This is a genomic window from uncultured Dietzia sp. (genome assembly GCF_937873725.1).
In the GTDB taxonomy this organism is placed as follows: Bacteria; Actinomycetota; Actinomycetes; order Mycobacteriales; family Mycobacteriaceae; genus Dietzia.
Genome location: NZ_CALMYY010000102.1, coordinates 1 through 57,123, shown reverse-complemented (window position 1 = coordinate 57,123; position 57,123 = coordinate 1). Strand labels below are relative to the sequence as shown.

Annotated in this window: 50 protein-coding genes and 1 tRNA gene (1 of these 51 only partly in view); 24 read left to right on the top strand and 27 right to left on the bottom strand. The window is 72.3% G+C overall.

Features of this window, described 5'->3' with window-relative positions; translation table 11 throughout:
- Together Q0444_RS11190 and Q0444_RS11185 are read left to right on the top strand one after the other, a co-directional pair.
- On the top strand, positions 1-49 hold the 3' portion of the coding sequence (locus Q0444_RS11190) for a DUF1622 domain-containing protein (protein WP_299023250.1). It extends 416 nt beyond the left edge of the window; 49 of the gene's 465 nt are visible here — the last part of the coding sequence; its start codon lies beyond the left edge, outside the window; it ends in the stop codon at positions 47-49.
- On the top strand, positions 36-446 hold the full coding sequence (locus Q0444_RS11185) for a cupin domain-containing protein (RefSeq protein WP_299023249.1): 411 nt from the start codon (positions 36-38) through the stop codon (positions 444-446). The genes Q0444_RS11190 and Q0444_RS11185 overlap by 14 nt, the downstream gene beginning before the upstream one ends.
- 10 nt (positions 447-456) lie before the next feature.
- Here the strand turns inward: Q0444_RS11185 and Q0444_RS11180 are convergent, their stop codons facing one another.
- Both Q0444_RS11180 and Q0444_RS11175 read right to left on the bottom strand, forming a co-directional pair.
- Complete coding sequence (locus Q0444_RS11180) at positions 457-1,302, bottom strand: SDR family oxidoreductase (protein ID WP_299023278.1); 846 nt, start codon at positions 1,300-1,302, stop codon at positions 457-459.
- A 23-nt stretch (positions 1,303-1,325) separates the two neighbouring features.
- Positions 1,326-2,135, bottom strand: a complete 810-nt coding sequence (locus tag Q0444_RS11175; protein ID WP_299023248.1) for an SDR family NAD(P)-dependent oxidoreductase — start codon at positions 2,133-2,135, stop codon at positions 1,326-1,328.
- A gap of 93 nt (positions 2,136-2,228) precedes the next feature.
- Between Q0444_RS11175 and Q0444_RS11170 the strand changes: the two genes are divergently transcribed.
- The 4 genes from Q0444_RS11170 to Q0444_RS11155 all read left to right on the top strand — a co-directional run bounded on the left by Q0444_RS11170 (position 2,229) and on the right by Q0444_RS11155 (position 5,806).
- Entirely contained in the window at positions 2,229-3,584 is a 1,356-nt protein-coding gene (locus tag Q0444_RS11170; RefSeq protein ID WP_291082698.1) for an NAD(P)/FAD-dependent oxidoreductase, read from the top strand.
- A complete protein-coding gene (locus Q0444_RS11165; RefSeq protein WP_299023247.1) occupies positions 3,581-4,234 on the top strand; it encodes a TetR/AcrR family transcriptional regulator in 654 nt (217 codons plus the stop codon). The genes Q0444_RS11170 and Q0444_RS11165 overlap by 4 nt, the downstream gene beginning before the upstream one ends.
- Positions 4,231-5,145, top strand: a complete 915-nt coding sequence (locus Q0444_RS11160; RefSeq protein WP_291082704.1) for an alpha/beta hydrolase — start codon at positions 4,231-4,233, stop codon at positions 5,143-5,145. Before Q0444_RS11165 ends, Q0444_RS11160 begins: the two co-directional genes overlap by 4 nt.
- Positions 5,146-5,254: 109 nt before the next feature.
- Positions 5,255-5,806 (top strand): YceI family protein, encoded by a 552-nt coding sequence (locus Q0444_RS11155; RefSeq protein ID WP_291082707.1) that lies wholly within the window; start codon positions 5,255-5,257, stop codon positions 5,804-5,806.
- Between the two features lie 99 nt (positions 5,807-5,905).
- Here the strand turns inward: Q0444_RS11155 and Q0444_RS11150 are convergent, their stop codons facing one another.
- Complete coding sequence (locus Q0444_RS11150) at positions 5,906-6,502, bottom strand: maltokinase N-terminal cap-like domain-containing protein (RefSeq protein WP_299023246.1); 597 nt, start codon at positions 6,500-6,502, stop codon at positions 5,906-5,908.
- A gap of 223 nt (positions 6,503-6,725) precedes the next feature.
- Between Q0444_RS11150 and Q0444_RS11145 the strand changes: the two genes are divergently transcribed.
- Positions 6,726-7,199 carry a hypothetical protein gene (locus Q0444_RS11145; protein WP_291082713.1) on the top strand — a complete coding sequence of 158 codons (474 nt, stop codon included), beginning with the start codon at positions 6,726-6,728 and terminating at the stop codon, positions 7,197-7,199.
- A 63-nt stretch (positions 7,200-7,262) separates the two neighbouring features.
- Here the strand turns inward: Q0444_RS11145 and Q0444_RS11140 are convergent, their stop codons facing one another.
- The 7 genes from Q0444_RS11140 to Q0444_RS11110 all read right to left on the bottom strand — a co-directional run bounded on the left by Q0444_RS11140 (position 7,263) and on the right by Q0444_RS11110 (position 15,877).
- Positions 7,263-8,165, bottom strand: coding sequence for an alpha/beta fold hydrolase (locus tag Q0444_RS11140; RefSeq protein ID WP_291082716.1), 903 nt, complete (start codon positions 8,163-8,165; stop codon positions 7,263-7,265).
- 74 nt (positions 8,166-8,239) lie between these two features.
- On the bottom strand, positions 8,240-8,767 hold the full coding sequence (locus Q0444_RS11135) for a hypothetical protein (protein WP_299023245.1): 528 nt from the start codon (positions 8,765-8,767) through the stop codon (positions 8,240-8,242).
- Positions 8,764-9,954 (bottom strand): AI-2E family transporter, encoded by a 1,191-nt coding sequence (locus tag Q0444_RS11130; RefSeq protein ID WP_291082722.1) that lies wholly within the window; start codon positions 9,952-9,954, stop codon positions 8,764-8,766. The genes Q0444_RS11135 and Q0444_RS11130 overlap by 4 nt, the downstream gene beginning before the upstream one ends.
- A gap of 2 nt (positions 9,955-9,956) precedes the next feature.
- Positions 9,957-12,563: a bifunctional lysylphosphatidylglycerol flippase/synthetase MprF gene (locus Q0444_RS11125; protein ID WP_291082725.1), complete on the bottom strand. Its 2,607-nt coding sequence runs from the start codon at positions 12,561-12,563 to the stop codon at positions 9,957-9,959.
- Complete coding sequence (locus tag Q0444_RS11120; RefSeq protein WP_291082728.1) at positions 12,560-13,939, bottom strand: alpha/beta hydrolase family protein; 1,380 nt, start codon at positions 13,937-13,939, stop codon at positions 12,560-12,562. Before Q0444_RS11120 ends, Q0444_RS11125 begins: the two co-directional genes overlap by 4 nt.
- Positions 13,936-14,670 (bottom strand): phosphatase PAP2 family protein, encoded by a 735-nt coding sequence (locus tag Q0444_RS11115; protein ID WP_291082731.1) that lies wholly within the window; start codon positions 14,668-14,670, stop codon positions 13,936-13,938. Before Q0444_RS11115 ends, Q0444_RS11120 begins: the two co-directional genes overlap by 4 nt.
- A 10-nt stretch (positions 14,671-14,680) precedes the next feature.
- Positions 14,681-15,877, bottom strand: a complete 1,197-nt coding sequence (locus Q0444_RS11110) for a cation:proton antiporter (RefSeq protein ID WP_291082735.1) — start codon at positions 15,875-15,877, stop codon at positions 14,681-14,683.
- Between the two features lie 145 nt (positions 15,878-16,022).
- Between Q0444_RS11110 and Q0444_RS11105 the strand changes: the two genes are divergently transcribed.
- From Q0444_RS11105 to Q0444_RS11095, 3 genes are read left to right on the top strand one after another with little or no spacing between them, the layout of a single operon-like run.
- On the top strand, positions 16,023-18,209 hold the full coding sequence (locus Q0444_RS11105) for a catalase (RefSeq protein ID WP_299023244.1): 2,187 nt from the start codon (positions 16,023-16,025) through the stop codon (positions 18,207-18,209).
- Positions 18,210-18,250: 41 nt separating this feature from the next.
- A complete protein-coding gene (locus tag Q0444_RS11100; RefSeq protein ID WP_291082744.1) occupies positions 18,251-18,757 on the top strand; it encodes a polyketide cyclase in 507 nt (168 codons plus the stop codon).
- Positions 18,750-19,616 (top strand): alpha/beta fold hydrolase, encoded by an 867-nt coding sequence (locus Q0444_RS11095; protein WP_299023243.1) that lies wholly within the window; start codon positions 18,750-18,752, stop codon positions 19,614-19,616. Before Q0444_RS11100 ends, Q0444_RS11095 begins: the two co-directional genes overlap by 8 nt.
- Before the next feature lie 24 nt (positions 19,617-19,640).
- On the opposite strand, the gene Q0444_RS11090 is transcribed toward Q0444_RS11095, so the two are convergent.
- On the bottom strand, positions 19,641-21,059 hold the full coding sequence (locus Q0444_RS11090) for an MFS transporter (RefSeq protein ID WP_291082750.1): 1,419 nt from the start codon (positions 21,057-21,059) through the stop codon (positions 19,641-19,643).
- 102 nt (positions 21,060-21,161) lie between these two features.
- On the opposite strand from Q0444_RS11090, the gene Q0444_RS11085 reads away from it, so the two are divergent.
- On the top strand, positions 21,162-21,542 hold the full coding sequence (locus tag Q0444_RS11085) for a hypothetical protein (protein ID WP_291082753.1): 381 nt from the start codon (positions 21,162-21,164) through the stop codon (positions 21,540-21,542).
- 60 nt (positions 21,543-21,602) lie between these two features.
- Positions 21,603-22,124, top strand: a complete 522-nt coding sequence (locus Q0444_RS11080) for a hypothetical protein (RefSeq protein WP_291082756.1) — start codon at positions 21,603-21,605, stop codon at positions 22,122-22,124.
- Positions 22,125-22,312: 188 nt separating this feature from the next.
- Here the strand turns inward: Q0444_RS11080 and Q0444_RS11075 are convergent, their stop codons facing one another.
- Positions 22,313-23,272, bottom strand: a complete 960-nt coding sequence (locus Q0444_RS11075) for a TIGR03620 family F420-dependent LLM class oxidoreductase (RefSeq protein ID WP_299023242.1) — start codon at positions 23,270-23,272, stop codon at positions 22,313-22,315.
- A 108-nt stretch (positions 23,273-23,380) separates the two neighbouring features.
- Between Q0444_RS11075 and Q0444_RS11070 the strand changes: the two genes are divergently transcribed.
- Together Q0444_RS11070 and Q0444_RS11065 are read left to right on the top strand one after the other, a co-directional pair.
- The gene (locus Q0444_RS11070; RefSeq protein WP_299023241.1) at positions 23,381-24,673 is read left to right on the top strand and encodes an acyl-CoA dehydrogenase family protein; all 1,293 of its coding nucleotides are present in this window, start codon (positions 23,381-23,383) and stop codon (positions 24,671-24,673) included.
- A 52-nt stretch (positions 24,674-24,725) separates the two neighbouring features.
- Positions 24,726-25,202, top strand: coding sequence for a hypothetical protein (locus Q0444_RS11065; protein ID WP_291082765.1), 477 nt, complete (start codon positions 24,726-24,728; stop codon positions 25,200-25,202).
- Positions 25,203-25,214: 12 nt separating this feature from the next.
- Here the strand turns inward: Q0444_RS11065 and Q0444_RS11060 are convergent, their stop codons facing one another.
- From Q0444_RS11060 to glnT, 10 genes are all read right to left on the bottom strand, one after another.
- Positions 25,215-26,240, bottom strand: a complete 1,026-nt coding sequence (locus tag Q0444_RS11060) for a dihydroorotate dehydrogenase-like protein (protein ID WP_299023240.1) — start codon at positions 26,238-26,240, stop codon at positions 25,215-25,217.
- Positions 26,241-29,852, bottom strand: a complete 3,612-nt coding sequence (gene nifJ / locus Q0444_RS11055; protein WP_299023239.1) for a pyruvate:ferredoxin (flavodoxin) oxidoreductase — start codon at positions 29,850-29,852, stop codon at positions 26,241-26,243.
- The gene (locus Q0444_RS11050) at positions 29,849-31,522 is read right to left on the bottom strand and encodes an NAD(P)-binding protein (RefSeq protein WP_291082777.1); all 1,674 of its coding nucleotides are present in this window, start codon (positions 31,520-31,522) and stop codon (positions 29,849-29,851) included. Before Q0444_RS11050 ends, nifJ begins: the two co-directional genes overlap by 4 nt.
- Before the next feature lie 64 nt (positions 31,523-31,586).
- Complete coding sequence (locus tag Q0444_RS11045) at positions 31,587-32,813, bottom strand: FAD-binding oxidoreductase (RefSeq protein WP_291082780.1); 1,227 nt, start codon at positions 32,811-32,813, stop codon at positions 31,587-31,589.
- A 26-nt stretch (positions 32,814-32,839) separates the two neighbouring features.
- Complete coding sequence (locus Q0444_RS11040; RefSeq protein WP_291082783.1) at positions 32,840-34,090, bottom strand: allantoate amidohydrolase; 1,251 nt, start codon at positions 34,088-34,090, stop codon at positions 32,840-32,842.
- A 109-nt stretch (positions 34,091-34,199) separates the two neighbouring features.
- Positions 34,200-34,856: an XRE family transcriptional regulator gene (locus tag Q0444_RS11035; protein ID WP_291082787.1), complete on the bottom strand. Its 657-nt coding sequence runs from the start codon at positions 34,854-34,856 to the stop codon at positions 34,200-34,202.
- Positions 34,857-34,927: 71 nt separating this feature from the next.
- Positions 34,928-36,310 (bottom strand): FMN-binding glutamate synthase family protein, encoded by a 1,383-nt coding sequence (locus Q0444_RS11030; protein ID WP_299023238.1) that lies wholly within the window; start codon positions 36,308-36,310, stop codon positions 34,928-34,930.
- 42 nt (positions 36,311-36,352) lie between these two features.
- Entirely contained in the window at positions 36,353-37,129 is a 777-nt protein-coding gene (locus Q0444_RS11025; protein ID WP_291081266.1) for a protein glxC, read from the bottom strand.
- 38 nt (positions 37,130-37,167) lie between these two features.
- The gene (locus Q0444_RS11020; RefSeq protein ID WP_299023237.1) at positions 37,168-38,064 is read right to left on the bottom strand and encodes a glutamine amidotransferase; all 897 of its coding nucleotides are present in this window, start codon (positions 38,062-38,064) and stop codon (positions 37,168-37,170) included.
- 38 nt (positions 38,065-38,102) lie between these two features.
- On the bottom strand, positions 38,103-39,521 hold the full coding sequence (glnT, locus tag Q0444_RS11015; protein WP_291081269.1) for a type III glutamate--ammonia ligase: 1,419 nt from the start codon (positions 39,519-39,521) through the stop codon (positions 38,103-38,105).
- 301 nt (positions 39,522-39,822) lie between these two features.
- On the opposite strand from glnT, the gene Q0444_RS11010 reads away from it, so the two are divergent.
- The gene (locus Q0444_RS11010) at positions 39,823-41,130 is read left to right on the top strand and encodes an ammonium transporter (RefSeq protein WP_291081271.1); all 1,308 of its coding nucleotides are present in this window, start codon (positions 39,823-39,825) and stop codon (positions 41,128-41,130) included.
- Positions 41,131-41,273: 143 nt separating this feature from the next.
- On the opposite strand, the gene pntB is transcribed toward Q0444_RS11010, so the two are convergent.
- The 3 genes from pntB to Q0444_RS10995 form a co-directional block, all read right to left on the bottom strand.
- Positions 41,274-42,698 (bottom strand): Re/Si-specific NAD(P)(+) transhydrogenase subunit beta, encoded by a 1,425-nt coding sequence (gene pntB, locus Q0444_RS11005; RefSeq protein WP_299023236.1) that lies wholly within the window; start codon positions 42,696-42,698, stop codon positions 41,274-41,276.
- 3 nt (positions 42,699-42,701) lie between these two features.
- A complete protein-coding gene (locus Q0444_RS11000) occupies positions 42,702-44,324 on the bottom strand; it encodes a Re/Si-specific NAD(P)(+) transhydrogenase subunit alpha (RefSeq protein WP_291081277.1) in 1,623 nt (540 codons plus the stop codon).
- A gap of 387 nt (positions 44,325-44,711) precedes the next feature.
- Positions 44,712-44,797, bottom strand: a tRNA-Leu gene (locus Q0444_RS10995).
- A 202-nt stretch (positions 44,798-44,999) separates the two neighbouring features.
- Here Q0444_RS10995 and Q0444_RS10990 point away from each other — a divergent pair.
- The 7 genes from Q0444_RS10990 (at position 45,000) to pknB (ending at position 54,309) form a co-directional block, all read left to right on the top strand.
- Entirely contained in the window at positions 45,000-45,869 is an 870-nt protein-coding gene (locus Q0444_RS10990; RefSeq protein ID WP_291081279.1) for a DUF3662 and FHA domain-containing protein, read from the top strand.
- 85 nt (positions 45,870-45,954) lie between these two features.
- Entirely contained in the window at positions 45,955-46,413 is a 459-nt protein-coding gene (locus tag Q0444_RS10985) for an FHA domain-containing protein (RefSeq protein WP_291081281.1), read from the top strand.
- A complete protein-coding gene (locus tag Q0444_RS10980; RefSeq protein ID WP_291081283.1) occupies positions 46,410-47,855 on the top strand; it encodes a PP2C family serine/threonine-protein phosphatase in 1,446 nt (481 codons plus the stop codon). The genes Q0444_RS10985 and Q0444_RS10980 overlap by 4 nt, the downstream gene beginning before the upstream one ends.
- A 2-nt stretch (positions 47,856-47,857) precedes the next feature.
- Positions 47,858-49,306 carry an FtsW/RodA/SpoVE family cell cycle protein gene (locus Q0444_RS10975; RefSeq protein WP_291081285.1) on the top strand — a complete coding sequence of 483 codons (1,449 nt, stop codon included), beginning with the start codon at positions 47,858-47,860 and terminating at the stop codon, positions 49,304-49,306.
- A 7-nt stretch (positions 49,307-49,313) separates the two neighbouring features.
- Positions 49,314-50,786 carry a penicillin-binding transpeptidase domain-containing protein gene (locus Q0444_RS10970; protein ID WP_291081287.1) on the top strand — a complete coding sequence of 491 codons (1,473 nt, stop codon included), beginning with the start codon at positions 49,314-49,316 and terminating at the stop codon, positions 50,784-50,786.
- Entirely contained in the window at positions 50,783-52,285 is a 1,503-nt protein-coding gene (locus Q0444_RS10965) for a serine/threonine-protein kinase (protein ID WP_299023235.1), read from the top strand. Before Q0444_RS10970 ends, Q0444_RS10965 begins: the two co-directional genes overlap by 4 nt.
- Positions 52,282-54,309, top strand: coding sequence for a Stk1 family PASTA domain-containing Ser/Thr kinase (pknB, locus tag Q0444_RS10960; protein WP_299023234.1), 2,028 nt, complete (start codon positions 52,282-52,284; stop codon positions 54,307-54,309). The genes Q0444_RS10965 and pknB overlap by 4 nt, the downstream gene beginning before the upstream one ends.
- Before the next feature lie 15 nt (positions 54,310-54,324).
- Here the strand turns inward: pknB and Q0444_RS10955 are convergent, their stop codons facing one another.
- Complete coding sequence (locus Q0444_RS10955) at positions 54,325-55,005, bottom strand: aminodeoxychorismate/anthranilate synthase component II (RefSeq protein ID WP_291081295.1); 681 nt, start codon at positions 55,003-55,005, stop codon at positions 54,325-54,327.
- Between the two features lie 88 nt (positions 55,006-55,093).
- Between Q0444_RS10955 and crgA the strand changes: the two genes are divergently transcribed.
- Together crgA and Q0444_RS10945 are read left to right on the top strand one after the other, a co-directional pair.
- Positions 55,094-55,360 carry a cell division protein CrgA gene (gene crgA / locus Q0444_RS10950; RefSeq protein ID WP_291081296.1) on the top strand — a complete coding sequence of 89 codons (267 nt, stop codon included), beginning with the start codon at positions 55,094-55,096 and terminating at the stop codon, positions 55,358-55,360.
- Positions 55,361-55,696: 336 nt separating this feature from the next.
- The gene (locus Q0444_RS10945) at positions 55,697-56,167 is read left to right on the top strand and encodes a PH domain-containing protein (protein WP_291081298.1); all 471 of its coding nucleotides are present in this window, start codon (positions 55,697-55,699) and stop codon (positions 56,165-56,167) included.
- Here Q0444_RS10945 and Q0444_RS10940 read toward each other — a convergent pair.
- Positions 56,157-56,891 (bottom strand): rhomboid family intramembrane serine protease, encoded by a 735-nt coding sequence (locus Q0444_RS10940; protein ID WP_291081300.1) that lies wholly within the window; start codon positions 56,889-56,891, stop codon positions 56,157-56,159. The genes Q0444_RS10945 and Q0444_RS10940 overlap by 11 nt on opposite strands.
- Positions 56,892-57,123: the final 232 nt, after the last annotated feature.

Genomic DNA, 57,123 nt, shown 5'->3' with positions numbered 1-57,123 from the left:
CCCGGCCGGGCCCGGCGAACCGAGAGGACCACACGATGACCGCCAGTGATCACGGACCCGAGCCCTACGTCGTCAACATCGAGGACCAGACCCTCGCCAACACCAACTACCGGACCACCCTCTGGTCCGGGAAGTACATGCAGATGACGGTGATGGCGATCGCGCCCGGGGAGGACATCGGCCTGGAGGTGCACCACGACCACGACCAGTTCCTGCGGGTCGAGCAGGGCCGCGGCCGCGTCCAGATGGGCCCGGCGGAGGACCGGCTCGACTTCGACGAGGAAGTCGGCGACGACTGGGTGATCCTCGTCCCGGCCGGCTCGTGGCACAACGTCACCAACATCGGCGACGAGCCGCTCAAGGTCTACTCGCTCTACGGCCCGCCGGAGCACGCCCACGGCACCGTCCACGCCACCAGGGCGGACTCGGACGCGGACGAGCACTGACCCCGGGCCGTCAGGCGCCGGCCGGGGCCCCTGTCCGGCGGCGGCGGGTGGCGCCCACGTACCTCGTCAGCATCCGGTCCATCAGCGCCGGCGAGAGGCGCTGGAGCCGCCACGTCGCCCTGGCCCGCGCCGGCTCCACGACGAGCGCGCGGTTGGCGGCGACCCCCCGCAGCACACTCCGCGCGAGCTCGTCGGGGTCGAGAGGCGTCCGCACCCCCTGGCCGTCGAGGTAGTAGTGGCGGCCGTCGAAGCCGCCGAGTTCACCCTTGTCGAGGATCGCGGTGTCGACGGCCGCCGGACACACCACCGTCACGCCGACACCGTGGCCGGCGGCCTCGGCGCGCAGCGAGAGCCCCAGCCCCACCACGGCGTGCTTGGTCATGGCGTAGCTGGTGATGAGCCCGGCCGGGCACAACCCGCCCATCGACGCCGTGAGGACGAGCGAACCCGACCCCCGACCGACCATGCCCGGATACGCCGCGTGGACGCAGTGCACCACCCCGCGGATGTTCACGTCGACGATCGCGTCCCACTGCTCGAGGGTGAGCAGTTCGGTGTCTCCGCCCCAGGTGATGCCGGCGTTCGCGAACATCAGGTCGAGCCCGCCGTGCTCGGCCACTACGTCGTGGACCAGCGCCGCCACCGCGCCGGCGTCGGTCACGTCGAGCCGGGCCGAGCGGGCCCGTCCGGGCCCCCGGGCGTCGGCAGTGAGTGCGTCGGCGACCCCGCGGGCGGCCTCGCCGTCGATGTCGGTCACCACCACGTGCGCCCCGGCCCGCACCAGGGCCGCCGCGAGCGCGGCCCCGATCCCCGACCCGCCGCCGGTGACGATCGCGGACCGCCCGGTGAGGTCCACCCGGTCGTCGGACCGCCGGCGCCTCACGAGAACGCCCTGGTCGCGAGGCCGAGGACGTCTGGGTACCGCTCGAGCTGGGCGCCCCCGTCGACGGCGAGATCCTCCCCCGCCATCCACGGCGAACCCTCGAGGTACAGGACCGCCCGCGCGACGTCCTCCGCGGTGCCCCGGTGGGGGATCGCCGAGTTCTCGGCGTACTCCTCGGCCAGCCCGGGGATCTGCAGCACCGGCTCGGTGAGTGGGGTCACGAGGAACCCGGGCGAGACGGTGTTGACCCGGACCCCCCGCTCGCCGAGCTCCAGCGCCGCGACCTGGGCCAGCATGACCAGGCCCGCCTTGGCGGCGCAGTAGGCGGCCATCCCGCGGCCGGGTCGGCGCGCGTTGAGCGAGGCGATCGCGATCATCGCGCCACCGTCCCGGACCGCGCGGCCGCCGTGCTTGAACACGAGGAACGCGCCGGTCAGGCAGACGTCCACCACCCGCCGGAACTCCGCGGCATCGTGGTCGGTGACCAGTCCGAGCGTGCTCACCCCGGCGGTGGTCACCACGAGGTCGGGGCTCGCGCCGTCGAACAACGCCTCCACCGAACCCTCGTCCGAGACGTCGACCGCCCGGGCGGCGTGGAACCCGTCGCCGGCCGCCGCCCCGCGACGACCGTCCAACTCGCCGGCCCGGGCGGCGGCGAGGTCCGCGTCGAGGTCCGCGATCGTCACTTGCCACCCGTCGGCGGCGAGCGCCTGCGCCGTGGCCCAGCCGATCCCGGAGGCGCCGCCCACCACCACGGCCCGCCTCGTGGAGCCTGAGGTGTGTGCATCGAACCCTGCGGTGGCCATGCGTGCTCCCGTCTGGATGGGGAAGTTGTTGACGCCCGTCAATCTAGGGCCATATTGTGATCGGCGCCATAGTTCTCCCACGAAGAGGTCCCCATGACATCCACTCCCTCGGTCGCCGTGATCGGCGCGGGCATCAGCGGCCTCACCACGCTCAAGATGCTGGAGGACTACGGCATCGACGCGGTGTGCTTCGAAGCCTCGGACCGGATCGGCGGGAACTGGGCGTTCGACAACCCCAACGGCAGCTCCAGCGCGTACCGCTCGCTGCACATTGACACCTCCAAGCACCAGCTGAGCTTCCGGGACTTCCCGATGCCCGACGAGTTCCCGGACTTCCCCCACCACTCGCAGATCAAGCAGTACCTCGACGACTACGCCGAGGCCTTTGACCTGCTGGGCTCGATCGAGTTCGAGAACCGGGTCCTCAGTGCGGTGCGGCTGCCCGACGGCGGCTGGGAGCTCACCACCGAGCGTTCGGGCACCCGGCGCTTCGACGCGCTCGTGGTGGGCAACGGGCACCACTGGGACCCGCGGTTCGGCGATTTCCCGGGCGAGTTCACCGGCGAGATGATCCATTCTCACGCCTACGTCGACCCGTGGGACCCGCTGGACCTGGTGGGCAAGCGCATCCTCGTGGTGGGCCTCGGCAACAGCGCGGCCGACATCGCGGTCGAGCTGTCCTCCAAGATCATGCGCAACGAGGTGGTGATCTCCACCCGCTCGGGCGCGTGGATCGTCCCGAAGTACATCGCCGGCCAGCCCGCCGACAAATACTTCGCCACCTTCCCGTTCCTGCCGTACTCGTGGCAGCGCAAGGCCATCCAGGCCATGCAGCCGATGTCCGCGGGGCGGCCGGAGTCGTACGGGTTGCCCAAGCCCAACCACAAGTTCTTCGAGGCGCACCCCACCCAGTCGGTGGAACTCCCGCTGCGGCTGGGGTCGGGGGACGTCACCGCCAAGGGGAACATCGACCGGTTCGACGGCCGGACCGTGCACTTCGAGGACGGCACGGCCCAGGAGTTCGACGTGGTCATCCAGGCCACCGGGTACACCACGTCGTTCCCGTTCTTCGATCCCGAGTTCCTCTCCGCGGACGCGCACAACCACATCCCCCTCTACAAGCGGATGTTCTCGCCCGGGATCGACGACCTGGCGTTCGTCGGGTTCGCCCAGTCCACTCCCACGCTGTTCCCCTTCGTCGAGGCGCAGGCCCGCCTCGTCGCGGCGTGGGCCGCCGGCCTGTACCGGACGCCGACGGTCGCGGAGATGGAACGGGTGATCCTGGCGGACGAGAAGAAGTACATCGGCCATATGCTCGACACCCCCCGCCACCAGCAGCAGGTCGACTACTTCCTCTACGAGCACGATCTGCGCACCAAGGAGATCCCCCACGGCCTCGAGCGCGCCCGGAGGCTCGGGAGCGCCCTGCCGAGCAGGGAGACGGTGTGACTCCCGTCGGCCCGCCGGCCGCCTCCTCGCCGCGCGGCGACCGGCGGCGGGAGGCCCTGCTCGCCGCGCTCGACGACCGGCTGCGCACGACCGCCCTCGACGACATCTCGGTGGCGGACCTCACCGACGCCGCCGGCATCACCCGGTCGGCGTTCTACTTCTACTTCGACTCCAAGGCCGCCGCGGTGTCGGTGCTGCTGGTGGTGGTCAACGAGGAGGCCCGGGCGTCCACCGAGATGATCGTGGGCGGCGCGGACGCCTTCCGTGCCCGCGTCACCGCCGCTCTCTCGCTGCTCGTCGAGCGGGTGCTGGACAGCGGTCATATCTACCGGGCGCTGCTCACCGCACGCACCACCCACGACGCGACCCGCGAGATGTGGGACGAGGGTCGCCGGATCCTGGCCGCCCCGATCGCCGACTTCCTCCGCGCCGAGCGGGCCGCCGGGTGGGCCCCCGAGGGTGCGGACGCCACCGTGCTCGCCGAGAGCCTGATCCACATCAACGAGTCCGTGCTCGAGCGGCTGGTGTACGTCCCCGACGCGCCCCGCGAGCCACTGATCGCCACCGCCGCGGACATGTGGGTGCGCGCCGTCTACGGCCGACCCGACCCCGCGGTGGACGCCGCGGCCGACCCAGGGAGAACCGAATGAGCAGTCCCGTCGACGTCACCTTCCGCTCCGGTTCCGGCGAGCACGCCGCCGACTGCCGCGCGTGGTTCCTCCCCGCCGCCGGCGCGGAACCCGGCAGTGAGCGGCCCTGCGTGGTGATGGCGCACGGGCTGGGCGGAACCGCCGACTCGGGCCTCATGCCGTTCGCCGAGGCGTTCGCCGCCGCCGGGTACGCCGCCCTGGCCTTTGACTACCGCGGGTTCGGGCGGTCCGGGGGCCGACCCCGGCAGGTGGTCTCGCCCGAGCGCCAGCAGGAGGACTACCGGGCCGCGATCGCCGCGGCCGCCGCGCAACCGGGCGTGGACCCCGCCCGCATCGTGCTCTGGGGTTGCTCGCTCGCGGGTGGCCACGTCCTCGAGGTGGCCCGCGGGCGAGCGGACATCGCGGCCGTCATCTCGATGGTCCCGCTGGTCGACGGACGGGCGGCCGCCGTGGCTGCGGCACGCCAGCACAGGCCCGCCTCGCTCCTCCGCTCGACCGGGACGGCGATCGCCGCCAGAGCCGTCACCGCTCTGGGTCGGGCGGAGCCGATGGTCCCCCTCACGGGTCCGCCCGGATCCACGGCCCTGCTCTCCCTCGACGGATACGAGCAGGCGTACACCTCCGTCGCCGGGCCCACCTGGCGCAACGAGGTCGGCGCGTCCATCGGCACGGAACTGGGCTCGTTCCGGCCCGGTCGGCACGCGGATGACCTCGCCGGGGTCCCCCTCCTGGTCCAGATCGCCGACCTGGACCGCAGCGCCCCGCCGCACGCCGCCGCCACCGCCGCCTTCTCCGCGCGGGCGGAGGTCCGCCACTACCCCGGGGACCACTTCGACCTGTTCGCCGGCCGGCCCTGCCACGACCGCGCGGTGGCGCACGCCGTCCATTTCCTGCGACGCCACGTGGGGTGACCCAGCTCACACGCCACGGTTGTTGACATGTCACAGAGGTGCGCCTACATTGAGTGACACAGCAAGTAATCGCCCGGCCCACCGGCCAGACCAACCCCAAGGAGTCATCATGACCGCGAACCTCACCGACCTCACCGGCACCTGGACCCTCGACACCACCCACACCCGCCTCGGCTTTGTCACCCGCCACGCGATGATCACCAAGGTCCGCGGCTCGTTCAACGACTTCGAGGGCACCGTCACCGTGCCGGGCGAGGGCATCGACGGCGCGAGCGCCCAGGTCACCATCAAGGCCGCCTCGATCGACACCCGCAACGCCGATCGCGACGGCCACCTGAAGTCCAACGACTTCTTCGACATGGAGACCTACCCGGAGATCACCTTCACCTCCACGGCGATCGCCGCCAACGGCTCCGGCGGCGTGGACGTGACCGGCGACCTCACCATCAAGGGCACCACCAAGTCCGTGACCATCCCCTTCGACTACGAGGGCACCGCCACCGACCCGTTCGGCAACCTCCGCGCCGGCTTCGAGGGCTCCACGACCCTCAACCGCAGCGACTTCGGCCTCACCTGGAACGCCGCGCTCGAGACCGGCGGCGTGCTCGTCTCCGAGAAGATCACCCTCGAGATCGAGGTCTCGGCCATCAAGAGCGCCTGAGCCCAGCCGCTCGGCAGCACCGCAGCACCGACACCGACACCGCCCCCGCCTCGCACGAGGTGGGGGCGGTGTCCTGCGTGGGCCAGCCGGCCGGAACGCTCAGTCGACCACGACGAGGACCGCCGTGTGCGAGCCGTCGGCGTCGTGCCAGGTCCCGCTGAGCGTCCCCGGCGAGCCGATGAGCGGGCAGTCCGCCTCGGCGTCGTTCTCCTCGGAGATCACCCGGAGGATCTGCGGAGCGGACCCCGGGTCGGTCGCGGACCCGCTTCCGCCGCCTCGGATGTTCACCGGCGCGGGCGTGATCGTGCCGTCCTCCACGGCCAGGTGGTCGGCCGCGGTGTCGCGGTGTCCGATCACCCGGCGCACCTCGGCCACGTACACCGGGTCGGCGGGGGCGTCGTACACCCACCGCGGGCCGAGGACCGAGTGGTCGACGGTGCCGACAAGGGCGCCCTCGGCACCCGGCAGCTCCTCGCCGCGGTAGGTGACCGGGACGTGGAAGGTCCTCGCGCCGTCGGTGAGCAGGAACGACTCCATGCCCACCTGGCCGTCCGGGTCGACGAACCGGTAGGAGGTCACCTGCTCCAACCGGTCCGGGTCACCGTCGAACCACGACTGCTCGCGGATCCACGCGCGGAGCAGGTCGATTTTGCCCGGGGTGAGGACGGCGTCATAGATCTCGGCGGTTCCACTCATGGCTCAAGCATCCCCGCCGACCCGGGGTCCGGCAAACCCGACCCGGCCGATATCGGGGCTGATGAAGAAATTCTCCGCCCGCGCTCCGGCCCTGCGCATCGCGTGGATCCGGGCTCTTTCGCCGCCGCGATGTGAGTGCGATCACAGCCAGGAGCGGTTACGCCCGCTACGGTGGCCGCCGTGCTCCGGGACACCCCCGGCACCCGATCGAAAGGCTCCCCATATGACGCAGTCCACCATGAAGAAGTCCATGGCCGTCATCGGCTCCGCCGCCGCCCTCTCCTTCTCCGGCGCCGGCCTCGCCGCCGCGCAGAGCGACCTCCCCGGCCTCGATTCCGGCTCGCTGGGCGCCGCGGAGGCCACCGAGACCGACGAGACCGACACCGACGACGCGGAGACCCCGGCCGAGGTGTCCGAGATCGCCGCGCAGCTCTGCGGCTCGATCTCCGCCTACGATTTCCTCGGCTCCGTCGGCTCCGTCGTGCCGGGACTGACGGGCGACGACTGCGAGGCCAACGCCGACCTGGCGATCGCCGCCGCCATGACCGGGGACATCTCCGGCGCGCTCGACATCCTGCGCGGGATCGACGCCGGGACCCCGGAGGAGACCGAGACCGACGAGACGGTCGACTCCGGATCCCTCGACTCGCTCAGCGCCGACGCGGATGAGACCGACGACGCCGAGACCGGCGCCTGACCCACGGCGGCCGAACGTCCTCGGCCCCGGTTCCCCGTCGCGGGAACCGGGGCCGAGTCGCGTTCAGGACTCGCCGTCACCGCCCGCGGTCACGAGGGTGCTGAGCGTGTCGTGGTCGATGTGCCCGGGCTCCGTCGACTCCATGAACTCGGTGATGATCCGCTCGACGGCGGCGGGATCCTCGACGTGGGGGTAGTGCCCGGTGCCCTCGACGATCGCGAGTCGGCTGCCCGGGATCGCGTCGTGGGTGGCGTGCCCGTGCGAGACGGGGATGATCGGGTCCCGGTCGCCCCAGATCAGCTGGAACGGCAGCTGTCCGGCCAGGTGGAGGCGGTTGTTGGCGGAGACGGCCTGCCCCTTGTTGTCCACGACGGCGCGCAGGGTCTTGAAGAAGGTCCGCCGATGGCCCGGCTTCCCGAGCGACTCGTAGGCCGCCCACGGTTCCTCCAGCGAGACCGCGCGGACGCCCTTGCCGGTGAGGAATCCGCGGGCCCTGTCCCCGGCGGACACCAGGAACGGGGCCGCCGCGCCGGTGAGCAGCAGTTCCGCACCCGGGACCGCGAGGAGCCGCAGGATCCAGTTGACCTCCTTGCCCAGGCCGCCGCTCCCGATCAGCGCGATGCGCTCGCAGAAGTCGGGGTACTGGTAGACGAACTGCAGGGCCACGCCGCCGCCGAGCGAGTGGCCGATCACCGTGCAGCGCCGGACGCCCTTGACCACCAGCAGGTCGCGCAGGGCCGACGCCATGGCCCCGAGCGAGTAGTCGTCGAAGTCGAGTGAGCTCTCCCCGTGGCCGGGTAGGTCCGGGGCGAGGATGTGGTACGAGGATTCGAGGCGCGGGATCATCTCGCGCCAGGTGCCGGAGCTCCCCGCCATCCCGTGGATGAGCAGCAGCGTGGGCTTGCCCTCGCCGGCCCCCGCCTCGCGGTAGGCCAGCTCGCGGCCGTGGAGCGTCGTCTTCTGCATGTCGCATTCCCCCTCGGGGACGGCCTGTCGCGCCGTACCTCGGCGCGCGATCGGCCACTGACCATTGTGCGGCATCACGGACCCGCCGGGCGGTTCTCCCCGTCACACTCCGCCCCGAAGGCCCGCGCGAGCCGGCGGTGCCGGTGGGCGAAGAGCGCCCCGACCACCACGCGGACGACCCGGCGGGGCACCAGCAGCCGTGGTTGGGCCCGCAGGGTGTCGGTGACCCGGGTGGTCCCGTCCGGGAGCGACTCGAGTTCGCGGCGGTGCTCCCACACCCGGCACGACCCGAGGCGCGAGCGCTCCCGGAAGTAGCGGGGCGCCACCAGGTCCACCACCACCAGGTCGTCGTACTCCACCGGGATCACCCCGCAGACCAGGATCCACGCTCGACCGATCGACCGACCCCGCGGCAGGTCCACGATGGACGACCCCGCCAGGCGCGAGGGGAACCGCATGGTCAACAGGGGCCCGAACTCGTCGCTGACGCCCTCCGCGGTGACGACGCGCGCCCACACCCGGTCACGGGCGGCGCGGACCACGCTCGACCGGACCACCTCGACCGCCGAGCCCGGTGGGGTCCGAGCCGGGCCGGACCTCACCGCGACGCGGGTCCGCTCGCGGGGACCGCGACCTCGTCGTCGTCGTCACCGTCCGGCCCGGACACCTGGTCGCGCTCGGGCACGATCCCCTCGCCCGGTTCCCCGCCCCGCGCGGCCAGGTACCTCACCACCGTGTTGACCATGGCGGTGACGGGGACCGCGAACAACGCCCCCACGATGCCGAACAGGTAGGTCCCCCCGGTCACGACGAGGATCACGGCGAGCGGGTGCAGCGCCACGGCGTGGCCCATGAGGAGCGGCTGGAGCAGATGGGACTCGATCTGGTGCACCACCACGACGATCGCCAGCATCGCCAGCGCTATCGCCGGGCCCTTGTCCACCAGCGCCAGGAGGGTGGGGATGAGGCCGGCGACGAGCGTGCCGACGATCGGCACGAAGGAGGCCAGGAACACCACCACGACGATGGGGACCACGAACGGCACGCCCAGCACCAGGGCGCCGAGCCCGACCCCCGCCGAGTTGATGGCCGCCACGGTGAGCTGGGTGCGGGTGTACGCGCCCAGGCTGCCCCAGCCGTGCCGGAACGCGGTGTCGACGTGCCCGCGGCTCGCCCTGGGGAGCCAGCGCACGAAGAACTCCCACAGCTTCTCCCCGTGGTAGAGGAAGAAGAACAACGAGACCAGGCAGATGAGCAGGCCGGCCACGGCGTCGACCGCGGTGTGGCCGAAGTGGACCGCGCCCGCGGCGAGCGTCTGGGAGTGACCCTCGAGCCAGCTGCGGCTCTGGGCCACGGCCTCTTGCAGCCGGTCGGCGGTGAGGTGGAGGGGGCCGTCCTCCAGCCACCGCAACGCGGAGTCGGTCCCGCTGGCCAGCTTGTCGCGCATCGCGGGGACCCCGGTGGCGAACTGCGTGGTCACCGCCGCGAGCGCGCCCAGGATCGCCAGGAGGAGACCGACGACGACGACGAGGGCCGCGGCCGCCCGCGGGACCCGCGCCGGGATGCGGTCCACGAGGGGCCTGAGCAGGGCCGCGAGCAGCACCGCGATGGCCACGGGCGCGAGGATCACGGACAGCCGGCCCACCGCCTGCCCGAGGACCCAGGCGCCGGCCACGATCAGGAGCAGGCACGCCGACCACGCCGCGGCGAGGACCACTGGATAGGGCAGATGGGTCCGCGGGATCGCGGCCGTCCCGGCGTCGGCGCCGTCGGATCCGGGGTTCGTCATGGTCACACCCTATTCTGATGGACGCTCGTCCAGCCCCGGCGAAGCCGAATCCGCCCCAGAGTGCCCACCAGCCGCGCGCCCTGGCCCAGCCCGACCTCCGGGAGGTAGGCGCGCCCCACCGCGACGCCGATCGCGGGCAGGGCCGCCGCGTCCGGATGACAGAGGTACAACGGTCGGTACCGCGGATCGAACTTGGCCTTGAAGGCCAGCAGGGAGCGGAAGCCGTACACCGGCTCGAGGGCCGCCCCGACGCGGTCGAGCACGGCGGACAACGCCGAGTCGTCCCCGGCGGTCCCCCCGTCCTGGTCCCCGCGCCCGCCGTGCGCCAGGGGCGCTCCCGACAGGCTGAGGAACTCCAGGCCCTCCTCCTTCGCCCGGAGCGCGGCGGAGGCGATGAGGAACTCGGTGGTCGGCCGGAAGCCCCCGGTGCGGCGTCGCATGAAGTCCAGGGTGAGGCCCACGGGCACCCCCTCCCGGTACACGGGGAGCCACGAGGTCACGCCGTGGACCACGTCGTCGGCATCCACGGCCAGCAGGAGTCGCACCTCGGGGTCGCCCAGCTCCTCGATCCCACCGAGCGTGAAGCCCATCTCCGGCAGCGCCTTGTCCGCCACCCACTCCTCGGAGATCGCGAGGATCTGGTTGACCAGGGCGAGCGGGGCCCGGTCGAAGGTCGTCCACACCGCCGTCACCTGCTCCTTCCGGGCCCGGTTGAGCGCGGTACGGACGTCCTGGAACCTCTTCCCGCTGAAGGCGAGGTCGGGGAGCGGGATCACGGTCTCCTCCGCCACCTGCACCGACGACCAGCCTGCCGCCCGGAGCGCGGACTCCAGCGCGGCGTCGACGGAGTAGAAGCAGGGGGTCAACCCCTGGAGCACGCAGTGCTCGGCGAACTCGAGCGCCGCCGGACCCACCTGGTCTTCCGGGCCCACCGGCCCGCCGGTCGTGAGCGCGACCCGGCCCACCACACGGAACGCCACCGCGGACGGTGACCCCGGGGGATGCCGCTGGGTGAACCAGTACTCGTTGCCCCGCCACGTGGTCATCCAGGACATCGACGTCCCGCCCGGCCTGTGCAGCAGTTCCCGCAGCCTGTGCTCCGCGGCCGGGTCCTCGTCCGTCCGGCGGGCGTGGAGGAACCGCCACAGCACCACGATCACACCGGCCCAGACGGCCACGCCGATCCACTCGAACAGCACGGTCGCGGCGTCCGAGACCGGGAGCAGGGAGGGCCCGAACAGCCCGAGGTAGGCGGGCGGGATCAGTCGGGCCGGGTAGTCGAGCGCGAGTTCCACGACCGACGGATCCGAGAGCCCGGATGCGGCCACCCCCTCCGTGACGAGTGCGCCGAGGCCCACGAAGACGACCGACCCGCCCAGGACCACCGCCGCGATCCCGACGGCCGCGCGCCGGGCCGCGCGGACGCTCGCCCGCGTCTGGAAGAAACCACCGGTGACCAGCAGCGCGAGGAGCGTTCCGGCCACCACGACGAGCGGCGCCACCACCCAGAAGATGTGCTCGTGCGGGACCGCGCCGACAATCAGCTGCCGCCGGCCGCGGTCCGTCTCGACCGGTCCCACGAAGAGCAGGGCGGCCGAGGCCACGAGCTGGGCCGCGTACGCCGCCCGCGCCCACCACAGCGCGGCGCGGCGCCCCCGCCGCAGACCGTCCGCCAGCATCAGGACGAGCAGCGTCGGCATGAGGGTGAGGACCACGGGGCCGACGCCGGTGAGTCGGAGGAGCTGGCGCGCGTTCCAACAGTCGGTGCCGCCCGGGTCCACCGCGCACAGTTCGGCGGTCTGCGCCGGGGTGAACGGCACGTCGCGGACGAGCTGGCTCAACGGGGCGAGCGGTCCCACCGCGCCGGCGGTGAGCGAGACCACGAGCGGCCCCAGGACGGACGCCGCCACCACGAGGGCGAGCAGGGTGCGGGTCTCCCGCACCGAGCCGCCGAGCAGTCGCGTGTGGTGCGCGTCGCGGGTCAGCGCGATGCCCGCACCCAGCCCCGCCAGCGCCGCGCACAACCGCACGACGTCCTGCGGGTGCCCGGCGAAGAGGACGAGGGTGACGAGCACCGCCAGGGCCACGGCCCGGGTCCGCCGCCGCCACAGGACCGGCATCCTCGCCGTCGACGCCAGCAGGGCGCCGAGGATCCAGGGCAGCGGGCCGACCCATGGGGGCGCGTGGACCACGTCCGCCCACCCGGAACCCGCGCCCGCGCCCGCGGAGAGGGTGTGGAAGAGCGCCCCGTACCCGATACCACCGACGACGCCCGCGACCTGCGCGACGAGGGCGGCCACCAGCATCCGCGGACCACCCAGCAACCGCTCGGCCACCGGCCCCACCCCCAGCAGGAGGAGGGAGGAGACGACCAGGTCCGCGACGCCGGACACGAACAGCCCCGAGGTGACGACCGTCCAGAGGTGCCCCTGCCCCAGGGTCGTCCACCCCACCGCGACCCGCCCGGCCCACCCCGGGTCCGGGCCGTGGACCGCGGAGCCGGTGACCGCGGCGAGGACCCACAGGGCGGCGAGCAGCGCGACCGTGTACGGCGAGGTCGACCACGCCCGGGCCGCATACCCGCGGGCCGTGGAGACGGCCCGCCTCACCGGATGAGCCCCATCCGCTGGGCGAGCCAGGGCAGCTCGTGCTCGAGACCGGCCGACCACACGGCGTAGCTGTGGCCCCCGGGGAGCTCGCTGAGGTGCGCGTCGATCCCCGCGGCCAGCGCCGCCGAGTAGAGCGCCCGTGTCGCCGGACCGTATTCGGAGTCGGACGTGCCGGTGACGAACGCGCCGGCGAGCCCGGGGAAGCGGCGGTGTGCCAGCACATCGGCGGGGTTGTGCTCGCGGAACGCCGCCTCGTCTCCACCGAAGAACCGGTCGACGGTGTCGGCGCGGGTCCCGATCGTCGGTTCGCCCTGCCCCGACAGGTCGAGGAAGGTCGGGTAGACCTCCGGATCGGAGAGCGCCATCTGCAGGGCGCAGGTGCCGCCGAAGGACAGCCCCCCGATCGCCATCGACCGCGGTCCGGTGTCCACCTGGAGGTTCCGGTGGATCCAGTCCGGGACGTCCTCGGCGAGGTAGGTGCGCGCGTTGCCGCGGCCGGAGTCGACGCACAGGGTGTTACCGAGCGGCTCCCCGATCGGGTCGGCCACCACCACCACCGGCGACAGCCCGGCATGGCGAGCGGCAAAGGCGTCCGCCACCACCGGCAGCCGTCCGGAGACCACCCAGTCCGTGGGGGTTCCGGGCTGGCCCGGTAGGAGGACGAGCACCGGCAGCAGCGGGCGCGGGTCCGTGAAGTACGCGGGCGGCAGGTAGATCTGGGCGGGTCTGGCCACGAAGCCGGACGCGGTACCGGGGATCGACGCCTCCGTGATCGCACCGCGCTGTGGCATGGTCGGCGGCGGCGTCCACACCGAGTCGAGCGGCGTGCCGGGCGGGAGGTCGCCACCGATGGTCGCCGGGGTGGACCCCGGGACTTCGGCCAGCGACACGGTCCGGTGATCGGACCACCCGAACGGTGAGCCCAGGGTGGGGTACTCGGCGTACATGCGGTTGACGTGGCCGCCCGCACCGACCACCACAGAGATCACCGCGAGCACGGCGCCCGCCACGCACCACGGGCGGCGCGCGCGGCTCCCCCCGACGGCGGCGACCGCGCCGAGAATCAGCGCGAACAGGCCCACGGCGATCCACACGTAGACCGCCGGCGGCAGCGCGTCGGGGAAGGGTCTGAACACCTTCTCCACCAGCAGTCCACCCGTCGCCGTGGCGGCCACCGCGGTGCCGATGCAGGCCGGCAGCGTGCGGGTCCACCAGCGGCGTGGACCGCCCGGGCCCGTGGCCCCGGTCCGTGACGGGCGTGCCGTCCGTGCCCCGAGGGCCACCAGGCCCGCGACACCGCCCACCACGAGCACCCACACCGCCACCAGCGCCGGGGTGTCCAGCAGGGAGGTCCCGAGCAACCGGTCGATCGTCATGGCCGGACCTCATTCGATCGGGTCAGCACTGCCCTCTCGGCCCGTCGGCGCTGCCACGCCTCCACGCACGCCAGGACCACCACGACCACCGCGACCCACAGGACGGACACGCTCCACCCGGCGAGCACGTCGCTCGGGTAGTGGACACCGAGGTACATCCGCGAGACTCCGACGGCCACCACGTACACCGCCCCGGTAACCACGGACGCCCACCTCCACCTGGTGCCCCACGCCAGGACGACCAGGGACGCCGCCAGCGCCATCGTGGCCATCGCGTGCCCGCTCGGGAACGAGTAGGAGTCCTCCGTGACGAGGTGTTGCCAGAAGTCGGGGCGGGCTCGCCGGAACACCGCCTTGAGCACGGTGTTGAGGAGGGTCGATCCGACGACCGCCGCCGCCAGCACCGTGGCGCTGCGCCGCGACCCGCGCCGCCACAGGACGATCGCCGCCACCGTCGCGGCGACCGGGACCACGACGAGACCGCCGAGTTCCGTCACCGCCTCCATCACCGCCGTCAGCCACGGCGTCGTCACACCGTGGAGCCACATCATCACCGGACGGTCGAAGGAAAAGATCTCCTGCTCGGCGACGTCCTCCGCGAGTACGACAAAGAAGAGGAGAGGAACGAGGAAGAGGAGCCCCGCCGCGACGAGCGCCGGCACCGACCTCGAGGCCAGACCCCGATGACCGGGATCCACACCGGGGTCCGGGTCAGCCTCGTGAGTCGCCATGGCGGGGAGCCTAGGGAGTTCCGCTGAGAGTACGCGGAGAGACGTCGGCACCGAGCGCCTCGTCCGGGCTCCCGCCTCTCACCGCGAGTCTGCGACCCGCGAGGATCGCCGCGACCACCGTGACGAGCGCTCCCAGCAGCAGCGCCGGGCCCTCTCCGGGGGCGAGCGTGCCGGCGGGTTCCGCCAGCGCCACGGCCGCCATCGGCACGCCCAGTTCGGCCGCGGCGAGTACTCCCGCGGCGGCCGGCTGCCCGGTGACCCGCATGGCGGAGTGGCACGCGATCGCCCCGAATCCCAGGGCGAGGCCCAGCAGGACCATCCGTGGCTGGTCCCACAGCTCGCGCAGCGAGAGGGAGGCGCCGAGCCAGACGAAGAACACCGGCCCGAGGAACCCCTCCGCGAGGCCGAACACCTGCCGCGCGAGCCGCCGGGGCTCCCCGATCATCGCGACGACCATCCCGAACGCGAACCCGGCGAGCATCACGGAGACGTTGGTCGCCACCGCGAGCGCGCCCAGCGCGAACAGCACCACGAGATTGAACCGGAGTTCCAGCGCCAGCCCCCGCTTGGCCGAGACGTGGTGGATGCGCCGGCGCAGGCCGGAGCGGTCGAAGTAGCGGAGAACCACGAACAGCAGGACCGCGGCCGAGATCACCGCGATCGCTCCCAGCGCGGCCGTGCCCGCCCGTGCAGGGTCGATCACCAGCGGGAGTGCCACGATGCACACGGCGTCGGCGAGTGCGACCTGCGGCAGCAGCCGGGTGACGTCCGGGCCACCGAGGGAGAGCGAGTCCAGCAGGGGCAACACCAGCGCGGCGGACGAGGACGCCATGATCACTCCGTAGAGCAGCGCGTGGTCGGAGTCCACGAGGGACGCCACGGCCCACCCCAGGGCGACGGCCAGGGCCGCCACCGCCACGACCCGGCCCGCGGCCGGCCACAACCCCTGCAGCAGTTCGCGGTCACGCACCGGGACGTGGGTTCCCGCCACGAACATCACCAAGGCGAATCCGACCACCGCGAGCTGCGCGAACCCCGGATCCGACGCGTCGAGCCAGCCCAGACCGGAGGCACCCACCGCTATTCCCGCGAGGATCTCCCCGAACACCACGGGCAGGCGCCACGAGCGCCGCCAGGCCAACAGCGGGCCGAGCAGCGCAACCGCCCCGATGAGGGCGAGGTCCGAGAACTCCAGGGACCCGGTCATGGTCCGAGTCTAGGCCCGAGCCCGCCGCGCGGGCGGCCGCACCGTACCCCTCGGTCGCGAGTTCCGCGACTGGTTGCGGGCCGCGCCCGAGGTGGGAGAGTCCCAGGCCAGACGAGAAACCGCACGCCACTGTCGGAGGAGCCGCATGTCCACCAAGAAATCCGCCGCATCCAAGACCGCCGACGTCGTGCCCGGCGTCCCCGGTTCCGCACCGCCCTCGGTCGACGAGCCCACCGACCCGACGGGCCCCCCGCCCCCCAAGGCGGACCAGAAGGGCGCCACCCCGTTCAGCCCCACCGGCGCGGAGTCCGCCGACCCCGAGGACGCCGCCCGCCAGCAGGGCCGGTTCCTCACCACCGCCCAGGGCGCCCGGATCTCCGACACCGACCACTCGCAGAAGGCCGGGCGCCGCGGGCCCACCCTCCTGCAGGACCACCACCTGCGCGAGAAGATCATGCACTTCGACCACGAGCGGATCCCGGAGCGTGTCGTCCACGCCCGCGGGGCCGGCGCGCACGGCGTCTTCCGGGCCAACGGCGCCGCCGCGAGCGTCTGCCGCGCCGGCGTGTTCGAGGACGGCAAGGAGACCGAGGTCTTTGTCCGCTTCTCCACCGTCCTCGGCTCGCGCGGTTCTGCCGACACCGTCCGCGACACCCGCGGCTTCGCGACCAAGTTCTATACCGACGAGGGCACGTGGGACCTCGTGGGCAACAACATCCCGGTCTTCTTCATCCAGGACGCCATCAAGTTCCCGGACGTGGTCCACGCAGCCAAGCCGCACCCGGATCGAGAGATCCCGCAGGCGCAGAGCGCGCACGACACCTTCTGGGACTTCGTCTCGCTGCACACCGAGGCGCAGGCGCACACGCTGTGGAACATGTCCGACCGCGGCATCCCGCGCTCCTACCGGATGATGGAGGGCTTCGGCGTCCACACCTTCCGGTTGATCAACGAGGCGGGAGAGACCAGCCTCGTCAAATTCCACTGGAAGCCCCGCCTCGGCGTGCACTCGCTGGTGTGGGAGGAGGCGCAGATCGCCGCCGGGATGGACCCCGATCTCCACCGGCGCGACCTGGCCGACGCGATCGAGTCCGGCGCCTACCCCGAGTGGGACCTGGGGATCCAGGTGTTCCCGGACACGGTGGACTCCGACGGTGTGAGCGAGATGTTCAACGGCATCGACCTGCTCGACCCCACCAAATTCGTACCCGAGGAGCAGGCACCGGTGCAGCTCATCGGCACCATGACGCTCACCGGCAACCCGAAGAACTTCTTCGCGGAGACCGAGCAGATCGCGTTCCACCCCGGCCACCTCGTGCCCGGCATCGACGTGACCAACGACCCGCTGCTCCAGGGCCGGCTGTTCTCCTACCTCGACACCCAGATCTCCCGACTGGGTGGCCCGAACTTCGGCCAGCTGCCCATCAACCGGCCCCACACCGGGGTCAACGACATGCTGCGCGACGGCATGCACCAGACCGCCGACCACGTGGGCGTGGCGCCGTACCGGCCGAACAGCCTCGACGGCGGCTGCCCGTTCCTCGCGGGGACCGAGGACGAGGCGCTGGTGGAGGTGGCGCAGCAGATCGCCGACGCGCGGATCGAGCGCCGCGCACCCGCCTCCTTCGACGACCACTTCTCCCAGGCCACGCTGTTCTACAACAGCCTGACCGACGTGGAGAAGCAGCACACCGCCGAGGCGTACTCCTTCGAGCTGGGCAAGTGCTACGAGGAGGCGATCAAGGTCCGCCAGCTCGAGGCCCTCGCGCACATCGACCACGACCTGGCCGTCACCGTCGCCACCGGGCTCGGGCTCCCCGCGCCCGGCGAGGTCGCGGCCACGAGTGAGGTCACCACAAGCCCGGTCCTCTCGCAGGTCGGCGGCGAGTGGCCGTCCGACGGTCGGCTCGTCGGCATCCTCGTCACGTCCGCCACGGACGTCGACGGCGTCAAGGCGGTCGTCGACGCCGTCTTCGCCGACGGCATGGTGCCGCTCGTCATCGCCGAGCGCGGGGGAACCCTGGGGGGCGGCGACACCACGGTCGCCGTGTCGCGGACCTATCAGACGCAGCGGTCCGTCGAGTTCGACGCCCTCGTCGTCGTCGACCTCCCCGCCGATCCGCGCATCGACGTCCTGATCAGCGAGATGGTCCGGCACAAGAAGGCCATCGCGCACCCCGCCGCCATCGCGGGCGACCTGGTCGACTTCGGGATCACCGAGGGCACCCCCGGCGTGGCGCTCTTCGAGGCTCCCGGTGACGCCGTGACCGCGCTCCAGCCCCTGCTCGCCGTGCACCGCGCGTGGGATCGCCCGGATCCCGAGCGGGTCTGATCCCCGGCGCCGGCGCCGCCCGCACGGGTAGCGTCGGCGCCGTGACGGATCCCCGGCCGAGCGACAGCGCGCCCACCCACCGACTCGAGGCCCGGCGGACCCTCGCCGCCTCCCCCGCCCGGATCTTCGCCGTCCTCTGCGATCCCGACGGCCACGTGGCCATCGATTCCTCCGGCATGCTCCAGTCGGCGGAGGGACCGCGTGTCTCACGCGAGGGGGACCGGTTCGTCGTCCACATGGACCGGGAAGCCCTCGGTGACTACGACCTCGGGCGCTACGACGTCACCGTGATCATCACCCGGTTCGAGGAGGACGTGGAGATCGCCTGGACGATCGACGGCGATCTCAAGCCGCCGATCGGTCACGTCTACGGGTACCGCCTGACCGCGGCGGACGGCGGCACGGACGTCCTCAGCTACTACGACTGGTCCGACGCCCACCCCGACTGGCGGGACTCGGGGGTCCTGCCGGTGCTCGACGCCACCGCCCTCCGGGCCACCCTCGGGATCCTGGACCGGGCCGTCACCAGGGGGTACGTCCGTGGTTGACGATGCCGAGGTCCGCGAGGTCCGTTTCTCCCGGGGACCCTTGACGTTCCGGGCCGTCGACTCCGGGCCGCTCCACGGCGAGCCGGTGGTCCTTCTCCACGGCTTCCCCCAGCGGACGAGCAGCTGGGACGAGGTCGTACCCCTGCTCCACGCGGCGGGCCTGCGCACGCTCGTGCTGGATCAACGTGGGTACTGCGCCACCGCTCGTCCGCGGGGGCGCCGCGCCTACCGGCTGTCCGAGCTGGTCCGCGACGTGGTGGCCCTTCTCGACAGTGCCGGCCTCGAGGGTGCCGACGCGACCTCCGCCCACATCGTCGGCCACGACTGGGGGGCCGCCGTCGCGTGGGGCGTCGCGGCCGCGCACCCCGACCGGGTCCGCACGCTCACCGCGGTGTCGGTGCCTCACCCCGCCGCGTTCCTCCGCGCGATGATCGCCTCGGACCAGCTGCTGCGCTCGTGGTACATCGGGTTCTTCCAACTCCCGTGGGTGCCCGAGCGGGTCCTCACCTCGCGCGGCTCCCGCCCCACGCGCGCGCTCGCCGGGATGGGCATGACGCCGGAGATGATCGAGCGCTTCCGACGCGAGATGGTGGCGGACGGGGCCGTGCCCGGTGGCCTGGGCTGGTACCGCGCGCTGCCCTTCGCCTCGCCCCGGGGCGCCACCGCCCGCGTCCGGGTACCCACGACCTTCGTCTGGAGCGACCGGGACCCGGCCCTGGGCCGTGGCGGCGCCGTGCGAACCGCCCGCTACGTGGACGCCGACTACCGCTTTGTCGAGATGAGCGGCGCGAGCCACTGGATCCCCGAGGAGCGACCCGCCGAGTTGGCCGGGGAGATCATCGCGCGCGTGCGCGGCTGATCCCCCGGGGTCCGCCCGGTCCGCTCAGTCCTCCGACTCCCACGGCGGCGGGATCGCGGCCGCGACCCCCGCGGCCACGAGCGCCACCGCACATCCGAGGACCAGGCCCACCCGGAACCCGGCCTCGGTGGGGACGAACAGTCCCTGATAGTCCGTGGACATCTGCGTGAGCACCACCCCGAGCACCGCGGCGGCGGTGGTGGTGCCGATCGACCGCATCAGCGTGTTGAAACTGTTCGCCGACCCCATCTCGGAATGCGGTACCGAGGCCATGATGAGCGCCGGCATCGACCCGTAGGCCAGGCCCACACCCGCACTCGTCAGCGCACCTGCGAGCATGACACCCCAGGTCGAGCCCATGAGGAAGATCGCCGAGGCGTAGCCCGCGGCGATCACCAACGACCCCAGGACGAGCGTGGGCTTGGGTCCCCGGGTGGTGATGAGACGCCCGCTGATCGGGGAGACGGCCATCATGGCCAGGCCTCCGGGTGCGATCCACAGCCCCATGGCGACCATCGACTGCCCGAGTCCGTGCCCCGTGGCCACGGGCAACTGCAGGACCTGCGGGAGGACGATCAACTGCGCGTACAGCCCCATGCCCACGAGCACCGAGGCGATGTTGGTCATGAGGACCGGTCGTCGGGCGGCCACCCGCAGGTCCACCACGGGGGACGGGTGCCGCAGCACCCACCAGCCCCAGGCGGGGAACGCTACCGCGGCGAGCGCGAACAACGAGAGGGTCAGGGCGGACGCCCAACCCCAGTCCGCCCCCTTGGAGACCGCCAGCAACAGCGAGATCAGGCCGACGGCCAGACCGGATGCGCCGACCAGGTCGAGGGTGCCGTCGGGCTTGGCTGCCGGCAGCGCCCGGATCCGGACCGCCATCATCGCGATGATCGCCAGGCCGAGCACGGCCGAGCCCCAGAACATCCACTGCCAGGAGCCGTACTGCGCCAGCGCCGCGGCCGCCGGTAGTCCGAGCGCCCCACCCACCCCGAGCGAGGAGCTCATGAGGCTGATCGACGGCCCGAGACGCACGGCGGGCAGCACCTCGCGCATGGTCGCGATCCCGATCGGGATCACACCGATCCCGACGCCCTGCAGGGCGCGCCCGATGAGCATCGGCCACAGCGAGGTGGACAGCGCGCACAGGACCGAGCCCACCACCATGATCGCGGTGCAGCCGATCACCACGTGCTTCTTGGGATAGAGGTCGCCCAGGCGACCCATCACCGGCCCCGCCACCGCGCCGGCGAGAAGCGTGACGGTGACGACCCAGGCAGCGTTGGTGGCGGAGGTTCCGAGAATCGCGGGGAGCATGCCCAGCAGGGGGATCACCAGCGTCTGGCTGAGGGACACGACGACCCCGCCGAAGGCCAGGACCGCGATCAGCCCGTTCTCCTCGCTCCTCACGGCGTCTCCGCCGCGCGTCCTGCCACCCATGCCGTGTCCTTCCGGAGACCCTGCGACGGACACTACAGACAGGTGTCGAGCGCGTTCCCGTTCCGCCCCGCCGCATCGTCCCCACCAACTAGCCTCCCCGCCATGGCGTTCCTCGTGAAGTTCGGTCTCGTGCTGCTCGCCGTGGGCGCCTGGACCGGGTGGCTGGTGGCGGCGCAACTCGCCCTGCCCGGCCTCGTGGACAGGATGGGTGTCCGCGAACCGCGACGCCTGCTGCAACTGCACCTCGACTACGTGATCATGGGCGTCCTGGTGATCGCGGTCGGCGCTGTCCAGCCCGGCCTCCCGGCGTGGATCCAGATCCTCATCGCGATCGGCACCGCCCTCAACCCGTTGCTCTTCCTCCCGATGGCCTTCTCCCCGGGCGTCTCGGCGACCCCGTGGTTCCGGACGGTGAGCGTGGCGTCGTTCGTGAGCGTGACCGCAGGCCTCACCGGCGCGGCCGTGATCGGGGTGACGTCCTGACCTGCTGCCGACTCGTTCAGACCCTTGTGTGAGGCTTCTCTTAATGCCAGCATGGGAAACATGAACATCTCCGAATCGATCCGACGTAACCCCCGTCGGCCGCTTGTGTCCGTGGGGGCCGCTCTCGCCGCCACCGCCGTCGCGTTGACCTCCGCCGTCGTGGGCCCGGCCACGGCCAACGCACAGGGCTCGGCCGAGGCCATCCCCCTTCTGTTCCCCGCCCCCGACCGGCTCATCGCCACGGGCGGGTCCCCCACCGGCAATTGCGCCGGAATCGTGTCCGCCACCCTGAACGGCGACGGCTATCCCGCCTCGGCCAGCGTGAGCTGGGGCTTCGGCGTGCTCGGCACCGGGCCCTGCAACCTCACCGCCACGCTCACGTGGCGCAACCTCACCACCAACGCGACCGGGCAGAAGACCGCGCAGATCCCCTGGCCGCGGATCTCCACCGGCATCCCGGATCCGATCTCCTCCCCGCAGGAGGCGATCATCTCCACCGGGGTGGGCCCGATCGAGTACCGACTCACCACCACCGGAGGGGCCACGGCGGGACCGATAGTCGTCGACACCGTTCCGTTCTGACCCGTTCCGCCCTGACCCGGGGTGCGCTGCCTCTCCGGGGTGCGCTGCCTCTCCGGCTTGCGCTGGCAGAACGCGCGGTGTTCCCGGGGTTGCGATGGCCCGATGGACCATTCGGGCAGCGCAAGCCGAAGGGGCAGCGCAAGCCGGGGCGGGGCGGACCGAAGGGGCAGCGCAAGCCGGGCCGGCGGTCAGCCCAGGAGCGCCTCGGCCGCCAGCCGCCAGTCCTGCACCGGCGGGACCAGCATGTTCTCCCCGAGCACCTGGACCAGGACCGTCGACGCGCCCGCGTCCAGGTGCTCCTGCACGCGCGCCCGGGTGGCCTCGAGCCCGCGGGTGACCAGGGCCCGCTTGAGGCGATCGCTGCCCCCGCGCACGTAGTCCGACTCCTCGAAGCCCTGCCGCGTCCACGAGTTCCGATAGTTGGGCAGCCCCGTGTACACGGTGAGGTGGTCGTGGGCCCGCGACCGCCAGACCTCGTCGTCGTCCCCCACCCCCGCGGCGACCACCGCGGCGTGCTCCACCACCAGGGCCGGCCCGTCCTCCCCGGTGCCGCCGAGGATCTCCCGCGCCCGCGCGGTGTGCTCGGGGAGCGTGAGGTACGGGTGGGCGCCGGCGGTCCGGTCGCGGGAGAGTCCGAGCATCTTCGGCCCGAGCGCGGCGAGGACCACCGGCGGCATCACGTCCTCGCCGGCGGCCAGCGCGCGGGTGCGGTCGAGGGCGTCGAGGTACTCGCGCATCGCCGAGAGCGGGCGGCCGTAGTGGTGGCCGCGGTGGCGCTCGACCAGCGGGGCGTGGGAGACCCCCAGGCCCAGGACGAACCGCCCGGGGTGCGACGCCTCCAGCGTGCGCGCGGCCGAACCGGCGGCGGAGGCGTCGCGGCCGTAGATGTTGGCGATACCGGTGCCGATCGTCATCCGGCGGGTCGCGCCCAGGTAGAGCTGGGCGGCGGTGAACGCCTCCCGACCGACCGCCTCGCCGAACCACAGCGACCCCCAGCCCTGGTCGTCGAGCTCGCCCAGCACGTCGGGGACCTGCGCGACGGGAACGCCCTCGAGCGAGCCCGTCCACAGCCCGACCCGGCCCAGTCGGCCGCGGCCCGCCCGGTCGTCACGGGCGGGGTGGGTGGCGTTCACGGCGGGGGCGCTCATGCGTGCGAGTCTGCCCGAACCCGGCGGCGGTCTGCGGGAAACCCCGTTGCCGGGCGTCCGACCACGACACACTGGGCTGACACGTGTTACAGCGAGGAGACGCAGCCGATGTACGAGTGGTCCGAGACCGACCTGATGATCCGCGACGCCGTACGGGGGTTCATCGCCAAGGAGATCCGCCCCCAGATGGATGCGCTCGAGAGCGGCGAGATCACGCCGTACCCGATCATCCGGAAGCTGTTCGCCGAGTTCGGGATCGACACCATGGCCGCCGACGGCGTGGAGAAGATGCTCGCCCGGGAGCGGGCGAGGGAGACCGTCGGCGCCGCGGCAGGTGGCGCGCCGCGCGGCGACGGTGGGGAGGGGGACGACGACGAGGACCGCGGGACCGGCGGCGCCCTCGAGAGCCGGGACTCCATGATGGCCGTGGTGATCAGCGAGCTGGCCGGGGCGTGCATGGGCCTGGTCTCGGCGCTCGGGGTGAGCCTCGGGCTGGGCGCCACCACGATCGCCTCGCGGGGCACGCTCGAGCAGAAGGAGCGCTGGCTGCCGGGGATCGCCACCATGGAGAAGGTCGCCTCGTGGGCGATCACCGAGCCGGACTCCGGCTCCGACGCCTTCGGCGGGATGCGGACCTACGTGCGGCGCGACGGCGAGGACTACATCCTCAACGGCCGGAAGACCTTCATCACCAACGGCCCGTACGCCGACGTGATGATCGTCTACGCCAAGCTCGACGAGGGCGGCACCGATGACCCGGCCGCCCGGCGGGACCGCAAGGTCCTCACCTTTGTGCTGGACAAGGGCATGGAGGGGCTCACCCAGGGCGCGCCATTCAAGAAGATGGGCCTGCACAGCTCCCCCACCGGCGAACTGTTCTTCGACAACGTCCGCCTGGGACCGGATCGGCTGCTCGGCGGGTCGGGCGAGGGCCGCGGCGGGGACGGGCGGGAGTCGGCGCGGTCCAGCTTCACGGCCGAGCGGATCGGCGTGGCGACCATGGCCCTGGGCATCATCGAGGAATGCCACCGGCTGTGCGTCGACTACTCGCGGGACCGCACCCTGTGGGGCCAGGAGATCGGCCGCTTCCAGCTGATCCAGCTCAAGCTGGCGAGGATGGAGGTCGCACGGATGAACGTCCGGAACATGGTGTTCCACTCCATCGAGCGGGCCCGGGCCGGCAAGCCGCTCTCCCTGGCGGAGGCGTCGGCGATGAAGCTGTACTCCTCCGAGGCCGCCACCGACGTCGCCATGGACGCGGTGCAGCTCTTCGGCGGCAACGGGTATATGGCCGAATACCGGGTGGAGCAGCTGGCCCGCGACGCCAAGTCGCTCATGATCTACGCGGGCAGCAACGAGATCCAGGTGACCCACATCGCCAAGGGCCTGCTCGCGCGGTGATCCCGCGCCCTCGTCCGGTTGCCCTTCCCGCCCGCTCTCGTACCGTCGGACCATGTCCACCGAGATGCTCCACACGTACATGCAGGACCACCACGCCGGTGCCGCCGCCGGGATCGACCTGTTCCGGCGAGTGGCCAGGGACCACCGGGACCCGCGGGTCCGCGAGATCGTGACCCGGATCGGCGACGAGACCGTGGACGACCTGCACAGCCTCGAGGAGCTCATGACCCTGGTGGGCACGTCCCCCTCCGTGCTCAAGGACCTGCCCGCCAAGGCCGCCGAGAAGGTCGCGCAGCTCAAGCCCAACCGGCGGGTGGCCGAGCGATCACCGCTGAGCGACCTGATCGAACTCGAGGCGCTCACCCTCGCGGTGACGGGCAAGAAGCTGGGCTTCAAGGCGCTCCTGGACATCGGCGACCCGCGGCTGCCGCGGGCGACCCTGGAATCCCTGGTCGAGCGGGCGGACCGGCACGGCAGGCAGCTCGAGGAGCTTCGCCTGGCGTGCACGGACGCGCTCAGGCAGAGCTGACGGCCCCGCCGATCACCGCACGTCGGGCGTCGGCGCGGCGAACCCGGCCGGATCCGCCCATCCGAGCGCGCGCACGTAGCCGCCGCGGACCCAGGTGGAATCCCCCGGATCGGCCGGGGCGGCCAACAGTCCGCGGAAGGCGTCCACGCTCGCGTACCGCTTGCGCCGCATCCAGTCGGCCAGGCCGTCGAGCAGCACGGTCGCGTGCTCGGGCCCGTGGCGGAGCAGGGCGGAAGCCGTCTGCACCACGTCGGCGCCCGCGAGCAGGTAGCGCACCACGTCCGCCGCCTCCTCGACGCCCGTCGTGGCCGCGAGGTCCAGCCCGGCGCGGCGGCGCAGCAGGGCGATCCACGTGAGCGGCAACCGCATCTCCGCGCGTGAGGAGAGCGTGGCCCCCGCCGTCACGGTGAGCGTCTCGGGGTCGATATCGGGCTGCTGGAAGCGGTTGAACAGCACCAGCGCGCCGGCCCCGGCGTCCTCGAGCGCGCGGGCGACGTCGGCGAAGGCGCTGAACTGCGGGCCCACCTTGACGGCCACGGGGACGGTCACGGAGTCGACCACGGCGGCGAGGATGTCGAGGTGGCGGCGCTCGACGTCGCGGCCGGTCAGGCCCGGGTCGCCGGGCAGGAAGTACACGTTCAGCTCGATCGCGGCGGCCCCCGCGTCCTGCATGGACCGGGCGTGGCGGGCCCAGCCGCCGGTGGTCGCGCCGTTGATGCTCGCGATCACGGGCACGTCGACGGCCGCCGCCGCGCGCTCGATCAGGCTGAGGTGGCGGCGCGGGCCGGCGTCGGCGAGCGCGCCGGGCGGGAAATACGACTCGGACTCGGCGTAGCTCTGCGAGCTGTGCTCGGCGAGCGCGGCATCGCGCTCGGCCTCGCGGCGCAGCTGCTCCTCGAACAGCGAGGCCAGCACCACCGCGCCCACGCCGGAATCGGCCAGGCGGCGCACGCCGTCGACGGTCCGGGAGAACGGTGAGGCCGCCGCGACGAGCGGGTTGCCCAGCTCCAGTCCCAGGTAGCGGGTGCCGAGGTCCATCTAGAGCGCCCCCTTCTCCCCGGCGCGGCGCGCGTCCGGCGTGAACTCGTCGGACCCGCGCGCGGCCATCTCCTCGTACCGCTGCCACCGCTGCGTCACCGCGTGCTGCGCCAGCGCCAGGAGCCGCTCGTGCTCCTCCGGGTCGGTGTTGGCCAGGGAGCGGAACCGCAGCTCGCCGTCGCGGTACGCCCCCAGGGAGATCCGGGGACGGTGGGAATCCAGCATGAACGGGTTCGCCCCGGAGCCCTGCAGCACCGGGTTGTAGCGCATGAGCGGCCAGTGGCCGCTGGCCACCGCCTTGTACTGCTGGTCCATGCCGGTGCGCATGTCGATCCCGTGGGCGATGCACTGGCTGTAGGCGATCACCAGCGACGGCCCGTCGTACGCCTCGGCCTCGCGCATCGCCTGCAGGGTGTGCTGGGGATCCGCGCCCATCGCCACGCGCGCCACGTACACGTTGCCGTAGGACACGGCCTGCAGCGCGAGGTCCTTCATGGGCAGCGTCTTGCCGGCGGCCGCGAACTTGGCCACCGCGCCCAGCGGGGTGGCCTTGGACATCTGGCCGCCGGTGTTGGAGTACACCTCGGTGTCCAGCACGAGCACGTTGACGTCGCGCCCGCTGGAGAGCACATGGTCCAGGCCCCCCGAGCCGATGTCGTAGGCCCAGCCGTCGCCGCCCACGATCCACACGCTGCGCCGGATGAGGTGGTCGAGCACGCTGCGCAGGTCGGCGGTCGCGGCCGGGTCCGGCCCGTCCGGCGCGTCGAGCCGCGCGGCCAGCTCCGCCACCCGCCCCCGCTGCGCGGCCAGCTCGGACTCGCGCACCTGCGGCGCGGTGAGGATCGCGTCGACGAGCTCGGCGCCCACCTCCTCCCGCACCTCCCCCAGCCGCCGCCGGGCCAGGTCGGCGTGCTCGTCGGCGGCCAGCCGGAACCCCAGGCCGAACTCGGCGTTGTCCTCGAACAGCGAGTTGGACCAGGCCGGCCCGCGCCCCTGCGCGTTGGTCGTCCACGGGGTCGTGGGGAGGTTGCCGCCGTAGATGGAGGAACAGCCGGTCGCGTTGGCGATCATCGCGCGGTCGCCGAACAGCTGGGAGAGGAGCTTGAGGTAGGGGGTCTCGCCGCAGCCCGCGCACGCGCCCGGGAACTCGAAGAGTGGCTCGAGGAACTGGGTGCCGCGGACGGTGCCGAAGTCCACGCGGGCGCGGTCGGGCACGGGCAGGGTCTCGAAGAACGCCACGTTCCGCCGCGTCGAGTCGGCCCCGGGCTCGCGGGGGACCAGGTTGATGGCCTTGCCGGGAGGGTCGCCCGGGGTGAGCGCCGGGCACGCCTCCACGCACAGCCCGCACCCGGTGCAGTCCTCGGCGTACACCTGCAGCGTGTACCGCGAACCGGGCAGCCCGACGGCCCGCAGCGGGGCGGAGTCGAAGTCCTCCGGGGCGCCGTCGAGCGCCGAGCGGTCGTAGAAGCTCGAGCGGATCACGCTGTGCGGGCACACGAACGCGCAGTTGCCGCACTGGATGCACGCGTCCGCGTCCCACTGCGCGACCGTCTCCGAGATGGAGCGCTTCTCGAAGGCGGCCGTACCGACGGGGTAGGTGCCGTCCACGGGCAGCGCGCTCACGGGCAGGGCGTCCCCACGCCCGGCCATCATCTCGGCGGTCACGGCGCGGACGAACTCCGGCGCGTGGGCCGGCACCATGGGGGCCGGCTCGCGGACGCCGGTGACCTCGCGCGGGACCGCGACGGGGTGCAGGCCCGCCAGCGCGCCGTCGATCGCCGCGTACTCCCGCTCCACCAGGTCGCCGCCCCGGTGGCCGTAGGTCTTCTCCACCGACTCCTTGATCAGCGCTATCGCCCGGTCGCGCGGCAAGACCCCGACCACCGCGAAGTAGCAGGCCTGCATCACCACGTTGATGCGCCCCGGCAACCCGGCCTCGCGGGCGATGCGGTGGGCGTCCACCACGTGCACCTCGATCCGCTTGTCCACGATCTGCCGCTGCACCCCGGCCGGCAGCGAGTCCCACACCCTCTCCGGCCGCAGCGGGCTGTTGAGGAGCAGCGTCGCGCCGTGCGCCGCGCGGTCGAGCACGTCGACGGTCTCGAGGAACCGGGACTGGTGCACGCCCACCACCTGCGCGCGCGAGACCAGGTACGGCGCGCGGATCTCGTGCGGTCCGAAGCGCAGGTGGGAGACGGTCTGGGAGCCGGACTTCTTGGAGTCGTAGACGAAGTAGCCCTGGACGTGCAGCGACGGGTCCGCGCCGAGGATCTTGATGGTGTTCTTGGTGGCGCCGACCGTGCCGTCGGAGCCGAGCCCGTAGAAGACCGCGCCCACCGTCCCGTCGGGGTCGAGGTGGAAGTCGGGGTCGACGGCCAGGCTCGTGCCGGACACGTCGTCGAGGATCCCCACCGTGAAGCGCGGCCGCGGCCGTCCGTCGCGGTGGGGGTCGACGACGAGCTCCGCGAACACCGCGGCGGCCATCGCCGGGGTGAACTCCTTGGACGAGAGCCCGTAGCGACCGCCGATCACCCGGGGCATCCGCTCGCGGCGGCCGTCACCGCAGGCCTCGGCGAGCGCCGCGATCACGTCGAGGTACAGCGGCTCGCCGTGGGAGCCGGGCTCCTTGGTGCGGTCGAGCACGGCCACCGACCGCACTGTCGCGGGCAGCGCGTCGAGCAGCGCCCGGGCGGGGAACGGCCGGTACAGGCGCACCTGCAGCACGCCGACCCTCTCCCCGCGGGCGTTGAGGGCCTCGGCTGTGGCGGCGGCGGTCTGGGCACCCGACCCCATGATCACCACCACGCGCTCGGCGTCCGCGGCGCCGGTGTACTCGGCGATCCCCAGCGGCCGGCCGGTGCGCTCGGCGAGGGCGTCCATGAGGGCCGTCACCGTCTCCGGCACGCGGGCGTAGAACGGGTTGACGGTCTCGCGGGCCTGGAAGTAGGTGTCCGGGTTCTGGGCGGTGCCGCGGACCACCGGCCGCTCCGGGGAGAGCGCGCGTGAGCGGTGCGCGCGGACCAGCTCCTCGGGGACGAGGGCGCGCAGGTCGTCGTCGGACAGCAGCTCCACCGTGTTGAGCTCGTGGGAGGTGCGGAAGCCGTCGAAGAAGTGGACGAAGGGCACCCGCGTCCGCAGCGTGGCCGCGTGCGCGATCAGCGCGAGATCGTGCGCCTCCTGCACCGAGGCGGCGGCGAGCAGCGCGAACCCGGTCTGACGGACGGCCATGACGTCGGAGTGGTCGCCGAAGATGCTCAGCCCCTGCGCGGCCAGCGACCGGGCCGCCACGTGCATCACCGCGGAGGTGAGCTCCCCGGCGATCTTGTACATGTTGGGCACCATGAGCAGCAGGCCCTGCGAGGCCGTGAACGTGGTGGCCAGCGCCCCGCCCTGCAGCGCGCCGTGGAGCGCCCCCGCCGCGCCGCCCTCGCTCTGCATCTCCACCACGGTGGGGACGGTGCCCCACACGTTGGCGCGGTCCTCGGTCGACCACTGGTCCGCGAGCTCGGCCATCGACGACGACGGCGTGATGGGGTAGATGCAGCAGACCTCGCTGAGCCGATAGGCCACGGAGGCGGCGGCCTCGTTGCCGTCCAGGGTGGCGCGAGTCATGACGGCTCCGGGAACATCGAGATGGCGTGGACGGGACACTGCTCGGCACACTCGGCGCAGCCGGTGCAGCGGTCGTAGTCGTAGGCGTAGCCGTGGCCGGTGGGCACGCGGACGATCGCGTCCTCCGGGCACGCGGCCAGGCAGCCGTCGCACTCGAAGCAGTTCCCGCACGACAGGCACCTCCCCGCCTCGAACTCGGCCTCCTCCGGCCCGAGCCCGCCCACGACCTCCCCGAACCCGCCGGTGCGCTCGGCGGCGGGGAGCTCGGCCTGGGCGCGGCGGTCGGCGTCGGCGAAGTACCAGAGCGTGAGCTCGTCGAAGGTGACGACGTCGGGGGCGGGCGGCCGCGCCCCGTCGTCGCCGCGGAGCCAGGCGTCGATGTGCCGGGCCGCCTTCCTGCCGTGCCCGACGCCCACCGTCACGGTGCGCTCGCCGGGCACCATGTCGCCGCCGGCGAAGACGCCCGGACAGCCGGTCATGAAGTTCTCGTCCACGTGGACCGTGCCGTCGGGACCGAACCCGACGCCGGGCAGCGTCCGCATGAAGCCGGCCTCGGTCTCCTGTCCCACGGCGAGGATGAGGGTGTCGGCGGCGAGCGTCTCGACGCGGCCGGTGGGGCGCGGGTGGCCCTCGGCGTCGAGCTCCATCACCTCGACCTGCAGCTCGGGGCCGTCGAACGCGGTGATGGTGCGCAGCCAGTTGATGCGCACGCCCTCCGCCTCGGCGTCCTGGGCCTCCTCCGGGTGGGCGGGCATCTGGTCGCGGGTGCGGCGGTAGACGATCACGGCGTCCTCGGCGCCCAGCCTCCGGGCCACCCGGGCGGCGTCCATGGCGGTGTTGCCGCCGCCGTACACGGCCACGCGCCGCCCCACCTCGGGGCGCTCGCCGGAGGCCACGCCGCGCAGGAACGTCACGGCGTCGAGCATGGTGCCGGTGTCCACCACGGGGATGTCCACCCGGCGGGCGAGGTGGGCGCCCACGGCCACGAACACCGCGTCGAACCCGCCCTCCTCCTTCTCCGCGGCGAGGTCCGTGACCGTGTGGCCGCGGGTGATGGTCACGCCGAACTCCTCGAGGCGGCCGATCTCGGCGCCCAGGACGTCCGGCGGCAGGCGGTAGTCGGGGATGCCGTAGCGCATCATGCCGCCGGGTTCGGTGCCGGCGTCCCGGATCTCCACCCGGTGCCCGCGGCGCGCCAGGTGGTACGCGGCGGACAGGCCGCTCGGCCCGGCGCCCACCACCAGGACGCTCCTGCCGCTGTCGGGGGCGCTGCGGTCGAACCCCCATCCGCGGTCCAGGGCGGTGTCGCCGAGGAACCGCTCCACCGCATGGATCGAGACGGCGCTGTCCAACCGCTCGCGATTGCAGTCGGTCTCGCACGGGTGGTAGCAGACGCGGCCGTGGATGGCGGCGAACGGATTGTCCGCCACGAGCTGCCGCCACGCCTGCTCGTGGCGCCCGGCACGCGCGTGGGCCAGCCACGCCTGGATGTTCTCGCCCGCCGGGCAGGCCGCGTTGCAGGGCGGGAGCAGGTCCAGGTAGACGGGCCGCCGGGTGCGCTGCGGGCCCACCCTGGGGCGCGTGCGCGCCAGATCCGGCAGCGGCGTGATGTCGCGCGCCGCCGCGTCGCGGCGCGAACCCCGCTCGGGTCCCATGTCCGGGTCGACCATGTGGTCACGATAGGCCCGCGGCACGGGCGGCGTGTCCGGAACGGGGTTCGGCGGCGGGGCCGGATCAGCGCATCTCGCCGGCACCCACGTACGGGTTCAGGCTCGTGGTGAGGTGCCCCTCCGAGAACCGGGAGAACCGGCAGTCCGCCGGGTCGACGCCCCTCATCGTCGTCGTCCCGTCCAGGAGCAACTCCGCGGCCAGCCGACCGACCGCGGGCGACATCTTGAACCCGTGCCCGGAGAAGCCCACCGCGAGGAACAGGCCCTCGAGCGGGGACGGCCCGATGATCGGGTTGTAGTCCGGGGTGGTGTCGTAAGCCCCCACGTAGCTGCCGGTGATCGCAGGGTCCGGCATACCGGGCAGGCGGTGCATGAGCCGCTCCACCACCTTCTCCACTGTCGAGGCGTCGGCGCGGTTGGAGTAGGAATCGGGGTCGACGTACTGCGGTGAGTGGTGGTCGGAGTTGCCGGCGAGGATCTCCCCGTTGGGTTCGCGGCACAGGTACTGCAGACCCACCAGGTCCGACAGCGTGGGCACCTGCCCGAGCGGCTCCCCCTGGTCCACCAACACCAGCTGCGCGCGCTGGGCCCGGACCGGGATGTCGAGGCCGACGGTCGCGCCGAGCTGCGGGGCCCACACCCCCGTCGCGAGGATCACCTGCTCGGCGTGGACGCGCGCCCCGTCGGCGAACTCCGCCCCCACGACCCGGCCGTCGTGCCCCTGCAGCAGCGCCGTGACCCGGGAGCCCTGGCGGACCCGGACCCCCCGGCGGCGGGCCGCGGCGGCGAAGGCCATGCCGGTCATGTACGCCTCCCCGCGGCCACCGCGCGGTTCCCAGGCCGCAGCCGCGACGTCGTCCACGTTGAGGCCGGGCCACAGCTCCGCCATCCGGTCCGGGGGGATGAGCTCCGTCTCGATCCCGAGGCTCTGCTGCATGGCCACGTTCGCACGGAGGGGTACCACGTTCTCCTCGCCGACGATCACGGCGTATCCGCACTGCCGGAAGGCCATGTCGTCGCCGAGCAGCTCCGTCGCGTTCTCGAACACCGGGATGCTGTGCCAGCTCAGGGCGGCCATCGTGGGCGAACCGTAGTGGCAGCGGACGATCCCGCTGGACTTCCCGGTCATCCCGGAACACAGGGTGTCCTTCTCCACCACCAGCACGTCGGTCTCGCCGCGCTCGGCCAGGTTCCAGGCGATGGACAGCCCCTCGAGGCCGCCGCCGATGACGAGGAACCTCACCGTGTGGGCGGACGTGGCGGTGTGGGTCGATGTCGCGGTGTCGGTCATGGGAGTCGCTTTCTCGGTACGGCCGGTCACCCGGCGGTGGTGTGTGGGGCGGTGGTCAGGAGACCGGCGAGGACGTCGGCCAGGGCCTCGGCGCCCCGCTCGGCGTCGCGGTCTTCCACGTGTTCCGCCGGGGAATGGGACACCCCGGACGGGTTGCGGACGAAGAGCATCGCGGTGGGGACGTGTGATGCCAGTACGCCGGCGTCGTGACCGGCGCCGGTGGCCAGGACGGGTACCCCGGGCAGCTCGCCCAGGAGTCGCTCGCGTAGGCCGGCGTCGAACCCCACCGACGCGCTGAGCGACTCCTGCACGATCGTGCTCTCGCACCCCTCGCGGGCGGCCGCCATCGACGCCGCCTCGGTGATCTCCGCGACGATCCGGGCGGTGACCGCGTCATCGGGGTGCCGCACGTCCAGCCAGAGGTCGACCCGGGAGGCGATGACGTTGGTCCCACCCGGCGTGGGCACGATCCGGCCGACGGTGGCCCGGGCTCCCCGGTACACGTGGGCGATGCGCCGGACGTCGAGGACGGTGCGGGCGGCCGGGATCATGGGATCCCGCCGGTCCGCCAGGAGGGTGGTCCCGGCGTGGTTGCCCTGGCCGGTGAAGGTCAGCCGCCACCGCCCGTGGCCGATGATCGACGACGCCACCGCGACCGGGCTGTCCAGGTCGATCAGGCCGCGTCCCTGTTCCACGTGGAGTTCCACGAAGTGGCCGATGCGGCCCAGCGCCTCGTCGTCCCGGCCGAGGTGCGCGGGGTCCAGCCCGTTGGCCGCGCACAGCTCGGCGAAGGTGGTCCCGTCGTCGTCCGTGAGCGACGCCGCGACCGCCGGGTCCATCGCACCCGTGAGCAGCAGCGACCCGAGGCAGGCCCGCCCGAACCGGGACCCCTCCTCCTCGGGGAACACCGTCAGCGCCAGCGGGCGTCCCGGCCGCAGGTCGCGGGCCCTGAGCAGGTCCACCGCCACCAACGCGGACGCCACCCCGAGGGGACCGTCGAAGGCGCCGCCCCCGGGCACGGAATCGAGGTGGCTGCCGGTGACGACCGCGTCCTCCAGCGGGTGTCCCTCCGGGTTCCACCAGGCCCAGATGACGCCGTTCCGGTCGGTCTCGGTGTCCAGGCCGCGGGCGGCGGCCTCGGACAGGAACCAGTCGCGCAGGTCCAGCTCGGGGGTGGAATAGACCGACCGGCTGTATCCGCCGCGGGTCGGATCGGTGCCGACGTCCGCGATCGCGGACATCAGCGAGGTGACGGTGGTGGTGACCGATGCCGTCATGGCGGGCTCCTCGGGGTGTGGTGGGTGGAGACGGGTGTGCCACAGCCCCCGCGGGGGTCGTGTGTGGGTGGTGAGTGGTGAGGTGGCGGCTCGGCGGAGCCGGGCGCACTCAGCCGTCGACGTTGTCGGGGTAGGCGGTGACCGAGAGGAACCGGATGGGAAGCTCGAGCATCGCCACCGGGCCGTGGACGCCCTCGCCGTCGAGGAGCAACGAGTCCCCCGGCCGGAGTCGGTATTCCGCCTCGGCGTGGTGGTAGATCATGTCGCCGGACAGCATGTAGAGCAGCTCGGTGCCCGGGTGTTGGAAGCGGGGGTGCGTCTCCGATTCCGCCGTCAGGGTCACCAGCACGGGCTCGATGCGCTTGTTCGGCCCCCGCAGTGCCCCGAGCAGTTCGTAGTCGTGTCCCGCCGCGGTGCCCCGGCCGACGATCGTGGCGCCCTGCCCGTCGGCGGTGAACACCGCGTCGCGCTTGGTGTCCGCCCCGCGGAGCAGGGACGTGACCGGGACGTCGAGGCCGGCGGCGAGCTTGGCGAGCATGCTCAGGGAACTGGACGTGTGGGCGTTCTCGATCTTCGAGAGCATCGCCTTGGAGATCCCGATCCGCTGCGCCATCTCGGCCACGCCCAGGCCCTCGGCCAGACGCAGCCGGCGGACGTGGAAGCCGATGATCCGCTCGAGATCGCTGCCGGTGGGCACGTCCACCGGGAGCTCGCGCTGAGCCTCCTGGTGGACGACCCTCCGCGCGGTCTCCGGGTCCGTCCCCATTCCCCCGACGGTAGCCGGGGTGTCCTGATGGTGGAAGTCGACCCCGACCCCGACCGCCGACACGGCGGTCACTACAGATCCCGGCCCGCGCGGCCGGGGATCCAGTCGGTCCCGGCCAGCGGCACCCGCGCCATCGCCGCGGCCTCCATCGTCAGCGCGACCAGGTCGTCGGGTTCCAGGTGCGTCAGGTGGGACTTCCCGCAGGCCCGGGCGATGGTCTGCGCCTCCATCGTCAGCACGTGGAGGTAGTTGGCCAGGCGCCGGCCCGCGGCCTCCGGGTCGAGCCGGGCCGCCAGCTCGGGGTCCTGGGTGGAGATGCCGGCGGGGTCGCGCCCGTCCTGGAAGTCGTCGTAGAACCCGGCCGCCGAGCCCAGGGCGCGATACTCCTGCTCGTAGCGGGGGTCGTTGTCGCCCAGGGCGATGAGCGCGGCCGTCCCGATGGCCACCGCGTCCGCGCCCAGGGCCATGGCCTTGGCCACGTCGGCACCGGAGCGGATACCCCCGGAGACAATGAGCTGCACCTTCCGGTGCATGTCCATCTCCTGCAGCGCCTGCACGGCCTGGGGGATCGCCGCGAGCGTGGGGATGCCCACGTGTTCGATGAACACGTCCTGTGTGGCCGCGGTTCCGCCCTGCATGCCGTCCACCACCACCACGTCGGCACCGGCCTTCACCGCGAGCTTGACGTCGTAATAGGTGCGGGTGGCCCCGACCTTGACGTAGATCGGCTTCTCCCACCCGGTGATCTCCCGCAGTTCGAGGATCTTGATGGTCAGGTCGTCGGGGCCCGTCCAGTCCGGGTGCCGGCACGCCGACCGCTGGTCGATCCCCTTGGGCAGGGTCCGCATCTGCGCGACCCGGTCGGAGATCTTCTGGCCCAGGAGCATCCCACCCCCGCCGGGCTTGGCACCTTGCCCCAGCACCACCTCGATGGCGTCGGCCTTGCGCAGGTCCGTGGGATTCATTCCGTATCGCGAGGGCAGGTACTGGTAGACCAGTGTGGAGCTCTGCCCGCGCTCCTCGGCCGTCATCCCGCCGTCACCGGTCGTGGTGGAGGTTCCGGCCGCGCTGGCGCCGCGCCCCAGCGCCTCCTTGGCCTGCGCGGACAGGGCCCCGAAGCTCATCCCGGCGATGGTGACGGGGATGTCCAGGTGCAGGGGCTTCGAGGCGAACCGGGTGCCCAGGGTGATGTCGGTGTCACAGCGCTCGCGGTAGCCCTCCAGCGGGTACCGGGACATCGACGACCCCAGGAAGAGGAGGTCGTCGAAGTGCGGGAGCTCGCGCTTGGCACCCCAGCCCCGGATGTCGTAGATCCCCGTCGCCGCGGCGCGCTGAATCTCGTGGATGACCTGGCGGGGGAACGTGGCCGACTCGCGCAGCACGGGGTCGTTTCCGGCGGGCCGTGCCTGGGTGGGGGTGGACTGGTCGAAGCGGGTGGGTCCGTCGAACGGCATGTCGGGCTCCTGTCGGGGAGGGCGGGGAGGTGGGATGTGCGATCAGTACGCGGAGGCGTTGTCCACGTCGAAGTTGTAGAGCGTCCGCGCCGAGCCGTACCGACGGAACTCGTCGGTCGAGACCCCGGTGACGCCCGCCCGGTCGAGAACCTCCTCGAGCTCCGCGTGATGCTCGGCCCGCATGCTCTTCTCCACGCAGTCCGCGCCGAGGGAGGCGACCTCTCCCCGGACGTAGATGTGCACCTCGTAGAGGGAGTCGCCGAGCGCGTCGCCGGCGTCGCCCAGCACGACGAGCCGTCCGGCCTGGCCCATGAAGCAGCTCATGTGACCGATGGACCCCTCGACCACGATGTCGACGCCCTTCATCGAGATGCCGCACCGGGCACCCGCGTCCCCGCGGATCACCAGCAGGCCGCCGTGGGCCGTCGCGCCGGCCGACTGCGACGCGGAGCCGTTGACCCGGACCGTGCCGGACATCATGTTCTCGGCGACCCCGACCCCCACGTTCCCGTCGACCGTGATGTCGGCACCGTCGTTCATCCCGGCGGTGTAGTACCCGGTGGGCCCGTCGATCACGACCTCGTCCGCCGTGTCGAGACCCACGGCGAGCGCGTGCGCACCCCGGGGTCGGGTGAGCACGAACCGGCCGGTGCCGTCGGACGCCTGGAGGACCCGGTTGGTCTCCCGGAGTCCCGCGGCCTGGACGTCGATGGTGCGCACCGGCGTGGTGGGCACGGCGGCGGCGGGGGCGGACGTCACGGCCGGCTCGGGCGGTCCGAGGGTCGTGAGCCGGACGGTCTGCTCTGGGGTGACGGTCATCGTGCTTCCTTCGTGGTGGGGGCGGGGGCGCGGGGGGTTCAGCGGTGCCAGTGGTAGATCCGGCCCGGCTCGGGTTCGTAGAGGTGGGCGTCGGCGATGCCCGGAAGGTGAGCCAAGGCGCGGTACTCGGACGCCATGGCCACGTAGCGGTCGGTCTCGGCGATCACCGCGGGTTTGCAGGCGATCGGGTCGCGGACCACCGCGAACTCCTCGGCCGTGGACACCAGCAGCGTGTAGAAGCCGTCGAGGACCCGGGACATCTCCTCCAGCGCCTGGTCGATCCCGGCGCCCAGCGCGATCTGTTCGGCCACGAAGCGGGCCGCGACCTCGGTGTCGTTGAGCGTGTCGCAGTGGACGTCCCGACGGGCGAGCTCCCTGCGCACCGAGGCGTGGTTGGAGAAGGAGCCGTTGTGCACGATGCACTGGTCGGGGCCCACGGAGAAGGGGTGCGACCCGGCCGGGGTGACGGCGGACTCGGTGGCCATGCGCGTGTGGCCGACGCCCTGCCACCCGGAGGCTCCCGGCAACCCGAATCCGGTCGCCAGGTCCAGGGGCAGGCCGACGCCCTTGAGAACGGCGAGCTCGCTGCCCATCCCCACCAGCACGACCTCCGGCGCGGCGGTCCGCAGTGCGGACGCCAGCGTGTCCGCGTCGGTCTCGGCGGACAACAGCACGGTGGCACCGATCTCACGACCCCGCACCGCCGTTCCCAGCCGGGAACCGACGCGGGTGGCCAGGTCGGCCGCGTCCACGTCGTCTGCCAGCACGGTGACGGTCGCCGAGCCCGCCGGCGTCCAGTCGGGGTTCCCGTAGACGGCCACACCGGCGGAGTCCGAACCCCGGTCGGTCATCTCGCCGAGCATGGTGGTGAGCAGGTCGCCGAGCCGGGGCTCGAGGTCCGGGTCGCGAAGGTGGAGTCCGACGATGCCGCACATGATTTCTCCTGGGTGGGTGGGTGGGTGGGGAAGGGGGGTCACAACGCGGTGAGGTACTCGTCGATCTCCCACTGGGTGACGGTGTTGTGCCAGGAGATGAACTCCTCGCGTTTGAGATCGGCGTAGTACTCGGCCACGCCGCCGCCGCCGATGTCCAGCGCGGCGCGGACCACCTCGTCGCGCCCCATCTCCTCCACCGCGTGCAGGAGGGTCGGCGGGAGCGTGTGGGTGGCCCCGGTGACCGTCGCCGGCATCCCGGGATCGAGTCCCCGCCGAACCCCGTCCAGGCCCGCGGCGAGTTGCACGGCCACGGCGAGGTAGGGGTTGGCCGATCCGTCGCCGCCGCGGAGCTCGACCCGGTTGCCGTCGGGAACCCGCAGGTAGTGCGTCCGGTCGTTGCCGCCGTAGGTCGCGTCGGTGGGCGACCAGGTGGCCCCCGACGCGGTGGTGCGGGCACCGATGCGCTTGTAGGAGTTGATCGTGGGGCACAGGACCGCGTGCATCCCGGCGGCGTGGGCGAGTATCCCGGCGATGAAGCCGTACGCGGTGGGGGACAACCCCAGTCCGTGCGGATCGTCGCCGTCCGCGGGGAAGACCGGGAGGCCGTCCCGCCACAGCGACATGTGCAGGTGCATCCCGGACCCGGTGCGGTCGGAGAACGGCTTGGGCATGAAGGTGGCGATCATGTCCCGCTGCTCGGCGAGCATCGAGATGATGTAGCGGAGCGTCATCACGCGGTCGGCGGTGACCATCGCCTCGTCGTAGGCGAAGTTCTGCTCGAACTGCCCGTTGCCGTCCTCGTGGTCGTTGGCGTAGTTGGACCACCCGAGCGCGTTCATCGCATCGGACACCCCGGCCAGGTGCTCGTACATCCGCGTGACCCCGCGGGCGTCGTAACAGGGGTGGCTCTCGTCGTCCTTGGGGTCGGCCGTGCGCAGCGACCCGTCCGCGTTCTTGCGGACCAGGAAATACTCGACCTCCGCGCCCACCTTGAGGTCGAGCCCGTCGGACGCGGCGTCGGCCAGCATCCGCCCGAGGATCACGCGTGGCGCGAAGCGCCACGGTTCGCCGCCCACCCAGGGGTCGCAGTGGACGAGGGCCAGCCCGGGCTTGATGAAGTCCAGGGTGGTGAAGGAGCGGGGGTCGGGGACGACGAGGAGGTCCGGGTCCATGGGCCGTTGGCCGATCGCATCGGCGGCGTATCCGGCGAACCCGAGCTCGCCGGCCTCCAGCTGATCCACCGCGGACGCCGGGACCAGCTTCGCGCACGGCTTGCCCCGGAGGTTGGTGAAGACGGCCAGCACGAATCTCGTCCCGGTGTCGGCGACGAGCCGGGCCAGGGGGCCCGGCGCGATCTCGGGCCGGGGTCCGGGGGCCGCGGGCCGGAACGCCGTCGACACCGACGAGCCGTTCCGGCGTCCGTGGACCTCGGCGGAGGGGTCTGCGGTGACTGTCATCGGATTCTCCTGGGGTGGGCATCTCACGTGCCGTTTCTGGTTGGTAGTCACAACCTACTGACACGAAACCGGTGGTGGGTTTCCGCGACGTTACGACTTCTCCGGCCCGAGACTGCCTATCCGACAGACGTTCTCACTGAAAAATTGGCCGACCGGCCGACCGGGTCCGCACCGGGCCCGACACGGTAACCCGATGGAAACGCGCGCGACACCCGGAGGAAAGCTCGTCGGGATCACACTGTGAAACGCAAGTTCCTCTTAGATCGCCGCTACGGAGTGGCCTCACAGAAATGAGAGACAGATGGACGTAGCCATTGCGGCGGCCGACACCGCCTGGGTGCTCGCCGCCATGGTCGCGGTGGCCTTCATGGTCCCCGGCCTGGCCCTGTTCTACGGCGGTATGGTCAGCATCCGCAGCACGCTCAACATGATGATGATGACGATCGGCGCGGTCGCCGTCATGGCCGTGCTGTGGGTGCTGGTCGGGTACTCGCTCACCTTCGGCAACTCACTCGGTGGTGCCGGGCTCCTCGGTAACCCGCTCGAGTATCTGGGACTGGCCGGCATCATGGCCGAGCCCGAGACCCCGGGCCTTCCCCCCGCCCTGTTCGCCGGGTTCCTGCTGCTCTTCGCGGGGATCACCGTGGCGCTCGTGGCCGGTGGCGCGGCGGACCGGATGAAGTTCTCCACCTGGTTGGTCTTCTCGGTCGCGTGGCCGCTGCTGGTGTTCTTCCCGGTGGCCCACTGGGTGTTCGCCTTCGACTCCGAGGACGGGTCCGTGATCGGCGGCTGGATCGCCAACAACCTGGGTGCGATCGACCTCGCCGGTGGTACCGCCATCCATATCAACGCGGGCGTCGCGACGCTCGCCCTGGTCCTCGTGCTCGGCCGGCGCGCCGCGTTCCCCGCGGTGAGCAGGCCGCACAGCGTGCCGTTGACGTTCCTCGGCGCCGGCATGCTCTTCGCCGGCTGGATCGGGTTCAACGCCGGTTCCGCGCTCGTCGCGGGCAACACGGCCGCGGTGGCCGCGCTCAACACCGTCGTCGCGGGCCTCTGCGGCGCCCTGGCCTGGATGATCACCGAGCAGGTCCGCGCCAAGCACCCCACCACCCTCGGTGTGGCCTCCGGCCTGGTGGCCGGCCTCGTGGGCATCACCCCGGCCGCGTCCTCGGTCAGCCCCCTCGGCGCCATCGCGATCGGCCTGATCTGCGGCGTGGCCTGTCACTACGCCGTGGCGCTGAAGTACCGCCTCGGCTACGACGACTCGCTCGACGTTGTGGGCCTGCACATGGTCGCGGGCATCATCGGGACCCTGCTCATCGGAGTGATCGCCGATCCCGCCTCCCCCGTCGGTGAGGCCGGGTTGTTGTTCGGCGGCGGGTTCGGGCAGCTCGGCGCCCAGACGCTGGCCACCCTCGCGGTGGTCGCCTACTCCTTCGTCGTGACACTGCTCATCGCGCTCGTCCTGGACAAGACGATGGGCCTGCGTGTCACCGAGGAGGACGAACTCGAGGGACTCGACAAGGCCTACCATCGCGAGATGGCCTACTTCCAGGACGGCCTCGGTACCGACGGCTCGGCGGTCGACACCGCGAGCGCGAGCACGTAGCCCCAGGCTCCCGGCGCCCCCCGGGTTGCGCTGCGGGTTCGGTCCGAACCCGCAGCGCGGCCCGGGGTTTTCCGAGCACAGCGCCAGCGCAAACCCGGGGGGCCAGGGCCCGGGGCGGGGGGCGGGGGGCGGGGCAGTCCGGTCTAGCGGGCCGCTCCCACGGGCTGGTCCTTGAGCGCGGCCAGGATGTCGTCGACCCGGTCCTTGGCGTCGCCGAACAGCATCTGGGTGTTGTCGCGGAAGAACAGCGGGTTCTGCACCCCGGCGTAGCCCGCGGCCATGGAGCGCTTGAACACGATCACGTCGGTGGCCTCCCACACGTGGAGCACGGGCATCCCGGCGATCGGGCTGCTCGGGTCCTCGGCGGCGTCCGGGTTGACGGTGTCGTTGGCGCCGATCACCAGGACGACGTCGGTGCCGGCGAAGTCGTCGTTGATCTCGTCGAGCTCCAGGACGATGTCGTACGGGACCTTGGCCTCGGCCAGCAGCACGTTCATGTGGCCGGGCAGGCGCCCGGCCACGGGATGGACGGCAAAGCGCACGTCCACGCCCCGCTCCCGCAGGATGCGGGTGAGGTCGGCCACCGGGTACTGCGCCTGCGCCACCGCCATGCCGTAGCCCGGGGTGATGATCACCGAGGACGCGCCCGCGAGCAGTTCGGCCGCACCGGCGACGTCGATCTCGCTGTGCTCCCCGTGGTCCTTGCCCTCGCCCGAGGGGGCCTCGATGCCGAAGCCGCCCATGATGACGGAGAAGAACGAGCGGTTCATGGCCTTGCACATGATGTAGGACAGGTACGCACCGGACGAGCCGACCAGGGCCCCGGTCACGATGAGCAGGTCGTTGCCCAGCAGGAAGCCCGTCGCCGCGGCGGCCCAGCCCGAGTACGAGTTGAGCATCGACACCACGACCGGCATGTCGCCGCCGCCGATGGAGGCCACCAGGTGCCAGCCCAGCGCCAGGGCCAGGGCGGTCACCACGATGAGCATCCACAGGGCCGGGGAGATGACGAACCACACCGTCAGCGCGACAAAGGCCACGAGGATCCCGGCGTTGATGAGGTTCTTGCCCGGCAGCACCAGCGGCGAGGACTTCATCTTCCCGGACAGCTTGAGGTAGGCCACGATCGAGCCGGTGAGGGTGACGGCACCGATGAACACGCCGATGAACACCTCGGCGTGGTGGATGCCCAGCAGCGACCCGGTCAGCTCACCGTGGAGGTTCGGCTCGAGGTAGCCGTTCCAGCCCACCAGGACCGCGGCCAGTCCGACGAAGGAGTGCAGCAGGGCGATCAGCTCGGGCATCTCGGTCATCTGCACGCTGCGGGCCCGCAGCAGCCCGATCACCGCGCCGATGAGCACGGCCACCACCATCAGGACGATGCCGATGGTCGCGGGCTTGTGGTCGATCACCAGGGCGACCGTGGCCACCAGCGCCAGCGCCATGCCGGAGATACCGAAGGTCAGGCCTCGGCGGGCGGTCTCGTGCTTGGACAGGCCCGCCAGCGACAGGATGAACAGCAGCGCGGCGACCAGGTAGGCCGCATTCGCGGCGGTCTCGATGGTCATCGGTCAGGCTCCCTTCGAGAACATGGCGAGCATGCGGCGCGTCACGGCGAAACCGCCGAACACGTTGATGGACGCGACGAGGATCGCGATGGTGGCCAGCGCCAGGCCGAGGGTGTTGTCGATGCCGATCTGCAGCAGCGCACCCACGACGATCACGCCGGAGATGGCGTTGGTCACCGACATCAGCGGCGTGTGCAGCGCGTGGTGGACGTTGCCGATGACGTAGTAGCCGATCACGATCGCCAGGACGAACACCGTGATGTGGCGCGGGATGTCGCCCGGCGCCACGGCCGTGAGGACCAGCAGCAGCGCCATGCCCGCGGCGATCATCGCCAGCTTCGCCCCGGCGGACATCGTCTTCTTCTCCGCCGGCGGCTCCGCCCGCACGGCCGGGGCCGCGGCCGGCGCGGCGCTGACCTGCACCGGCGGGGGTGGCCACATGACCTCCCCGGCACGGGCCACGGTCACGCCGCGCTGGACCACGTCGTCCAGGTCCAGCGCCCACCGCCCGTCCTTGCCCGGGGTGACGAGCTTGGCCAGGTTGACCAGGTTGGTGCCGTACAGCTGCGAGGCCTGGGCGGGCAGACGGCCGGCCAGGTCGGTGTAGCCGATGATGGTCACGCCGTTCTCGGTCACCACCACCTGGTCCGCCACCGAGCCCTCGACGTTGCCGCCCTGCGCGGCGGCCATGTCCACGATGACCGAGCCCCGCTTCATCAGCGCGACGTCGGCGGCAGTGATCAGACGCGGGGCAGCCCGGCCCGGGATGAGCGCCGTGGTGATGACGATGTCCACGTCTGCGGCCTGCGCCGAGTACAGCGCCGCCGCCGCGCGGTCGTACGCCTCGCTGGTGGCCTTGGCGTACCCGTCCGAGGAGACTTCCTTCTCCTCCTCCGGCACCTCGACCGGCAGGTACTCGCCGCCGATCGACTTGACCTGATCGGCCACCTCGGGCCGCGGGTCGGTCGCCCGCACGATCGCGCCCAGGCTGCTCGCCGCACCGATCGCGGCCAGACCGGCCACCCCAGCGCCCGCCACGAGGACCTTGGCCGGCGGAACCTTGCCCGCGGCGGTGACCTGGCCGGTGAAGAACCGGCCGAAGTGATGGGCGGCCTCGATCACGGCGCGGTAGCCGGCGATATTGGCCATCGAACTCAGAACGTCCATCGACTGCGCGCGCGAGATTCGCGGCACCGCATCCATCGCCATCGCGGTCACCCCGCGCTCGGCCAGCGCGCTGACCAGCCGCTCGTTCTGGGCCGGGGCCAGCAGGCCCACCAGCGTGGCGCCGGACCGGAGCCGGGCCACCTCGGCCTCGGTCGGCACGGCCACCTTGAGAACCACGTCGCTGCCCCACGCCCGGTCACCGGAGACCAGCTCGGCCCCGGCCCCCGCGTAGGCGGCATCGGCGAACCCGGCGCGGGTGCCGGCGCCCTGCTCCACCACGACCCGGTACCCGAGCCCGATCAGCTTCTCCACGGTGGCCGGCGTCGCCGCCACCCTGTTCTCGCCCGGGTTGGACTCCGCGACCACACCGATCACGGCGCTCTCGCCGGCTGTCGTGTCGATCGACTCGCCGGGCGCGGGCGCCGTCTTCTCTGGGATCTGTTCGAGGCTCGAGGCCATTGGTGTTCCTTCGTACAGCGTGTTGGAGAGCCGGTACCCCGCGTACCGGCTCCGATGATCACGGCCTTGTCGGCCGTTGTCCTTTCCACTCCCGGCACACCGCCGTACCGGGCTCGCTCTCGAGAACGATCTAGTTCAGAGCCAGCGATGAAGCTCAACGGGCGGGAGGGTGGCCCCGGCTTCGTCCCGCCCATAAGGCGGAGTCCTCCGGCCCGGGCGGGGGTGGCGCCGCGGGAGCCCAGAGGACAATGACGCGAGCGTACGTGACGACCACCTCACCCACGAAAATCTGTGATCCGGGTCACCAAGCGCGTGATACCCCGTAAATGCACGAAGGCCGGCCTGTCGGCCGGCCTCGCTGGCGATCGAGTCGGACCCGACTCGCTCTGGTGGGCGAAGGGGGACTTGAACCCCCACGTCCCGAAGGACACTGGCACCTGAAGCCAGCGCGTCTGCCATTCCGCCACTCGCCCGAGTAACGCCCGCATACGTTAACACGGTCCGATCGGGCCGCACTAATCCGCTGGTGGGGGTCTTCGGAGTGGGCGCCCGGCCCGCCGGCCGGCCGCTTCCCGCGTGCTTACCACCGCCCGCGCCTCTATGATCGACCGGATGCCGCCGTGTGGTGGCGTCGACAGACCGTGCCCGGGCGGCCGAGGGGAAGGGAGGCGAGGCGTGGGATTCGTGAGCAAGTTCGAACGCACCCTGCAGGGCGCCGTCGGCGACGCGTTCGCCCGTCTCTTCGGGGGCAAGGTCGTGGCTGCCGAGGTCGAGGCCCAGCTGCGCAAGCAGGCGGAGGCCTCCCTCAAGGTGGCCGACGGTCACCTCTTGGTGTCCAACAGCTACACCATCACCCTGGCCCGGTCCGACTACGCGTCGTTCACCGAGGACGAGGCCCTGGCCGTGAAGACCTTCTCCCGCCACCTCTCGGACCACATCTCCGACCAGGGGTGGGAGACGTACGGCCCGGTCGCGGTGACGTTCGTCGAACGCGACGACCTCCACACCGGGCAGATGCGTATAGACGGTGTCGTGGACCCCGACGCCGTGCCGTTCCACATCTCGGCCGCCGCGCCGGTTCCGGGGCCGGGCCACCCGGCTCCGTCGTCGCCGAACCGCGTCCCGCCGAGCGCGAGTCAGGAGAACAACCACGTGCAGGCACCAGCCTCCAACTATCCCGTCGCCGCCCGGTCCGGTCAGGGCACCGGCTGGGGCGGCCCGTCGGACGCCCCCACCCGGATCACCCCGGGCCGTTCCTCACTGACCGTGACGCTGCACCTCGACGACGGCTCCGGCCGCACGTTCCGCCTCCAGCGGGGGTCCAACCTGCTCGGTCGCGGCCAGGACGCGGCGTTCCGGCTCCCGGACACCGGGGTGTCGCGCCAGCACGCCGACATCCGCTTCGACGGCCGGGAGGCGGTCCTCACCGACCTCGGCTCGACCAACGGCACCACGGTCAACGGCGGCCCCGTCCAGGACTGGCAGCTGGCCGACGGGGACGTCATCCGGGTCGGACACTCGGAGATCACCGTCCGGTTCGACTAGCCTCGACACGACAGACCCCGGGAACCGTCCGGGACGATCGGCCGTCGCCTGTGGTGACCCGAGCCACGGAGGGGAGGACGAACTCGTGCAGGGACTCGTTCTGCAGCTCTCCCGCGGCCTCCTGCTGGCCATGCTGTGGCTGTTCATCTACCTCACCCTGCGCGCGCTGAAGACCGACGTCTTCGGCAACGTCGGGATGCGGTCGGCCGGGCAGGGCGAGCGTCGGGGCGGCCTCCTCGGCCGGGGCGACAAGACCATCCGCCACCTCGTCGTGACCCAGGGGGCCCTCTCCGGGACCCGCATCACCCTCTCCGAACAGCCGGTCCTGCTGGGCCGCGCGGACTCGTGCACGCTCGTGATCGACGACGACTACGCCAGCAACCAGCACGCCCGGCTCTCCCCCCACGGACCCGACTGGTTCCTCGAGGACCTGGGCTCGACGAACGGCACCTATCTGGACAGATCGAGGGTGACGACCCCGGTCAAGGTGGCCGCCGGCACGCCGATCCGGATCGGCAAGACCGTGATCGAGCTCCGGACGTGACCCCCGCCCTCGTCTACACCGCGCGCTCGCACCTGGGCATGGTGCGGGAGAACAACGAGGACTCGGCGTACGCCGGCCCCCGGCTTCTCGCGCTGGCGGACGGCATGGGCGGTCACGCCGCCGGCGAGATCGCCAGCCAGTTCGTGGTGGCCGCGCTGGCCAGGTTGGACGAGGACGAGCAGGGGCAGGACCTCACCGCCGCGCTCACCCGGGCGCTGGGCGCGGGCAACGCGGCGATCGCCGCGCACGTGGACGCCCACCCCGAGACCGACGGCATGGGCTGCACGGCCACCGCGCTGCTCTTCGACGGCCGCCGCGTGGGGCTGATCCACGTGGGCGACTCCCGCGCCTACCTCCTGCGCGACGGCGTGCTCACCCAGATCACCAAGGACGACACCTTTGTCCAGTCCCTCGTCGACCGCGGGGAGCTCTCCGCCGACGAGGCCCACACCCATCCCCGGCGCTCGCTCATCCTCAAGGCGCTCACCGGTGAGCCGGTGGAGCCCACCGCCGTCATCCGCGAGGCCCGCATCGGCGACCGCTACCTGCTGTGCTCGGACGGCCTGTCGGACCCGGTGAGCGCCGAGACCATCGGGGAGACGCTCGGCACCGGGACCGTCGAGGTCGCCGCCGACCGGCTGGTCCAGCTCGCGCTGCGGTCGGGCGGGCCGGACAACATCACGGTGGTGGTGGCCGACGTGCTCGACTCCCCCCGCGACGCGCCGACCCTCCCCGTGGTGGTGGGCGCCGCGTCGTCCGACGAGGCGGGCGTGGTGGACCCCGCCGCCGATCCCCACTCCGACACCGCCGCCGGCAGGGCCGCCGCGTTCTCCCGCGCCCAGGTGGCCTCGCAGAACGGCGAGTCCGCCCCCGCGGACGCGGGTGCGGGCGGGCGTGGGACCGGATCCGACGACGACGAGGCGGACCCCGCCGCCCCGCGCGGCACCCGCTGGCGTTTCGCGCTGAGCGTCGTCGGGGTCCTGGTCCTGCTCGCCGGGATCGTCGGCGTGTCCGCGCTGCTCGTCAGGAGCAACTACTTCGTCACAGAGCAGGACAGCCAGGTCGTGGTCAAGCGGGGCATCTCCGGGGAGGTCTTCGGACTCTCGCTCGCCTCGGTCAGCCAGAAGGCGTGCCTCACCCAGGACGGGACCCTGACGATGCACGACCCCGACGCGATCCCCGCCGGCTGCGACGTGTTCACGCTCGGCGATCTCCGCGAGCCCGCCCGGGAGACCGTCCGCGCCGGGCTGCCGTCGGGCAGCCTCGCCGAGGCGAACGCACAGGTCTACCGGCTCGCGCAGGACAACCTCCTGCCCCCGTGCGAACCCACGCGGCGGGCGGGTCGGGAGGCCGGGGCGACCCCCTCGCCGTCGTCGCCCCCCACCTCCGCCGTGCCCGAGCCGGTGCCGGTGCCCGGCGAGGACTGCCGGGTGGTGAGCTGACCGTGTCCGCCCCCTCATCGGATCCCCGGCAGCAGGCGATCCCCGACCGGCCCCGCCGCGGCAAGGAACTCGTCCTGCTCGTGGCCGCCTCGGTGATCGTCGGGTTCTCCCTGCTGCTCGTCCAGCTGGCCCAGGAGCAGGAGCTCTCGCTCTCGCTGCTGTGGATCACCCTGGCGTTCCTCGGGCTCTCCGGTGCCGCCCACCTGCTGATCCGCTGGCTGGCGCCCTTCGCCGACCCCGTCCTGCTGCCCGCGGTCACCCTGCTCAACGGCCTCGGCCTGGTGCTCATCTACCGCCTGGACCTGGCCTACGCCGCGCGGGCGATCGCGAACGGGAACGACCCGCCGGGCATGGACGTGACCCGCCAGCTGCTGTGGACGTTCCTCGGGCTGAGCGTGATGGCGATGGTGCTGTACTTCCTGCGCGACCACCGCGTGCTGGCGCGGTACGGCTACACGATGGGCCTCGCCGGGCTGGTCCTGCTGGCGATCCCCGCCCTGCTGCCCTCCCGGTTCTCCGAGATCAACGGCGCCAAGAACTGGATCATCCTGCCGGGCTTCACGCTCCAGCCCGGCGAGTTCGCCAAGATCCTGCTCATCATCTTCTTCGCCTCCATCCTCGTGGAGAAGCGGGAGCTGTTCACCACCGCCGGCAAGCGCGTCCTGGGGGTGGACCTGCCGCGCGCCCGCGACCTCGGGCCGATCATCGTGGCGTGGTTCCTCTCGCTCGGCGTCCTGGTCTTCAACACCGACCTCGGCATGTGCCTGCTGCTGTTCGCGACCGTGCTCACCATGCTGTACGTGGCCACGGAGCGCGTGAGCTGGCTGCTCATCGGCGTGGTGCTGGTGGCGATCGGCGGGGTGCTCGCCTACGGACTGTTCGGGCACGTGCGGGTGCGGTTCCAGATCTGGCGGGACCCCTTCGCGTTCTTCGACACCGGCGGGTACCAGAGCTCGCAGGCCCTGTTCGGGCTGGCCTCCGGCGGGATGGGCGGCACCGGGCTCGGCAACGGCCGGCCCGACCAGGTCCCGTTCGCGGGCACCGACTTCATCACCTCGACCATCGGCGAGGAGCTGGGGCTCATCGGCCTGGCGGCCGTCCTCATGGTCTACGCGATCCTCGTCCTGCGCGGGATCCGGGTGGGCCTGACCATCCGCGACAGCTTCGGCAAACTCGTCGCCGTGGGCCTGGCGTTCACCATGGCCTTCCAGGTGTTCGTGGTGGTCGGCGGCGTGACGACCCTCATCCCGCTCACCGGCCTGACCCTGCCGTTCATGGCCTACGGCGGGTCGAGCCTGCTGGCGAACTACGCGCTGCTGGCCATCCTGCTCCGGCTGTCGCACGACGCCCGCCGGCCGATGCCCACCCCCCGCCAGGCGCCGGCGCTGGCGGAGGCCGCCACCGGCATGATGAGCAGCCCCCTGCTGTCCCGCTTCCGGGCCCACGGGTGAGCGCCGGATGAACGCCGCCATCCGCAGGGTCGCTGTGGCCGCCATGGTCATGGTGGTGGCGCTGCTGCTCCAGCTCACGTGGATCCAGGTCTTCCGCGCCGACGATCTGCGCGCCGACCCCCGCAACACCCGGATGCTCCTGGACGAGTACTCCCGGCAGCGCGGCCAGATCACCGCGGGCGGCCGCGTGCTGGCCCTGTCCCTACCGGGGGACGGCCGCTACAAATACGTCCGCACCTACCCCACCGACCCGGTCGCCTTCGGCCCGACGGTCGGGTACTACTCCCTCCAGTACGCCACGTCCGGGATCGAGCAGTCCCAGGACGCCTTCCTCAACGGGTCGGACTCGCGCCTGCTCTCCCAGCGCATCTCCGGCCTCATCTCCGGCCGCACCCCGCAGGGCGGATCGGTCGAGCTGACACTGGACCCGGTCGCGCAGCAGGTCGCCTACGACGCGCTCCGGCGGGGCGCCGGCCAGGGCTCCTTCGTGGGATCCGTGGCGGCGGTCCGCCCCTCGACCGGCGAGGTGCTGGCGCTGGCCTCCAGCCCGTCGTTCGACCCCAACGCGCTGTCCAGCCAGGAGCAGACCGTCCGGACCGAGGAGATGGAGCGGATCGAGCAGAGCGCCGACCGGCCGTTGCTCAACCACGCCACGCAGCAGTCGCTACCCCCCGGTTCCACCATGAAGGTCATCACCACCGCCGCGGCGCTCGAGCAGGGCATGGGCCCGGAGACCCCCGTCTCCGGCGCCGACCGCACCCTGCTGCCCGGCACCTCCACCTATCTGCAGAACTACGCGGGCCAGACGTGCGGGGGCGGGACCGTCACGCTGCGCAGGGCGTTCGAGCTGTCCTGCAACGTGCCGTTCGTCGAGCTCAGCCAGGAGATCGGGGCGGAGGCGTTCACGGAGATGGCGGAGCGATTCGGGATCGACGGGCGCCCACCCGAGGACTTCGCGATCCCCGTCGCCCCGTCCGGCCTCGGCCGGATGGACGACTCCGCCCAGCTGGCGATGAGCGCGATCGGCCAGAGCGACGTCCGGATGACCACCCTGCAGAACGCCATGGTCGCGGCGACCGTCTCCAACGGCGGGGTCCGCATGGAGCCGCAGCTCATCAAGTCCCTGACGGCGCCCGACCTCTCGCTGGTCCAGGCGTTCACCCCCCGCGACGCCGGACGCGCGCTCACCGACGAGCAGGCCGGAACCCTCACCGAGCTCATGGTGGGGGCCGAGGCCAACGCCGGCGGCGGCCTGTCCGGGGTGACCATCGCCTCCAAGACCGGCACCGCCGAGCACGGCGTGGACTCCTCCGAGTCCATCCCCTACACCTGGTACATCGCGTTCGTCCCCGGGCAGGACGTGGCCGTGGCGGTGGCGATCGAGTCCGGACCCGGCATCACCCGCGACACGGTCGGTGCCACCTTCGCGGGCCCCATCGGCCGTGAGGTCCTGGGCGCCCTCCTCGGAGGCGCCGGATGAGCCTCAACTCGGGAGCCCTCCTGTCCCACCGGTACCGCCTGCTGCGCCTCATCGCCACCGGCGGGATGGGTCAGGTCTGGGAGGCCGACGACGCGGTGCTCGACCGCCACGTGGCCGTCAAGGTCCTCAAGGCCGAGTACTCCTCGGACCCGGAGTTCGTGGAGCGGTTCCGCTCCGAGGCCAAGGTCACCGCGAGGATCTCCCATCCCGGGATCGCGACGGTCTACGACTACGGTCAGATCGACGACCCCGCGTCCGGCAGCCCGCTGTCCTACCTGGTGATGGAGCTCGTGGTGGGCGAGCCGCTCTCCGACGTCCTCGCCCGCGAGGGGACGCTGCCGCTGCGGCACACGCTCGACATGCTCGAGCAGACAGGCCGCGCGCTCCACGCGGCGCACGCGATCGGCCTGGTCCACCGGGACGTCAAGCCGGGCAACATCCTCATCACGCCCACCGGTCAGGTCAAACTCACCGACTTCGGGATCGCCAAGTCGATGGGCGCCTCCTCCGTGACCCAGACCGGGATGGTCGTGGGTACCGCCCAGTACATCGCCCCCGAGCAGGCCATGGGGCAGGAGACCACCCCGGCCGGTGACGTGTACTCCCTCGGCGTGGTGGGCTACGAGTGCGTGTCCGGACGTCGACCGTTCATCGCCGACTCGCCGGTGTCGATGGCGATGATGCACGTCCACGACGCCCCGCCGCCGCTGCCCGACACGGTGCCCACCCCGGTCCGACGGCTCCTGGCGGGGGCGATGGTCAAGGATCCCGGCCGGCGCTACCCCGACGGCGGGGCCTTCGCCGACGCCGTCTCCGACGTGCGGGCCGGCCGCGAGCCCAGGCCGGCGACCGCGTCCCCCGCCGGTGCGGCGGCCGGCGGCGTGCTCGGCGCCGCCGCGGGCGCGGCGTCCGGTGCCACCGCGGCCACCACCGTGCTGCCCGACGAGCCACCCGGGGCCGGCGGGGCGGCGCGGCCCGACCCGACGCGGGCCTACACGCGGCACCTTCCCGGGCCCCCCGCTCCGTCGCCGGCCCGGTCCACCGCGATGCGCCACCAGGCCCCACCCGTCACCGCCCGGCCGGCCCGGCGGCGTGGCGGCACCGGATGCGCGGGATGGTTCCTGCTGGTGTTCGTCCTGGTGACGGCGCTCGCCGTGGCCGCGGCCATCGCGCTGTCCAACGCGGGCGCCTTCGGCCCCGGCGGCCTGTTCGGCGGCCCCACCGCGCCCTCGCCGACCAGGTCCGCCCCGCAGACCCCGACGCAGCAGGCTCCGACGCCGACCCCGACCCCGACACCGACCCCCACGCCGGAGCCGACGCCGACGCCGCAGCCCACCCCGAGCTCGCCGGTGGTCCCGCCGCCGCCGGACCTCCAGGACATGCTCGACTCGTTGACCTCCGAGCTCAACTCGCTCATCCCCCAGCAGGATCAGGGCACCAACGGGAACGCGCCGGCCGCCGCCGGTCGGAACAACGGCAGGGGAGGTGCCCTCGGATGACCACACCTCGTCTCCTGGCGGGCCGGTACGAGATCGGCGAGATCCTCGGATTCGGCGGCATGTCGGAGGTCCACCGCGGCCGGGACACCGTCCTCGGACGCGATGTGGCGGTCAAGATCATGCGGCCGGAGCTGGCGCGTGACGCGACGTTTTACCAGCGCTTCCGCCGCGAGGCCCAGAACTCGGCGTCGCTGAACCATCCCTCGATCGTGGCGATCTACGACACCGGCGAGGAGCACACCGCCGACGGTGACCTGCCGTACATCGTCATGGAGGTGGTCGAGGGGGACACCCTCCGCGACATCGTCAAGATGGACGGTCCCATGGAGATCGACCGCGCCCTCGGGGTGATGGCCGACGTCTGCGGCGCGCTCGACTTCTCGCACAAGAAGGGGATCATCCACCGCGACGTCAAACCGGCGAACATCATGATCTCCCGCGACGGCGCCGTCAAGGTCATGGACTTCGGGATCGCCCGGGCGGTGAGCGACTCGACGTCCACCCTCACCGCCACCTCGTCCGTCCTCGGGACCGCGCAGTACCTCAGCCCCGAGCAGGCCCGGGGCGAGACCGTCGACGCCCGCTCGGACCTCTACTCCGCCGGCTGCGTGCTCTACGAGTTGGTGGCCGGCGCCCCGCCGTTCACCGGCGAGTCCCCCGTGGCGGTGGCATACCAGCACGTCCGGGAGTCGCCGCGGCCCCCGTCGGCCGTCAACCCGGACGTCACCCCGTACGTCGACGCCGTGGTGATGCATGCCATGGCCAAGAACCCCGAGAACCGGTACACCTCCGCGGGCGACATGCGGACCGACCTGTTGGCCGTCCTGACCGGGGGTCGGCCGTCGGCGCCGCTCGTGCTGTCCGACGACGAGCTCGACGACGAGCACCGCCCCGACGCCCCCCACGGCTTCACCGGGGCGGGCTACGGCTCGGGCCGACCGGACTGGGGCCCCTCCGACGCCCCGACCGAGGCGCACCCGCTGCCCGGACCGGCCGCGGGCGCGGGCGCGGGGACCGCCGTCGCGGCCTCGCGGACCGCCGCCGCCCGGAACGGTGGCCCGGACGGTCGACGGGACCGGCCCCGCGGCGTGACGATCGCCGCGGCGGTCCTCATGGTCCTGGCCATGGTCGCGGGCGTGTCGATCTGGGCCACCTCGGGCCGCAGCGGCGACGTCGCGCAGGTCCAGGAGATCACGATCCCCGAGGTCGCCCAGCGCCCGGCGGGTGAGGTCGTCGCCGAGCTCACGGCCCTCGGGCTCGTGCCGGTCCAGATCCCCCGGCCCGACCCGCAGATCCCCGAGGGGCACGTGGTGTCCTCCGACCCCATCGCGGGCAAACGGCTGCCGGTGGGATCCGAGATAGTCCTCGTGGTGTCTACGGGCAAACCGATCCTCTCCGTGCCCAACGTCATGGGGATGTCGCCGGCCGACGCGCGCCGGACCCTCGAGCAGGCCGGGTTCCAGGTGACACCGGAGAACGAGGCCCGTCCGTCCACCGCGGAGGACCTGGACAAGGTGGTGGGGACCGATCCCGGGCCCGGAGCGCAGGTGCCCTCCGACCGGCCGGTCAGGCTCACCGTGGGTTCGGGTCCCGAGCAGATCCTGGTCCCGGGCGTCGTGGGCCAGCCCATCGACTCCGCCCGCGCCACGCTCGAGTCCGCCGGCTTCCGCGTGGACACCAGGCGCGTCGACGGCACCGCCCCGGAGGGCCAGGTGGTGGAACAGTCCACGTCCGCCGGGCAGTCGCAGCTCAAGGGCGCGACCATCACGCTCCAGGTCTCGGCGGGCAACCGCTTCCCCATGCCCAACCTGGTCGGTGACACCGTCCCGGACGCGCTGGCCGAGCTCGAGCGGGCCGGGTGGCGGGGCGGCCGCGCCCAGCTGGTCGAGCTGCCGCAGAACGATCCCGACCTCAGCCGGGTCGGCAGGATCTACTCCCAGCAGCCTCCGGTCGGCGAGGCCGGCGTCAACGACCAGGTGGTGGTGCGGGTGATCCGCTTCGGCCTCGTCCCCGGACCGGGCTGACCCGGCCGACCCGACTCACGCGAGCGCGGCGCCGCGGGCCCGGTCGAGCTCGGCCTCGAGACGTGCCACCAGCGTCTCGGACGGGCGCTCCCCGCACATCCCCAGCCAGGTGGCCAGCATCCGGTGGCCGCCGTCGCTCATCACGGACTCGGGGTGGAACTGCACCCCGTGGATGGGCAGATCCCGGTGCCGCATCGCCATGATCAGCCCCGACTCGGTCCACGCCGTGGGCACGAGCTCGGCGGGCACCGTCTCGGGCAGCACCGTCAGCGAGTGGTAGCGGGTCGCCGTGAACGGGCTGGGGATGCCCGCGAGCACGCCCGAGTCGTCGTGGGTGACCTGGCTGGTCTTACCGTGCATGAGCTCGGCGGCCCGGTCGACGGTCGCCCCGAACGCCTCGCCGATCGCCTGGTGGCCCAGGCATACCCCCAGCACGGGGACGCCGGCCCGCCCGCACACGCCGATGAGCGGGATCGTGGCCCCCGCCCGGTCCGGCGTTCCGGGCCCGGGGCTGAGCAGGACGCCGTCGTACTCCCGGATCACGCGCTCCAGCCCGGCCGGGTCGTAGCGGCCGTCCGGGCCCGCGAGTCTCTCGTCGTCGTTCCGCCACACGTCACACGCCGCGCCCAACTGCCCGAGGTACTGAACCAGGTTGTAGACAAAGCTGTCGTAGTTGTCGACCACGAGGATGCGCATAGATGCAGCGTACTGCCGTCCGCGGGATGAACGCCCGGCGCCGGGCTTGGTAGAGTGACCCGGACATCCCCCAGCAGTCGAGGACTCCATGCCCAAGTCAAAGGTCCGGTCGAAGACCGAGTACACCGACGCCGCCGTCAGCCGCACCCCCGTCAAGGTCAAGGGCACGCCGACGTCGCGCTGGTACCTCATCACCATGTTCGCGCTCATGCTCCTCGGGCTGGCGTGGCTGGTCGTGTACTACCTCGCGGGCGAGAAGATCCCGTTCATGGCCGACCTCGAGACGTGGCAGAACTTCGCCATCGGCTTCGGCCTGGCCGTGGTCGGACTGCTCATGACCATGAACTGGCGGTAGTACACCGCCTCTGCCGGACCGCGATTCACGGCAATCCACAGCGTTCTCCACAGGTCACCCCCCGCACACTGCGGGGGGTGACCTGCATTTTTCTCAGGATTTGACATCGGTGCAGGTCACACCGGTCGGCAAGCTGAGTGAGCGGCGTTCACCTGAGCCCGGCGGGCCCCACACAGGCTGTGGACAACTCCCTCCACACTGGGGATAACCACGAGGGGACGACGACGAGGACGACGTCGCAGGTCGGGGTCCCGTCGCTTCGAACGCGGATCGAACTCCACCGTTGTCATTCATCCACAGTGTGGATAACGCCTGTGGATGGGGGAGGATGGCGGCATGAGTGGTGGAGCGACGGCGGACGGTGCGCACCGGGCCGCGTCCTGGTCGCCGGGAACGGTGTGGCCGACGGTGCAGATCGCGCTCGGGATCGTGGCGGTGGTGGCCGGCGTCTCCACCGGGGACCCGCTGGGGCTCCTGCTGACCGGGCTGCTGGCGCTCCTGCTCATCCCCGCCGGCGCCCTCCAGTTGCTGCGCCGCCCGCGGATCGAGGTGGTGGACGGGCTGCTGGCCGTGAAGAAGCTCGGCGGGGTGCTGTTCGTGCCGCCGGCGCAGATGGTGGAGATCAGGACGCTCGGGGTCGCGCGGTGGGGGGTGCGCCAGCACCTGATGCGACTCGAGTACGTGGACGACCGCGGACGCGAGCAGCTCGACGTGTTCACGCGGGGCGACCTGGGGGCCGACCCGCGCGAGGTCGCGGAGGCCCTCATCGGGATGGGTTTCGGGGGGCCGGGCGAGCTCAGCCGGTGACGATGAACCCCAGGGTCATGGAGTCGGCGGCGTACCAGCCCGCGGCCGCGACGAGCGCCGCCACCACCACATAGCCGAGCCAGGACACGGTCTCGCGGGTCCCGCGGCCCGCGCGGGCCGGCAACCCGCGGGGCAGCACGACCAGCGCGAACGCCGCGAGCGCCCCCACCGCGAGGCCGCCGAGGTGCGCGGCGAGCGAGATCCCGGGGATGAGGAAGCTCACCACGACGTTCAACGCCAGCAGGATCCCGATCCCCCTGGCGTCCAGGCGCATCGACACCGCGACGATGGCGTACGCGCCCATCAGGCCGAAGATCGCACCGGACGCCCCGGCGGTGAGGGCGTCCTGGCCGAAGAACATCACCGCCACGGATCCGCCGAGCGCCGAAACCAGGTACAGCGCGAGGAACCGCGCGTGACCGATGCTGCGCTCGATCCCCATCCCGAGGATCCACAACATGTACATGTTGAGCAGGAGGTGCATCGGGCCGAAGTGCTGGAAGGCGGAGGTGAGCAGCCGCCACCACTCGTCCCGCACCACCACCACGGGCGGGTAGAGCGCGGTGGCCTCGAACAGCGGCGACGCGTTGTTGGCGAGGAGGCTGCGGGCCTGCGCCGCCGTGGCCGCGTAGACGGCGACGTTGGCCGTGATGAGCCACGCGGTCACCGGCTGGAGGCGGAAGAAGCGCGAGATGGCGCCACCGCCGTGGGTCTGGGTGCTCATGGGGTCCTGGCCGATCGGGCTGACAGACCGGCGGCGCGGGCCGGGGGGCCCCCGCCCCGCCCCCCCCGGGCGGGCGGGGGGGCCGTCCCGCGGGCGCCGGCTCCCCGCGGGCCGCCCGCCCAGCCGCGTTGGCGACGCCCGGCGCCCCCTGGGCCGACCGCGTCTCCACACGCTCGTCGGTGCCGGCGCGGCCGAGGTTCGTGCTGCTGATCGCCCGGCGGGAGAGCAGCCC

Bases quoted from the DNA above. Each gene is read 5' to 3' on its own strand.
- Q0444_RS11155 (WP_291082707.1), top strand. From the start codon at position 5,255: ATGACCGCGAACCTCACCGACCTCACCGGCACCTGGACCCTCGACACC.
- nifJ (WP_299023239.1), bottom strand. From the start codon at position 29,852: ATGACTCGCGCCACCCTGGACGGCAACGAGGCCGCCGCCTCCGTGGCC.
- glnT (WP_291081269.1), bottom strand. From the start codon at position 39,521: ATGACAGTCACCGCAGACCCCTCCGCCGAGGTCCACGGACGCCGGAAC.
- Q0444_RS11090 (WP_291082750.1), bottom strand. From the start codon at position 21,059: ATGGGTGGCAGGACGCGCGGCGGAGACGCCGTGAGGAGCGAGGAGAAC.
- Q0444_RS11170 (WP_291082698.1), top strand. From the start codon at position 2,229: ATGACATCCACTCCCTCGGTCGCCGTGATCGGCGCGGGCATCAGCGGC.
- Q0444_RS11045 (WP_291082780.1), bottom strand. From the start codon at position 32,813: ATGACCGACACCGCGACATCGACCCACACCGCCACGTCCGCCCACACG.
- Q0444_RS11070 (WP_299023241.1), top strand. From the start codon at position 23,381: ATGTACGAGTGGTCCGAGACCGACCTGATGATCCGCGACGCCGTACGG.
- Q0444_RS11150 (WP_299023246.1), bottom strand. From the start codon at position 6,502: ATGAGTGGAACCGCCGAGATCTATGACGCCGTCCTCACCCCGGGCAAA.
- Q0444_RS11115 (WP_291082731.1), bottom strand. From the start codon at position 14,670: ATGGCGACTCACGAGGCTGACCCGGACCCCGGTGTGGATCCCGGTCAT.
- Q0444_RS11040 (WP_291082783.1), bottom strand. From the start codon at position 34,090: ATGACGGCATCGGTCACCACCACCGTCACCTCGCTGATGTCCGCGATC.
- Q0444_RS11080 (WP_291082756.1), top strand. From the start codon at position 21,603: ATGAACATCTCCGAATCGATCCGACGTAACCCCCGTCGGCCGCTTGTG.
- Q0444_RS11030 (WP_299023238.1), bottom strand. From the start codon at position 36,310: ATGCCGTTCGACGGACCCACCCGCTTCGACCAGTCCACCCCCACCCAG.
- Q0444_RS11000 (WP_291081277.1), bottom strand. From the start codon at position 44,324: ATGGCCTCGAGCCTCGAACAGATCCCAGAGAAGACGGCGCCCGCGCCC.
- Q0444_RS10965 (WP_299023235.1), top strand. From the start codon at position 50,783: ATGAGCCTCAACTCGGGAGCCCTCCTGTCCCACCGGTACCGCCTGCTG.
- Q0444_RS10955 (WP_291081295.1), bottom strand. From the start codon at position 55,005: ATGCGCATCCTCGTGGTCGACAACTACGACAGCTTTGTCTACAACCTG.
- Q0444_RS11130 (WP_291082722.1), bottom strand. From the start codon at position 9,954: ATGACGAACCCCGGATCCGACGGCGCCGACGCCGGGACGGCCGCGATC.
- Q0444_RS11140 (WP_291082716.1), bottom strand. From the start codon at position 8,165: ATGCAGAAGACGACGCTCCACGGCCGCGAGCTGGCCTACCGCGAGGCG.
- Q0444_RS11185 (WP_299023249.1), top strand. From the start codon at position 36: ATGACCGCCAGTGATCACGGACCCGAGCCCTACGTCGTCAACATCGAG.
- Q0444_RS10970 (WP_291081287.1), top strand. From the start codon at position 49,314: ATGAACGCCGCCATCCGCAGGGTCGCTGTGGCCGCCATGGTCATGGTG.
- Q0444_RS11120 (WP_291082728.1), bottom strand. From the start codon at position 13,939: ATGACGATCGACCGGTTGCTCGGGACCTCCCTGCTGGACACCCCGGCG.
- Q0444_RS11075 (WP_299023242.1), bottom strand. From the start codon at position 23,272: ATGAGCGCCCCCGCCGTGAACGCCACCCACCCCGCCCGTGACGACCGG.
- pknB (WP_299023234.1), top strand. From the start codon at position 52,282: ATGACCACACCTCGTCTCCTGGCGGGCCGGTACGAGATCGGCGAGATC.
- Q0444_RS11085 (WP_291082753.1), top strand. From the start codon at position 21,162: ATGGCGTTCCTCGTGAAGTTCGGTCTCGTGCTGCTCGCCGTGGGCGCC.
- pntB (WP_299023236.1), bottom strand. From the start codon at position 42,698: ATGACCATCGAGACCGCCGCGAATGCGGCCTACCTGGTCGCCGCGCTG.
- Q0444_RS11105 (WP_299023244.1), top strand. From the start codon at position 16,023: ATGTCCACCAAGAAATCCGCCGCATCCAAGACCGCCGACGTCGTGCCC.
- Q0444_RS11050 (WP_291082777.1), bottom strand. From the start codon at position 31,522: ATGGTCGACCCGGACATGGGACCCGAGCGGGGTTCGCGCCGCGACGCG.
- Q0444_RS11110 (WP_291082735.1), bottom strand. From the start codon at position 15,877: ATGACCGGGTCCCTGGAGTTCTCGGACCTCGCCCTCATCGGGGCGGTT.
- Q0444_RS11160 (WP_291082704.1), top strand. From the start codon at position 4,231: ATGAGCAGTCCCGTCGACGTCACCTTCCGCTCCGGTTCCGGCGAGCAC.
- Q0444_RS11060 (WP_299023240.1), bottom strand. From the start codon at position 26,240: ATGGACCTCGGCACCCGCTACCTGGGACTGGAGCTGGGCAACCCGCTC.
- Q0444_RS11010 (WP_291081271.1), top strand. From the start codon at position 39,823: ATGGACGTAGCCATTGCGGCGGCCGACACCGCCTGGGTGCTCGCCGCC.
- Q0444_RS11145 (WP_291082713.1), top strand. From the start codon at position 6,726: ATGACGCAGTCCACCATGAAGAAGTCCATGGCCGTCATCGGCTCCGCC.
- Q0444_RS11035 (WP_291082787.1), bottom strand. From the start codon at position 34,856: ATGGGGACGGACCCGGAGACCGCGCGGAGGGTCGTCCACCAGGAGGCT.
- Q0444_RS11175 (WP_299023248.1), bottom strand. From the start codon at position 2,135: ATGGCCACCGCAGGGTTCGATGCACACACCTCAGGCTCCACGAGGCGG.
- Q0444_RS10940 (WP_291081300.1), bottom strand. From the start codon at position 56,891: ATGAGCACCCAGACCCACGGCGGTGGCGCCATCTCGCGCTTCTTCCGC.
- Q0444_RS10945 (WP_291081298.1), top strand. From the start codon at position 55,697: ATGAGTGGTGGAGCGACGGCGGACGGTGCGCACCGGGCCGCGTCCTGG.
- crgA (WP_291081296.1), top strand. From the start codon at position 55,094: ATGCCCAAGTCAAAGGTCCGGTCGAAGACCGAGTACACCGACGCCGCC.
- Q0444_RS11020 (WP_299023237.1), bottom strand. From the start codon at position 38,064: ATGTGCGGCATCGTCGGACTCCACCTTCGCGACCCGGACCTCGAGCCC.
- Q0444_RS11065 (WP_291082765.1), top strand. From the start codon at position 24,726: ATGTCCACCGAGATGCTCCACACGTACATGCAGGACCACCACGCCGGT.
- Q0444_RS11025 (WP_291081266.1), bottom strand. From the start codon at position 37,129: ATGACCGTCACCCCAGAGCAGACCGTCCGGCTCACGACCCTCGGACCG.